The organism is Streptomyces sp. NEAU-YJ-81 (assembly GCF_017592595.1).
Taxonomy (GTDB): domain Bacteria; phylum Actinomycetota; class Actinomycetes; order Streptomycetales; family Streptomycetaceae; genus Streptomyces; species Streptomyces hygroscopicus_B.
Genome location: NZ_JAGFNO010000004.1, coordinates 510,545 through 568,215 on the forward strand (window position 1 = coordinate 510,545; position 57,671 = coordinate 568,215).

Consider the following 57,671-nt stretch of genomic DNA (forward strand, 5'->3'; position numbering starts at 1 on the left):
CGCCTCGCTGCGCGACGTCCTGGGGCTGATCCTTCCGTCCCATATGGTGCCGTCCGCGTTCGCCACCCTGGACGCCCTTCCGCTCACCGCCCACGGCAAGGTCGACCGCCGGGCCCTGCCCGATCCGGATCCGGCGCCCGTCACCTCCGGTGCGGGCCATGTCGCCCCGCGCACCCCGATGGAGCACCGGATCGCGGACATCTGGGCGGATGTGCTCGGTCTGGAACGGGTGGGCGTGGAGGACAACTTCTTCGACCTCGGCGGGGATTCCATCCTCAGCATCCAGGTGGTCTCCCGCGCCCGCCAGGCCGGGCTCCGGCTGACCACCAAGGATCTGTTCGCCCATCAGTCGGTGGCCGCGCTCGCCACCGTGGCCACGGCCGAGCGGGACGAGGTCCGGGCGGAGCCGGTGACCGGGTCGCTTCCGCTCACCCCGATCCAGCGCTGGTTCTTCGCCACCCACACCGTGAATCCGCGCCACTTCAACCAGTCCACCCTGCTGGAGCTGCACCAGGAGCCGGACGAGAAGGCGCTGGAGGGGGCGCTGGCCGCGCTCCTGGTCCACCATGACGCGCTGCGCACCCGGTTCACCGAGGACGGCGGCGAGTGGCGGAGCGACGTCCCCGAACCGGAGGCCGGGATCGCCGTCCTGGACCGCCACGACCTGTCCGGTCGGCCGGCGCGGGAGGCGGACGCGGCGATGGAGAAGGCGGCCGACGCGCTCCACGCGGACTTCGACCTCGGCCGGGGCCCGCTGCTGAAGGCCGCGCTGTTCCGCTTCGGCGAGGGCCGGCGGCCGTTCCTCTTCCTGACCGCGCACCATCTGGTCATCGACGGGGTGTCCTGGCGGATCCTGCTGGACGATCTGGACATCGCCTATCAGCAGGGCGTACGGGGCGAACCGGTGGACCTCGGCTCCAGGACCACGGCCTTCCGCGACTGGGCGCGGGGGCTCGCCGAACATGTCGCGGGCGGCGCCCTGGACCACGAGGCCGACCACTGGTGCGGGGCGCTCGACGCCCGGCCGCTGCCGGTCGACCATCAGGTGGCCGCGCCGGGGGCCGAGATCCGTACGGTGCCGGTCGAGCTCGACGAGCGGGACACCGAGGCGCTGCTGCGCTCGGCGCCCACCGCCTATCGCACCCGGATCAACGATGTGCTGCTCGCCGCCCTCGCGCTGGCGCTGTCCCGCTGGACGGGCCAGGAGCGGGTCTCCGTGGAGCTGGAGGGCCATGGGCGCGAGGACATCCTGGACGGGGTCGATCTCTCCCGTACGGTGGGCTGGTTCACCACCATGTACCCGGTCTCCTTCGACCTGCCGGACATCCCCGAGGGCGGGCCGGCCGACTGGCGCGGTCTGGTCAAGTCGGTCCGTCGGCGGCTGCGGACCGTCCCCGGCAACGGCTTCGGCTTCGGGGCGCTACGGGCCTTCGGCCCACCCGCGCTGTGCGAGCGGCTGTCCCGGCACGGCGCCGGGCCGCAGATCGTGTTCAACTACCTGGGCCAGTGGGACGCCCGGTCGGCGCGGTCCCAGGGCGGTCTGGTGCACGCCGAGCACGGGTCGTTCGGCCAGGACCACGACCCGCGCGAGGGCGGCTCCCATCTGCTGGAGGTGGTGGGCGCGGTGCAGGACGGCCGGCTCGGCTTCACCTGGCGCTACCGCCCCGATGTACACGAGAAGGCGACCGTGGAGGCGGTGGCCGGGGACTTCGCGGAGGCACTGCGCCGGATCGCCGAGGACTGCCGGGGCGCCGTATGACCGCGGCCCCGCCGGCGTCCCCGCCGGTTCCCCTCTCGCGCAACCGGGACTACCGGCTGCTGTGGGGCAGTCAGGCGCTCTCGGAGTTCGGCTTCCACGCGGCGGTGATCGCGTTTCCGCTGCTGGTCCTCGCGCTCACCGGCTCGGCCGCCGCCTCCGGTCTGGTCATGGGCACCATCGCCGCCGCGCAGATGGTGGTGGGACTTCCGGCGGGTGTCCTGGTGGACCGCTACGACCGCAAGGCCATCATGCTGGGCTGCGAGGCCGCCCAGGCGGTCTCCGCCATCAGCCTGGTGGTCGCCGTGTGGGCCGGTGCGGCCACCGTCTGGCACATGGTGGCCGTGGCGGCGGTGTTCGGGGCGAGCGCGGCGCTCTTCGAACCGGCGGAGAACGCGTCGCTGCCCGCCCTGGTCGCGGACGACCATCTGCCCACGGCGGTGGCGATGAACACGGCACGTGCCTCGATGGGCCAGCTGGCGGGCACCGCGACCGGGGGATTCCTCTTCGCCGTGGGGCGGTTCGTCCCCTTCCTGGTGGACGCCGTGACACATACGCTCTCCTTCGTCGCGCTGCTCTTCGTCAGGCTGCCCCGGCGCGAACGGCCCCCCGGCGGGGCGGGCCCGCTGGGCCGTGAGGCGCTGGCCGGGCTGCGGTGGGTGTGGCGGGAGCGCCGGATCCGGGTCACCGTGGCGTGCGCGGTGGTGCTCAACCTGTTCTTCAGCGCCTTCTATCTCGTCGTCATCGTGCTCGCCGAGTCCCGGGGGGTGCCCTCCGGGGAGGTGGGCGTGATGGCGGCCATGCTCGGGGTGGGCGGGGTGGCCGGCGCGCTGGTGGCGCCCGTGCTGTACCGGCGGCTGGGCTCGTACGGCGCCATCGTCGCGGTGTTCTGGGCCCTGGCCGTGTTCGCCCCGGTCACCGTACTGGTGGACAGCGGCTATCTCATCGGGGTGCTGTTCGCCCTGATGGCACTGTTCCCGCCGACGGCCAACACCGCGATCATGACCGATCAGCTACTGCGCACCCCGGACGAGCTGCGCGGCAGGCTCACCAGCACACTCGTGCTGGCCTGCGGTGCCGCGGGTGCGGCGGGTCCCGCGCTGGGCGGATCGCTCGCCCAGATCGTGCCGGGCGACCGGGCGATCCTGCTCTGCGCGGCGGGGATGGCCGCCGCGGCCGTCCTGGCCACCGCCAGCCCGACCCTGCGCACGCTGTCCCGGCGCCATGAGGAGGGGCGGCCGACCCAACCCGACTGACCGCCATCCGTGGCGTCACCGACCATCACCAACCTGACCGATCACCGACAGGAGAGAACGACCATGGACGACAACGCCCGCTACCAGGTGCTGCGCAACGACGAGGACCAGTACTCGCTGTGGCCCGCCGACCTCGAGGTGCCCGAGGGCTGGCGCCCCGTCGGCAAGGAGGGCACCAAGGACGAGTGCTCCGCGTACGTCGACGAGGTGTGGACCGATATGCGGCCGCGCAGCCTGCGTGAACGCATGGACAACGTGGCCTCCTGACCGGGGCCTCCTGGAGCGGTGCGGCCGGCGCGTAACGGCGCCCGCCCCGACCCGGCCCCTCAACTTCCCCGTACCGGCAGGCGGTTTACCATCCTGGGAACAGTCGGCCACGACGCGAGCGATCGCGCCCGGATACGGAGGAGAACCACGTGACCGCGCAAGGGGTAGCATCCCAGACCGGAAGCGGGCCGGAGCCCCCCAACACCCCCCTCAACCAGGGGCGACCGCACAGCGCCCGGATGTACGACTACTTCCTGGGCGGCAAGGACAACTACGTCGCCGACCGTGAGGCCGCGGCCAAGGTGCTCACCCTCTGGCCGGGTGTCATGATCGCCGCCCGGACCAACCGGGCCTGGATGCACCGCGCGATCCGCTTCCTCGCCGCCGAGCGGGGCATCCGCCAGTTCCTCGACATCGGCACCGGCATTCCCACCCGGCCCAATCTGCACGAGGTCGCCCAGGGAATCGCCCCGGACGCCCGGGTCGTCTACGTGGACAACGACCCCATCGTCCTCGCCCACGCCCAGGCCCTGCTCAAGAGCAGCCCCGAGGGCCGCACCGCCTATGTGCACGGGGACATCACCGAGCCCGGGAACATCCTCGCCTCGCCCGATCTCACCGAGGTGCTGGACCTGTCCCGGCCCGTCGCGCTGAGCCTGGTCTCGCTGCTGCACTTCGTGCCCGACGAGTGGGGCCCGTACGAGATCGTCCAGCGGCTGGTCGACGCGCTCGCCCCCGGCTCCTTTCTGGTGCTGAGCCACATCACCCCGGACTTCGACCCCGAGGCCACCGAGAAGACCGTGCAGGTCTACCGCAGCGGGGGCATCGCGGGGCAAATCCGCACCAGGGACGAGGTGGAACGCTTCTTCACCGGGCTGGAGCTGGCCGAACCGGGCCTGGAGGTGCCGCACCGGTGGCGCACCGACCTGGCCGAAAGCGACTCCCAGGTGGAGACCGGCGATGTGACCGACGAAGAGGTGTCCTTCTGGGCGGGTGTCGCCCAGAAGTCCTGACGCGCGGTTTCCGGGCAGGGTTCAGGGACGCGGTCCGACGGTCGTGGTGCCGTCGCGGATGGTGATCGCCAGCGCGGGACAGGAGTCCGCCGCGTCCAGCACCCGTTCCTCCTCCGGGACCTCCTCACTCAGCGGCCGGGCATGCTCCTCGTCGAGGACGAACAGGTCGGGCGCGATTCCGACGCACATGCCGGACGCCATGCACCGGCCAGGGTCGATCTCCGCCTTCCAGGTCATCCCGCTCACCACGCGATCGGCATGACACGGGGCCCGCGGACCAGCATCTGGCCCTTCCACTCCACATCCCCGGCCGTCCGCAGCTCCGGGAAGCGGGTGATCAGCGCGCCGAGCGCCTCCTGGAGCTCCAGACGGGCCAGCGGCGCGCCCAGGCAGTGGTGCACACCGTGGCCGAAGCCGAGGTGCTGGGCGGCGGGGCGGGCGACGTTCAGGGTGCCCGGCTCGTCGAAGCGCAGCGCGTCGCGGTTGGCCGAGCCCACCGCGACCAGCACGGGCTCCCCGGTGCGCACCAGGGTGCCGCCCACCTCGACGTCCTCGGTGGCGTAGCGGGCCTGGGAGGCCGCCATGCCCAGCGGGACGAAGCGCAGCAGCTCCTCGACGGCACCGTTCAGCAGATCGGGGTTCTCGCGCAGCCGCCGCAGCTCCTGCGGGTGCTCCAGCAGCGTCAGTACGAAGTTGGGGATCTGGGTGGCCGTGGTCTCGTGCCCGGCCACCAGGATGGCCACGCACAGATCGACGAGTTCGAGCTCGGACAGCCGGTCACCCGCGTCCCTCGCCCCGATCAGCGAGGTCATGATGTCGTCCCGGGGGCTGCTGCGATGGGCCTCGATCAGCCCGGCCATATAGGCGCGCAGCTCATCGGTGTTGCGGCTGGACTCCTCGGCGCTCAGCGAGCTGGTGGACAGCGCGGCGTCGCTCCAGATCCGGAACCTCGGCCGATCCTCCTCCGGGACGCCGAGCATGGCGCAGATGACCCCGACCGGAATGGGCAGGGCATAGCGGTCCACCAGATCGGCCGGTGGCCCCGCCGCCTCCAGGTCATCGAGCAGATCATGGGTCAACTGCCGGACCCAGGGGCGGAGTTTCTCCACCTGGTGAACGGTGAACGCCTTGGCGACGAGGGTGCGCAGCCGGGTGTGGTCGGGCGGGTCCATGGTCAGGATGCCGCTGTCGCGCCGGCCCTCGGACTGCCGTGGCTCGTCGTGGTGGAGCGCCTCCGCGCGGCTGAACCGCCGGTCGCCGAGCACCAGCCGGGCGTCGGCGTACCGCGTGACCAGCCAGGCGGGCTCGCCGTAGGGCAAGCGCACCCGGAGTAACCCCGTGCGGTTCCTGGCCTGTTCGTATGCCTCGCTGAGCGCCAGCCCGTCGGAGGAGTTGAAGGGATAGGTGAGGGGTGTCGTCTCCGCTGTGGTCACCGTGACCTCCCTTGCGTAAGCACGTGCTTACAAACGTAGGAGCCGTCGGCTGGTACGGTCAACGGCCCCTTTGCGCCGTCGATCTGACGGTCCGACGGGTACATCGCCGCAAACTGACGAGAGGGGTGTGTCGAGATGGGGACGACCGTGTCCGAGGGACAGCGGCGGGACGCGCGGAACACACGTCGGCGGCTGATGGAGGCCGCGGCGGCGCTGTTCGCCGAGCGGGGCTATGAACGGGCGACGGTGCGGGACATCGCCGATCGCGCGGGGGTCAACCAGGCGCTGCTGTTCCGCTATTTCGGCTCGAAGAGAGCGCTGTTCGGCGAGGTGATCGCGCGCAACGGCGAGGAGCAGCTGCGCACCACCCCACCCCATGAGCTGCCGGAGACCGCCCTGCGCGGGCTGCTGGGCCACGGCGCGAAGGAACCGGGCACCCGCGCGCTGGCGACGCTGCTGCGCTCGGTGGACAGCGGTGACGAGATCGGTACGGCCGTGCGCGCCATCAGCGACGACTACGCACGGGTGCTGGCCTCCCTGTCCAGCGCCGACAACCACGAGCTGCGGGCGGATCTGGCGCTGTCCTGGTTGCTCGGCATAGGGATGATGCGGGTGCTGGTGGGCAAGGAGCCGCTGGCCGACGCGGACCCGGACGAGGTGTGCGCGCTGGTGACGGCCGCGCTCGGCACCCTCCTGGACGGCCTTGCGGCGACGGACGGCAGGCCATAGGAGAGCGGGCCATAGAAGGGCAGGGGCCTACTCGCGGAATTCTCCCCGGGGCGTGGTGACGACGCGACGGGCCCGGGCCGGGGTGATCACCTCGCGGAACGCCGGATCGGTGAGCAGGACGACCGGGGCGATGCGGTGCGGGGAGTCGGCGTGCCAGTGGGGCAGGGCGGCCTCGATCACCGCCCAGGACTGATCGATGGCGCCGCGGTCGGCCAGCGCCCTGGCCAGGTCCAGAGCCTGCTGGAAGGTGCGGGATTCGGGCAGGGCCGGCGGGACGAAGGCGGCGGCCCTGGCCACCCAGGCGGCGGTCTCGTCGCCCTCGGTGGCGGCGCCCCCCGCGGACACACCGCCCGCGCCCACGACACCGTCCACGCCGTCCGGGAGCCGCGGCAGGATGTCGCCGAGGGCCGAGACATAGCCACCGGGGGCGCCGGTCCATTCCTCGGCCGCACAGCGCAGATAGAGCGGGGCGGCCTCGGCCCGTATCTGCTCCATGCCGATCACCTCGATCACGTGCGGGTCCCCGAGGACGCGGTTGCGGATCCAGTGGTGGGCGACGCTGATGTCGAGGAACGCCCCCAGGATGACCCCCAGATACGCACCGGCGCCCGAGCCCTTGACCGCGGCCTGCTCGAAGGTGGCCATCGCCCTTCGCACCTCGCCCCGCAGGGCCTGCGCCCGGCCCTCGGCCACCAGCTCCCCGGCGCTCCCGGGGCGCGCCATGCGGATCTCCAGGGCCGCCTGGTCCTCGAAACCGGTGCGCTCCTCGGCGACCAGCTCGGCGAACGAGGCGTGCCGGTCGCCCAGGGCCGGATACCAGCTCGCCCAGATGTACGCGGCCCACTCCCCGTCCTCGGACACATCGGCCGGGTCCAGCAGCCAGTGCTGGGCGTCGCCCTCCTCGGAGACCAGCAGCGCCCGGTCCATGAACGCGGTGTCGTCCCAGTCCTCGCCCTCGCCGCCGCGGATGACGCTCCAGGTCTCGGGGTCGGCTTCGCGGAGCCAGCCGACGGTCTTGGCCGTCCGCATCCGCCACATGAACGGGCTGATGTTCAGCCAGCCGTCGGAGGCGCCCAGGAAGGCCCGGTAGCTCGGCGGGAGCCGGGTGCCGAGCCGCTCCTCCAGGGCGCGGACGCTCTCCTCGTCCGCGCCCTCGAACCCGAGCCAGCCGGCCGCCCGCTGGTCGTCGCCGACCCCGCTCAGGTCCTCATCGTCGGCCACCCGCAGGATGGCCGCGCTGTACTCCGCCAGATAGGACCGCCACTGCTCGACGGTCCGCGGCGGCGCCTTCGCCGCCTCCGGCTCCGGCTCCGGGGTGGCCGACAGCGATGTGCCGCGGTATCCGGTCGGCGCCTCGCCCGCTCGCTGGTAGTGGCCGATGAAGCCCTTCGGCTGGGGGGCGGAGGTGAAGAGCCGGACCTGGGAGAGCTGGACATGGTCCTCCCCGGCGTTCCGGGTGATCTCCAGGCGGTAGTGGCCGTAGGCCGCGTGGGCGGGGAAGGTGAACCCCCGGGGCTGATGACGATGCGCGAAGCTCTCCTCCACGCGGGAGTCGAGGTCCACCCAGTGCTCCCCGTCGTTCGAACCCTTGAGGGTCCAGTCCCTGGGGTCGCGGCCGGGGACGTCGTTCGCCGAGGTCAGGACGTAGTGACCGACGGCGACCGGCCGCCGCAGGGTGAACTCCAGCCAGGCGCGGCCGCCATGGCCCAGCCACTTGTGCCATGAGTCGTGCAGCAGGTTCTCCGCGACCTCGCCCGCCTCGGTGAACTCGCTGTGCGCCCGGACCCTGGTGACCAGGTCGGTCACCTCGGCCTCCGGACCGGGCTCGGCGGCGAGCAGCGACACCGTGCCCGAGTGGCCCGACGGGTCGCCCCACATCACCCGCTCGACGGGCGGCCCCCCGTCCTCGATCAGCAGGCGCAGCTCCTGGCGGAGGTACCGGCCGCCCCCGGCCGCACCGCCCTCCTCCGTACGGAAGCGGTGCATCACCTCTTCCAACGCGCTGTCCTGGAGGGCCGAGCGGCCCTCCAGCGCCCCCCGGTACTCGGTGAGCGTGCCGTCGGCGGCCCGGCGGTGTCCGTAGAACTCCGTCATCGCCGGCTGGAAGCCGATCGACGCCTCCGCGCCGTCCTGCCCGCGCCAGGCGAGCCGGGCGGGGAGCGAGCCCTCGCCCCGGTCGAGATGGACCAGCAGCCGTGGGGCGGGCCGCCATTCGGCGGAGCCCGGGGCGCGCGACTCGGTGCGGTAGACGCACACCGCCGCCTCGGCGGGCTGCTCCTCCGTCATGAGGTGGATACGGGCGCAGATGCTGGAGGGCTCGACGGTGATGCGGTACAGCCAGAGCAGACCGCGCGCCTCGGCGCAGCCGCGGACGCACAGCGTGTTCGCGCCCGCCACCAGCGCCTCACCGGGGACCGCGAAGGCCACCTCCCGGGGGCGGGCGCCGCCGGGCACGGTGAACTGCTCGATCACCGCATGCCCGTTGACGGTGATGTCGATCGGCGCGCATCCTAGTGATTCACCCAGCGGTGAGACCCGCGCGATCAGGGTCAGCGTGAGCTGCTCCGGCAGTTCGCCGTCGTCCAGCGCGAAGTCGAGTTCGACCCGTCCGCACGCGCCGATCGCGAGGCGGTCACGGTCGGGATGGCATCGCTCGTAGCGGGCCGTGCCATTGCCGAATCGAGGCGGATCGATGGTGAAATCCGCAAAAGTCGCTCGCACGCTGTGCTCCTGATGGGGCCGTCTGGACGTCCGTTGACGTGTCGTCGGGGCAGTGGTGCGGGTGGCCTCAACACCCGGATGCTGTCGATGCTAGGACGGTCCACCGGCACCGTCCGGCTGCCACGACGATCACTAGGGGGATGTGGGTCGGCCGCTCCCTCCCCCGCGCAGCACCGCTCCCAGGACGGCGGGCCGCATCAGCGCGGTGGGGGCGGCGACCAGCGACATCACCTCGTGCAGGGCCTTGCAGACCCGCGGGTCGACGGTGGCGCGCCGCATGACCCGGTCCAGGTAGCGATGCTGAGCCCGGACCGACACTCCGGCGGGGCCGCCCGTGGTGGCGGGGAAGCGCACGTCCTCGCTGGAGGACAGCATCCACGCGGTGTCCGCGGCTGCCGCGATGCCCTTACGGGCGGTGTGCGCCGTACGGTGGCCGATGCCGCCGTGGCGCTCGGCGGCGGCCCGCAGGGCGCGGGCGCCGAGGGCGGCCACGGTGATGCCCTGGCCGTAGACCGGGTTGAAGGTGCACACGGCGTCACCGATGACGACCAGCCCCCGCGGCGCCCGGCGCTCGTAGTGACGCCGCACCCCCGGGCCGGGCCAGAAGCCGCGGACCGCACCGGCGGGCTCGGCCCCGGCCAGCAGCTCGCGCAGGCCCGGGTCCCGCAGCAGACCTAACTGCCGGTCGAAACCGGCCGCACCCGGCTCGGCCTGCGCTCCCCGCATACTGCCGACACTGGCGATCCACCGGCCGTCCTCCACGGGCAGCACCACTCCGAGCCTGGGCGCGTCGGGGGCCTTGGTCTGCAGATAGAGCACGTCGAAGCCCGGATCCGCCCCGGCGGGGCGATCGTAGAGCCGGCTGGCGTAGGACACGCCCGCGTCGACGCGCTCCTCGGGGGCGAGCGGGCAGCCCAGCCGGGCCAGCCAGGCCGGGAGCGCGGAGGTGCGCCCGGAGGCGTCGACCACCAGCTCCGCGCGCACCTCGCGCACCTGGGCGCGGGCATCGCCACGCGCGCGGACCTGAGCGCCCGTCACCTCGCCCGGTGCGCCGAGGAGCCCGACGACGTCCGTGTTCTCCAGCCATCGCACCGTGGGCTCGCCGCGCACCCGGCGCAGCACCGTATGGTCGAGCAGCGGTCTGGTGCACGAGAGGAAGGCGACCTCGCTCTCGTACTCCGCGAGCCACCCGGCCGCGCTCAGCCAGCGCACACCCGACATCGGGACGCGCACCGCACCGGCGGCCGTCAACTCCTCGCGCACACCGGGCATCAGCGCCTCCAGCGCCCGATGCCCGGCCTCCAGCAGCAGATGTGCGTGACGCCCCTGCGGAACACCCGAGCGGAACGCGGGCCGCTCGGGATGGCGGTCGCGCTCGACTATGACAATGCGCTCGGCATATCCACGCAGCGCCCATGCGGCCAGCATCCCGGCGAGACCTCCGCCGATCACCACCGCGGTCCCTCGCCCCGCACTTTCCCCCTGTACCCCCATACTACGGAGCGTAGTGCAGAACCATCCGAGCGTCACCACCTTCGCAGGGATGCAACGCTTCGAAGGCTCAGGCGGTTTGGGAGGGCTCGGCGGCTTCGGCGGTTTCGGCCGCCTCGGCGATGAATGTGTCGAGCACTCCGTCGGCGATGCGCACCGGCCCCTCGGGGCGGGTCTCGCCCGGGATGGTGCGGATCTCCCCGGCGCGCTTCGCGTCCGACGCCGCCTCGGCGAACCACCGTGCGGCCTCGGCCTCGTGGCCGTCGAGACGGGCGCCCAGCGCGTCCAGGGTGCGCTCGAAGGCGCTCCCCCACAGCGACAGCGCGTCCAGCCAGGGCGCGGAGTCCGCCACGAAGCCACGGTCGGCGGCACCGGCCCGGATGCGCTCGGGGGCAGTGGCGAGCAGCCGGGCGTACGGGCGCAGATCCCGCAGGGCCGTTCGTTCGTGCCCCGCCTCCCAGGCGGCGCGGAACCGGTCGAGCCGGGCGGCGAGTTCGGGGGCCTGCGGCTGCCAGGGTTCGGCGCAGAAGGTGGGCGCGAGATGCTGGGTGTCGAAGAAGGCCAGCAGTGAGCGAACGGTGGCGGCCGTACGGTCCGGACGCGCGCCGGGGCCGTCCCCGGCGAGGTAGCGGGCGGCGGCCTGCCAGGTGCGGGTGGCGTCGTAACCGGTGTCGTTCCAGGCGAAGTCCGCCCCGCCGAAGAGGGCGACCTTACTGGCGGCGGCCTGGTTCATCGGGTTGAGGACCAGGCCGGAGAGCTGCCGGTGCAGGCCGGGCTCGCGGGCGTCGTACGGAGCGAGCAGCAGTCGGCCCTCGGCCTGGCCGTAGTCGTTGACCGGGTAGTTGTCCCAGACGAAGACCTTGCGCCCCCATACGGCCGCGGCCCGCTCCGCATCGGCGACGGTGATCCGTGGCGGCACCACATCGGTTCCGGTCCACATCACCTCGACCCGTGCGTCCAGCCGCTCGCGCAGCATGCGCTTGTACGGGGTGTCGGTGACATCCCCGTACTCGGTCGGCACCATCTGGAGTGGCCTGGTGTCCGCCCGTTCGTCCAGGAACTCCTTCTGCACCGCGTTGAGCAGGTCGGACTGCGCCTCGGCGGCGGCCTCCGACGAGGGGTCTCCGTAAGTGGCGCGGTCGGCCTCGCAGTTCCAGCGGGTGTAGCTGATGTCGTCCAGCGGCATGGAGAAGCTGCGCACCCCGAGGTCGTAGACCGCGTCCAGCTTGGCCTCCAGCGCGGCGATGTCGGCGGGGTCGCTGTAGCAGATGGAGTTCCCCGGGGAGACGGCGAAGGTGAACCGCACATGGTGGTCGGTGGCCTGCCGGACGAGCTCGCCGAGTTCGGCGAGTTTGGCGGCGGGATACGGCTCGCGCCACTTCTCCCGGTGGTAGGGGTCGTCCTTCGGCGCGTAGATGTAGGTGTTCATCTTGACGTCCCCGTAGAACGCCAGTTGGTCCATGCGCTCGGCATGGGTCCAGGGGCTTCCGTAGAAGCCCTCGATCACCCCGCGCAGCGGCATCAGCGGATGGTCCTCGACGGAGACGGACGCGATGGTCCGGTGGCCGGATACCAGCTGACGCAGCGTCTGCGCGGCGTAGTACGTCCCGTCCGAGTCGGCGCCCGCGAGCGCCACCGAGGCGCGTCCCGCGGCGAGGGCGTAGCCCTCGGCGGGAAGCTCACCGGGCACCCGGCCCCCGGCGGCCCGGAGTGCCCGCACCACCCGTGCGTCGGTGATCCGGCCGACGGTCACGGTCAGCTTCGGCCCGGGGCCGTCCTGGATCCGCGAGGCCCCCGCGCGGCGCAGCACGGAGGTGACGAGATCACGTGTCGGACGGTCCACACCGTCGGCGACGACGAGGCGGACACGGGCGGGGACGTGGACGTCCGCTCCGATGCGGGACATCTCCTGCGGGTGCGGGGTGACGACCGGCAGCGGCCCGGGGGCGGTGGCCGCGGTGGCGGTGGCCGCGGTGACGGGCAACAACAGGGCGAGGAGGGTGAACAACACCGTGACGCCGGTCAGGGTGCTGGAGCGACTGCGCATGGGACATCTTCTCCGTGGCGTTCGGTGGCCTTCGGGGGCGGTGCGGTGCCGTGCGGTGATGCCGGGCGTGTGCGGTGTGCCGTGCGCGGTACGGGCCCCGGCGGGGCTCGGCGTATCCCTACCCAGCGGTGAGCGCGGATGATCGGGTCGGTCGCCGGTCGTCAGTTGCCGTGTGGGTCGGGTGATTTGAGAGCCGGGCGCCAGGCCGGACCGACGCGCCCGTCAGTCCTCGAGCAGCGCGTCGACCACACGGCCGAAGAGCAGACGGCCGGACCAGACCGTGGGCGGGTCGAACAGCCGGGGCAGCCCCCGTAGCCGCGCCTCCTCGCGCCAGACCACCTCGGACCCGCCGTCGCGGGGGCGCACCTCGATCTCGGCCCATCCGAGGACCACCGAGCCGCGCTTCTCCAGCCTGCAGATGCCGGGAGTGTCACCGACGGGCGGGTCACCGACGGGTGGGTCCCAGCGCACGACCTCCATGGGGTCGTCGAATCCGGCGCGGCCGACGCCGGTGCGCACCACGACCACGGTGCCCACCCGGGTCGGCCCCGCCGGACGGACGGTGACACCGCTCAGTGGTACATGGGCGCCGTGGCGCGGCCAGTCGGTGAGCCGTCGCCAGGTCTCGCCGACGGGCAGGGGGGAGCGCCGCTGGATACGGAAGTGGGCCACAGCGGGATCGTAGGTGATCGGCGGCCGGAGGCCATTGACAGCTCGTATCCGCCTGTTACGTTCCACAGAGGAGATAGGTCCTACCTTTGCAGGCCCGCATCGAGAAATGCCGCCCCAACAGGGGAATCACTGCAGGTCAATTAGGTCCAGACCTAACAACACGTCGGATCTCCACGGCTCCACAGGAGAAGGAGAACGAGAGATGAAGAGACTCGCCGCAGGCGCGGCGCTCGCACTCGCCGCCGTCTTCGGGTTATCGCAGGTGCCCCAGGCGACCGCCGCCCCCGCACCCGAGGAGGCCGCCGCCGCGGCCCCGGTGTTCAGCGTGATGGACTACGGCGCGAAGGCCGACGGTTCGAGCAATGACTCCGCCGCCATCGAGAAGGCCATCACGGCGGCCAACAGCGCCGGAGGCGGGATCGTCCGCTTCCCGTCGGGACAGTACAAGTCCAAGAACACCGTCCACCTCAAGAGCGAGGTAACCCTCCAGCTGGACTCCGGGGCCACGATTCTCGGTTCGAGCGCGGACACCTACGACAAGGCAGAGTCCAACCCGAACGACGACTACCAGGACTACGGCCACAGCCACTTCCACAACGCGATGTTCTACGGCGACAAGCTCACCGACATCGGGTTCACCGGCTCGGGAACCATCGACGGCGCGGGCAACCTCATCACCGGCAACCCCGACTCCGGCGAGGCAGACAAGATCATTTCCCTGACCCGCTGCGACGGGCTGACCCTCGACGGGATCACCCTGCGGCGCGGTGGCCACTTCGCGGCCCTCATCAACGGCTGCAAGAACGTGACCTCGGACCACCTCACCATCGACACCGCGAGCGACCGCGACGGCTGGAACATCATCAGCACCACCAATGTCACGGTCACCAACGCCAATATCGCCGCCAACGACGACGCGCTCGCCTTCAAGAGCGATTACGCCCTGGGCGCCAAGCTGCCCAACGGCCATGTGCGGGTGACCGATTCACATCTCTCCGCGAAATGCTGCAACGCCCTGATGTTCGGCTCCGAAACCTGTGGTGACTTCACGGACTACGTCTTCCAGGGCATCACCATCACCGGTGCGGACAAGTCCGGGCTCGGCATGGTCTCGATGGACGGCGCCAATATCTCCGATGTGCACTATCGCGACATCACCATGACCAATGTGCACTCCCCCATCATGCAGAAGATCGGGACGAGAAAACGGTGCGGGGGAAATCCGGGAGTCGGCCACATCAGCGACATCACCTACGACAACATCACCGGCACCGGTAGCACCCCCTCCTTCAGCCCGACGCTGTGGGGCGAGTCCGGTGGCAATCACATCAGCGGTGTGACCTTCAACCACGTCAATCTCACCGTGCCCGGCGGCAACGGCACCATGTCCACCGGTGTTCCCAGCAATGACTCCGACGACTACAACCCGAAGAGCATCGGCACCCGTCCCGCCTTCGGCTGGTATCTGCACAACGCGGACCACATCACGTTCAACGACAGTTCGGTCAAGTTCGCCAAGAACGACGGCCGTCCGGCGGTCATCGCCAACTCCGGGACCGCGCTGCGCTTCAACCGCTTCACCGCACAGCGCGGCAGCGACAGCCCGGCGGACGTGATCCTCCAGAACGTGTCGGCCTACTGCCTCGCCGACAGCGCCAACACCTCTGGCGGCGCACTGCGGGTGAGCACCAGCGGATCCAGCGAGGACTGCTCGTCATAACCGACGCTCGTCATAACCGACAGCGGTTGACCACACCCCCCGTCACCCCCGCCACCAGCGGCGCAGCACCTGCTCGGCGGGTTTGCCATGGGGGGTGTAGGCCAGCCGCGGCGCGGTCTCGCCGCTGTCCGGCCAGTCGTCCCACATCCACCAGCACACCCCGGCCCACCACGGCCGGCCGTCGAAGGCGGTCAGCAGCGCTTCATACGCGGCGGACTGCTCATCCACCGCCGCGCGCTCGCTGACGGTCCAGGAGTACGGCGCGGCGACGGCGCCCCGCTGGCTGACGTAGCCGGCCTCGGTGAACAGGATCTTCTTGTCCCACCGGGCGGAGAACGCGGCGAGTTCGGCGACGATCGGCTTCCAGCCCTTCGCCAGCCGCGCGGGGTCGTCGGTGGCGGAGTCGGCCAGCGGCCAGTAGGCGTCGATGCCGATCAGATCGAGTGAGCCCCAGAAGCGGATCCGGGTGTACTCGTCGTAGTTGGCGGCGTAGGTCAGCGGGCCGTCGTAGGTGTCGCGCACCGCGGCGATCACATCGGTCCAGCGGCGCCGGTCGGTGGAGGTGCCGGCCAGTTCGGTGCCGACGGCGAACTGCTCCACGTCCAGCTCGCCGGCCAGCCGGGCGTAGTGGGTGATGAAGCGCCGGTACGCGGTGAACCAGGCGTCCGGGTCGGTGGGCCGGATCCCGGCCCGGTCGCCGCCGTCCACCAGGTCCACATGCGGTTTGAGCATCACCTTCAGCCCGGCGCCATGGGCCAGGCCGACGATCCGCCGCACACTGCGGTCGCTCGCGGTCTCCTCGGTGGTGTGCATCGTGGCGCGCCGGGTCCCGTTCTGGTACCAGGTGGGGGTGAAGACCACCCACCCGGCGCCGGTACCGGCGATCTGCCGCAGATAGCGGCGGGCCTCGGGGCGGTCGTAGTCGTCGGTGTTCCAGGCGGGCAGCGTGATGCCCCGCACCTGGCCATGGGGGGTGGGCGGGTCGTCGTCCCCACCGGCCGAGCATCCGGTCAGGACGGCGACGGCGGCGGTGACCGCCGCGGTCGCCCGCCTCAGCGCTCTCATCGGGGCAGGGCCTTCCTCGGGCACGGGCCCGGGTGGTACGTGACCGTTCCCGGCCCGCGCGGGGCGGACCGGGAACGGCCTACGGACGGTATGACGGTGGATCAGGTGGCGCTCAGATCAGGCTCTCGGGGCTGACGAAGGTGTAGCCGAGGGCCAGGATGCCCTCGACGGTCTCCTTCAGCGGCTCGACCGGCTGGTAGGGGTGGTAGTAGAAGCTGGCGAAGCCGTCCCGTACGGCCAGGTTGGCCTTGGCGTTGTTGATCAGGTCGGCCGCCAGCCGGGGCGGGTTGTTGTTGTGGGCCTCGGGCTCGTAGCTGCCCAGGTTCTCCGGGATCACCTTGGTGCCGTAGACGTCGGTGACCGGGTACGGGAAGAACTGCCCGAGGTAGCGGCTGGAGTCGGTCGGGGTGCCGGAGAGAGTGCCCGAGAAGTACAGCGGACGCTCCATGCGGGCCGCGAAGTTCTGCGCGAACACCTTGTAGTCGGTGGCCGAGGCCGCGTAGTGCGGAGTGGTCCACAGCTTCGGCGTGGGCAGGCCCACCCGCGTGAACTCGGCCAGGGCGGCGGTGACCCGGCCCTGTGCCCACTCTGCGGAGTCCTCGGTCGCCGGGCCGTCGTAGACCACCGTGTCGGTGGCGTCCACATGGGCCCGGAAGAACTCGAAGTCGTCGGCGGTCAGCCCGTTGTACGGGTTGTCGACGTTGCCGTACTGATGGGTGTAGCCGTGGTCCATCAGCACCGCGCCGTTGTTGAGCATGTACTTGAGGGTGTTCACCAGCGCCGGGCGCTGGGCAAGGCGCACGGTGCGCGCCACGCCGTTGTTCTGCACGCCCTTGGGGTCGCTGTAGACCGGGATGACATTGATGCCGTAGGCGATGTTCTTCGACTTCAGGTAGTCCGCGACCGCCCGCAGGCTGGTGGTGTCGGAGAGCGGGGTGATGTCCTCCAGACGCACCATGGCCCGGTGCTGTTCGGCGGTCTCGGGAGCCAGCGCGTCGAAGAGCAGGTCCTGGAAGGCGATGATCCGGTCGGCCTCGGAAACGTAGGTGAAGGGGATCTCACCGACGTAGGTCAGGTTGCCGGAGCGGATCGCCCACGGGGAGGTCTTCACCGCGCCACCGGCCGTGTCGACCGCCTGGGCCAGCTCGGTCACCGGCGCGTTGTCCCCACCGGGTGTGATGTGGGGGTGCAGGACACCGGCGTCCTGGCCCGCCGGAATCTTCCGGGTCAGGTCCTGGCCCTTGTAGGCCACCTTGGTGATCTCGCCGACGCTGCCGTCCACGTCGTAGAACGACGAGGTCGGGTCCCAGCCGTACCGGTACGCGAACTCCTGCAGGCTGACGGAGTTCGCCATGTTCCAGATGTTCTCGCCCACCCAGATCACCGGCCGCTCGGAGAGCAGGGTGTCCAGGTAGAAGTCCTCCGGTACGGCGTCGGGGATCTCGTCGCCGTAGTAGGTGGAGCCGATGTAGACGGTGGCGTCGTAGCTCTCCATCAGGCCGGAGGTGTACTCCTGGACCGGCTTGGAGGTCACGGTGCCGAAGTGGCCGCCGAGGTTGGCCACGCCCATCGCGTACAGCTCACCGAGGTGTCCGTACGGGCCCGCCGTGTCGTACAGGACCAGCGTCTTGGCCTGACCCGGTTCGGGGGCCCGCGGTGCGCGTTTCGCGTGCGGTCCGGTGGCCCGGAGCGACCGCCGGAGCTGCTTCGATGTCCGCTTTTCGCCGGTGTGGCTTCCGGCCATCTCGGCGCGGCGCTCACGGTCGGCGGACCGCTGGGCGGCCGCCCAGCCCTTGAGGTCCTTGCCGTTCACACCGGTCGCGGGGCTCTGTGCCGCCGACCTGTCGGCGTCCCCCCGGCCCTCGCGGGCCGCCGCCGCGGAAGGCGCCAAAAAGCCGCCGCCCAGCAGGGCGGTGATGGCGAGGGCGATCAACGCCAGCCAGGCCGGCCGTGCTCTTCTTAAGGGTTCCGTCATGCTCTTTACCCCCCTCATTCGGGTCCCGCATTACAGGGAACGAGACAGCGGGAAAACAGCGGATCATGGCCGATTACGGCCTGAGGATCATGGCCGGACACCGCGCATGGATCATGGCCGGTTTCCCACCGAATTTCCACCAGCGGGATCACTGAGCTCAACAATCCGGTGATTGTTCTGACGATTCACGCCGCCTGTCAATGGGGCCGATGGGGCAGAAAATTACGTCTTGAAAGTTCAACTGAAGCTCACCTTCGGCCGTGTTGGGTCTGGTACCTTCCGTAAGCGCGCAGAGGTCGGCCCGTTGGGGAGGCGTCCGGCACTCCTGCGCCAACTAAGGTGGGGGGACCGATGTACGGTAGGTCTGCTGTGGGATCAGTGCTGCCCTTGGTCGGCCTGGCCGCGGCGCCGGAAATGATTCCTGGAATTCCGGTTGCCAGGGCTTTGCAGGCAACCGCCGGGGCGGGATTCCTGTTGTACTGCCTCATTGTTTTCGGCCTGTTGCTGGCTCGAATACGATTACGTGCCCGCCCCTCCGCGACCGGTTCCAGGGCCCCCGGGGCCAAGGACCTGTCCGCGGTGGACCGGACGTGACCGATGAGCCCCTGATATGGGCCAGCATCGCCATCATCGTGATGGCCGGTACCTACAACTTCGGTCTGTTCCTGCTGTCCCGGCGCCGGCTGCCGCACCGTTCCGGCTCCGGTGAACAACGCTTCTATGTCTTTCTGCTCGCCTGCCTGAACGAGGAGAAAGTACTGGCCGAAAGCCTTGCGCGGATTACCGCCCTGCCCGCCGGAAAGTGCGTCGCCCTCGTCATCGACGACGCCTCCGACGACCGGACCGCCGAGATCGCCCGGTCCGCGGACCCCGAGCGGGTGTGGCTCCATCAGCGCAAGCTGCCGGGCGCCCGCCTCGGCAAGGGCGCCGCGCTCAACGACGGTGTGCGACTGCTGCGCGCTTCGGGGCTGCTCGGCGGCCGTGACCCGGACGATGTCATCGTCTGTGTGGTGGACGCGGACGGCCGGCTGGACCCGCATGTCATCGAGGCGGTCGACCCGTTCTTCAACGACCCGCGGACCGGGGCCACCCAGATCGGCGTCCGGATGTACAACCGCCGGGCCGGGCTGCTGGCCCGGATGCAGGACATGGAGTTCGTCGTCTACGGCGACATCTTCCAAAGCGCCCGCCGGTTCATCGGCAGCGTCGGCATGGGCGGCAACGGCCAGTTCATGCGGCTGTCCGCGCTCGACTCGCTGGGCGAGGACCCCTGGAGCGACAGCCTCACCGAGGACCTGGACCTCGGGGTGCGGCTGATCGCCCGGGGCTGGACCAATCAGCACTGCACCACGGCGGCCGTCTCCCAGCAGGCCGTATTGGATCTGCGGCGGCTGGTGCGCCAGCGGTCCCGCTGGTTCCAGGGGCATCTGCAGTCGGCCAACCTGGTCCCGCTGATCCTGCGGGAGGTGCCCGGCCGGGCCGCGATGGACCTCATCTACCACCTGTCCAGCCCGGTGCTGATCCTGCTCACCTCACTGCTGCCGTTGTCCTTCCTGGTGGCGGTCCTCGGCACGATCGCCGGTTCCCTCCAGGCCGGCCGGCCGCTGGTCTCCACCATGTGGTTCCTCGGCCCGTATCTGCTCTCGTTCACCGCGGCCTGGATCTACGGCTTCGTCTACCGCCGGCGCGAATCCTCGCTCGGCACGCTCCACGCGGTACTGCTCGGCCACATCTTCGTGATCTACGGCTACATCTGGTTCGCCGCGGGCTGGTGGGGGTTGTGGCGGGCCGTCACCGGAAAGCGCACCTGGCTCAAGACCGCCCGCAGCTGACCCTCAGACACGGCTTCGGCACCTCATGCACCGCTGACCCACCGCACGCATCGCACGCATCGCACACTGACGCACCGCACGCACCGCTGACGCACCTCATGCACTGCCGGTTTCCCGCACGCCCTGCGCCACCCCGCTTGTGCAGCTCCTTCCCTTTCGCTCCGCTTCATTTCACTCCTCTCGTCAAGGAGACCCATGTCCCTCATTGGCAGACCCGTGTCCCTGTCCATGGACGAGCCCTCCGCACCGCGTCCGCCCCGCACCGCCGTCCGGACCATGCTGGTGCTCGGCACCCGCCCGGAGGCGATCAAACTGGCCCCGGTGGTCCGGGCGATGGCCGCCTCCACGCTGTTCCAGCCGGTGGTGGTGACCACCGGTCAGCACCGCGAGATGCTGCAGCAGATGCTCGGTCTGCTGGGCGTCGGGGTGAAGACCGACCTGGCCGTGATGCGGGACCGGCAGCGGCTGTCGGAGCTGACCGCGCGGCTGGTGGACGGGCTGGGCACGGTGATCCGCGCCGAACGGCCGGATCTGGTGGTGGTCCAGGGCGACACCACCACGGCGCTGTGCGGTGCGCTGGCCGCGTTCTACGAACGCGTACCGGTGGCTCATGTCGAGGCGGGGCTGCGTACCGGCGTCCTGGACAACCCCTTTCCCGAGGAGCTCAACCGGCGGATGATCGGCCGGGTGGCCCGCTGGCATTTCGCCCCCACCGACCGGTCCGCCGCCCAGCTCCGGGCCGAGGGCGTACCGCCGGAGCAGGTGATCACCACCGGCAACACGGTCATCGACAACCTGCTGTGGGTGCTGAAGGAGGGCGCCGGGCACAGCGCCTTCCGCACCGCACACCGCAAGGTGCTGCTGACCCTGCACCGCCGGGAGAACCAGGGGGAGCGGATGCGGGCGATGGGCGCGGCGCTGCGCCGGCTGGCCGACCGCGGTGATGTGGAAATCGTGCTGCCGCTGCACCGCAGCCCCGCGGTGCGGGAGGCCCTGCTGCCGGAGCTGGACGCCCATCCGGGGGTGCGGGTGGTGGATCCGCTGGACTATCTGGACTTCGCCGCCACCCTCGCCGACTGCGATCTGGTGCTGACCGACTCCGGCGGGCTGCAGGAGGAGGCCCCGAGCCTCGGCAAGCCCGCGCTGGTGCTGCGGACCACCACCGAGCGCCCCGAGGCGGTCGAGGCGGGGGCGGCCCGGCTGGTGGGCACGGACCCGGAGGCGATCCTCGCCGCCGCCGGGCGGTTACTGGACGATCCGGAGGAGTACGAGCGGATGGCCGGGGCGGGAAATCCCTTCGGCGACGGCCGGGCCGCCGACCGCATCATGGCCCGGCTCACCGAGGACTTCGGTCAGGAGAAGGCGGTGAACACCGCACGGCGCGACGCGGCCGGCTCGTATGATCCGGTGGCATGACGTCGTTACGCGGGCGCACCTGGTGGCGTGCCGGGGGGCTGGTGCTGGCCGTCGTCCTCGTGGTGGTCGGGGCGCTCGCGCTGTCCGGCGTATGGGACCGGGAGCGGCGGCCGGAGAACGTCAGAACCTGGCGGGACGGTTCGGTGCACGGCCCGTGGCGGTCGGTGTTCCACGGCTACGGCGGGAACGTCGGCGGGGTGGACGAGCTGACGCTCACTCCGCGGGCGGCCCGCCGTGAGGACCGTACCCATGCCTGCCTGGTGGTCTCCACCGCCCGCTACGAGCGCCTGGACTTCCGGGCCCGGATGCGCACGGCGAAGCAACTGCGCACACCCGAGCCCAATCCATGGGAAGTGGCGTGGCTGGTGTGGGCGTACACCGACCCGGAGCACTTCTACTATGTGGCGCTCAAGCCCAACGGCTGGGAGCTGGGCAAACGGGACCCGGCCTATCGGGGCGGGCAGCGGTTCCTGGCCACCGGCACCCGCCCCTTCCGGGTCGGTGACTGGTCGGACGTACGGGTCCGGCAGCAAGGTCCGCGGATGACGGTGTCGGTGGACGACCGTCAGGTGGTGGGCTTCACCGACCGGGAACGCCCGTACGCGGCGGGGAGTGTGGGCGCCTACACCGAGGACGCCCGGGCGGAGTTCCGCGACATCGCCGTCCCCGCGGAGCCGTCGGACCCCTCGTGACCAGCCAGGTCGGAGGGGTCCGTCAGTTCGGACGGGTCGGTCAGGTCGGACAGGTCGGACAGGTCGCGCAGCCCCTCCGGCAGCGGCCCGGTGTGCACCACACCCAGCCGCTGGGTGGCCCGGGTGAGCGCCACATAGAGGTCGCTGGTGCCGAACTCCCCGGGCTCGGCCACGATCACCGTGTCGAACTCCAGCCCCTTGGCCTGCCGGGGGTCGAGCAGCACCACCTCGCTGGTCAGGTCCGGGGACCGGCCGGTGGACGCCTCCGGGAGGACGGCTGACAGCGCGTCATGGCGGTCCTTCGGGGCGATCACCGCGAGACGGCCCTCGGTGCGGGTCTCCCGCGCCACGGCCGCGGCCACCGCGCCGGGCAGATCGCCGGTGTGCTCCGCCCAGGGCCGCACCCCCGTGGCGCGGACCGAACGCGGCGGCTGGAAGGCGGGGTCGACGGTGCGGGCCACCCGCGCCGCGATCTCCATGATCTCCGTAGGAGTGCGGTAGTTGACGCCGAGCCGGGTGTGCTCCCAGCGGTCGCCCACGTACGGCTCCAGGATCGAGGACCAGGAGCCGCAGCCGCCCGGTTCCGCGGTCTGCGCGGGGTCGCCGACCAGCGTCATCGAACGGGTCGGGCTGCGCCGCATCAGCAGCCGCCACGCCATCACGGACAGCTCCTGGGCCTCGTCCACGATGATGTGGCCGAAGGCCCAGGTGCGGTCGGCGGCGGCGCGTTCGGCGGCGCTGCGGTGGTCGCGCTCCTCGGACCGGTCCGCCAGCCGTTCGGCGTCGATCAGGTCGTGGGCGGCCAGCACCTCCGACTCCTCGTCGTCGCGGTCCTCGAACTCCAGGGTGCGGGAGCCGTAGGAGAGGTCGAGCACGCCCTGCGCGTAGTCGATGCGCTCCTGGCGCTCGGCCTCCGCGGCGGCGCGGGCCGCCGAGTTGTCGTGGCCGATGAGTTCGGCGGCCTCGTCCAGCAGCGGGACGTCGGCGGGGGTCCACTCGCCGTCGGTGCGGCGGATCGCGGCGGCGTCGGCGTCGGAGAGGTGGACGGGGTCGCTGAGGAAGTCGGCCACGAGCTGCTGCGGGGTGAGGGCCGGCCATAGCTGCTCGATGGCGGCGTGCACCTCGGGGTTGACCGCGATCGCCTTGCCGAGCTGGGCGACGTCGTCCGCGCCGAGGAGGTTGGGCCCGCCGTAGGGGTCGGCGCCGATCCGGTCGACGAGCTGATCGGTGAGGTCGTCGATGATGCGGAACGCGAAGTGCGGACGGGCGAGGTTGTGCGGCAGCCCGGTCTCCCGGGCCTTGTGGCCGGCCTCGGACGCGATGTCCCGGTCCAGCACCAGTTCACCGTCGTCGTGGTCGATCACGATCGCGGGGTCGGGCAGCGTCTGCCGGTCCCGTACGAAGCGGGCCAGGACATCCGCCATCTCCGCGCGGCCCTTGACCTCGGCGGCCTCGGGGGTGTCGGTGCCGGTGGCCGTCACCCCGGGGAAGAGCTCACCGAGCGTGGCGAGGAGCACGCCCGTCTCGCCGAGCGAGGGCAGCACCTCCCCGATGTAGCCGAGGAACGCCGGGTTGGGCCCGACGATCAGCACCGCGCGACGGGCCAGCAACTCCCGCTGCGCGTAGAGCAGATACGCGGCGCGATGCAGCGCCACGACGGTCTTCCCGGTGCCGGGGCCGCCCTCGACGACGTGGACGCCGTGGTGCGGGGCGCGGATGATCTGGTCCTGTTCGGCCTGGATGGTCTGCACGATGTCGTGCATCCGCCCGGTGCGCGCGGCATCGAGCGCGGCGAGCAGGACGGCGTCCGCGTCGGACCCCTCATGCCCGGTCCGTATGGTGTCCGCGAGATCCAGGATCTCGTCGTGCAACCCGGTGACCTTGGGGCCCTCGGTGGTGATGTGGCGCCTGCGGCGCAGCCCCATGGGGGTGTGCCCGGTGGCGAGATAGAACGGACGCGCCACATCGGCCCGCCAGTCGATGACCAGCGGGGTGCGATCCGCGTCATCGCGCCGGATGCCGATGCGACCGATGTGGTGGTCACGGCCGTCGCGGAAGAGCAGCCGGCCGAAGCACAGCCCCCGCTCCCCCGACTCGAACGCGGCGAGCAGACCGGACCGCTCGGCCACCAGCACATCGCGCTCCAGCCGAGCCTGGAAGGTGGTGCCCGCCAAGGACAGCGCTTCGGTCACCGACTCCTCGGCTCGTGCCCTGAGCTCGGCGAGGCGCCCATTGAGCAGATCAAGGAATTCTTGCTCACGGTCCCATTCCTCGTTTGACAATTCGACTCCCGCCGGGATACGATGACTTCATCAGGTTTCCATATGCCATAAATTCATTAGCACATGGAAATCCCCAATATACGCTGAGAAACGCCCCGGCCGTCAAGGCGGCCGGGGCGTTTCTCTGTTTTATGGCCTCACACCACCTGGATGACGTGTTTGCCGCGGACACCCCCGGCTTCCATGGCGCGGTGGGCCTCTCCCACGCCGGAGAGCGGATGGACGGTGTCGATGACCGGCCGGATGGCCCCCTTCTCCACATACGCGGCAAGGTCCGCGAAGAGCTCATGCGTGGGATTGCCGGAGAAGGCCCGCACCCGCCGTGAGCCGTGCAGGGTGGAGACGAGGATGGAGCCCAGCGAAGACAGCGGACGGTCTGCGAAGGCGATGGACACCATGCGACCGCCGGGCGACAGCAGCCCGCGGTAGGCGCCGAGCCCGGTGCCCACTGTGTCCAGTACGGCGTCGAAGGGGCCGAGGGCGGTCGGCCCGGTGGTCCGGTAGTCATGGGCCTCATCGGCGCCGAGCTCCCGGACGAAGTCGAGGGCTCCCGCTCCGGCGAGCGCGGTGACATGGGCACCGAGCGCGTGTCCGAGCTGCACGGCGACGCTGCCGACACCGCCGGCCGCCCCACGCACCAGCAGCCGCTCACCGCTCCGCAAGCCGATCTTGTCGCGCAGCGCCGTGATGGCCGTGGTGCCGACGCCGGGCAGGGCAGCGGCCCGGACCAGATCGATACCGTCGGGCGCGAAGGAGAGCTGACGTGGCCGGACGGCCACGTACTCGGCGGCCGCCCCGAACGTCCCGCGCGGCGTCGCCCCCCACACCCGGTCGCCCATCGCGAGATGGCTCACGGAGGAACCTACCTCGGCGACCTCCCCGGCGATGTCGATGCCGGTGCCCTGGGGGAACTTCCGCCCGGTCACCAGCTTCAGCTTGCCCGCCCGGCCCAAGAGCTCGCCACCGTTCACGCTCGTGGCGTGCACCCGCACCAGCACCTCCCGCGGACCGGCCACCGGCTTGGGCAGCGTGCCCTCGTACAGCACCTCGGGAGGTCCGTACCGGTCGTATCGCGCCGCGCGCATCTCACTCATCGCCCTCATCGTCCCTTTCGCATATCGGGGTGGCCGCCACGCTAATGCGCACAAAGGGTCGAACCGCCGGGTCGGCGTAATGTAAGAAACATGCCTTCCCGCGTCTCTCACATAGCGCCCGCCACCGGGGATCCCGCCGTCCAGGGCTCAGGGTTGCGGTCCGACGCGGAGTCCAACCGCCGACGCGTCCTCGATGCGGCCCGGGCGCTGTTCGTCTCGCGCGGGCTCGATGTGCCGATGGCCACCATCGCCCGTCATGCCCGGGTCGGGGTGGCCACGCTCTACCGGCGCTTCCCCACCCGCGAGGCGCTGGTCACGGCGGTGTTCTCGGACGAGTTCGCCGCCTGCGCGACGGCCGTCGACGACGCCCTGGCCGACGAGGACGCGTGGCGGGCCTTCCGCCGGACCATCGAGACGGTGTGTGCCTCACAGGCACATGACCGGGGGTTCAACGACGCTCTCCTGTCGTCGCATCCCGACACGGCAGGCTTCGAGCGGGAGCGGCTGCGCATCGAAGAGGGCTTCGCCGAGGTGGTCCGGCGCGCCAAGGCCGCGGGACGGCTGCGCCAGGACTTCGACGTGTCCGATCTGACCCTCGTCTTCATGGCCAACCGAGGTGTCATCGGCGACGCGGCGACGGCACCGGCCGCGTCCCGGCGGCTGGTGGCCCACCTCCTGCGGTCCTTCGAGGCGGGGCGGGCCGAGCCGGCCCGCCCCCTGCCGCCACCGGCGGCGCTGGGACTGGGCCGGCCGTACCCGGCTCGGGAGGGATGAACTACCGGGCGGCGCCGAAGTCCTGCGTCCAGTAGTGGCCGGGCTGCGCCACGCCGACGCCGATCTCCTTGAAGTCGCAGTTCAGGATGTTGGCCTTATGGCCCGGGCTGGACATCCAGCCCTCCATGACGCTCTTGGGCGACTCGTAGCCGTAGGCCACGTTCTCGCCGTAGGTGCTCCAGGAGTAGCCCGCGCGCTCGATCCGGTCACCCGGGGAGGACCCGTCGGAGCCGGTGTGCGACATATTGCTGTGGGCCGCCATGTCCTCGCTGTGGTCCTGGGCGGCCTTGGTCAGCTTCTCGTTCACGGTCAGCGGCTTACAACCGGCCTTGCTGCGCTCGCTGTTGACGAGATCCACCACCTCCTGCTGGTCGGTGGCGGCCGCGGAAGTGGCGGCGGAGGAGCCCGCGGTGGCGGACTGTGCCATCGCGGCCGAGGGAACACCCACGGCGGCCACGGCGAGGGTGGCGATGGCTATCTTGCGGCGGTGCGTCGTGCTGTTGCGGTGCTTGCTCATACGTGACCTCACACTCGGTTGAGGCCCGTCATTCTTGGAGCCGTCGCCACGCGGGGCAACACACGTGTTCGTACTACAAGGGTTCGTAGCGAGGACGGCGCTTGCGATCAGCGGCGAGACATGCTGAGCCGGTTCCGGGGAGCGCTCAGGTGGTCCGACGCCCCATCAGAAATCGCGGCAACCAGGCGAGTGGACAACCGGCCCGGAGCACCGGGGGTCGAGAGGGCGCGGAACCGGCTATTTCCGACAGAGAAGATAAAACCACTATGTCGGCTAGTCGATATGAGCCGCTACGCCCCCTTTACGACGGCGCCCGGTGTGAGAGATGTCATGACATGGCAGAGGTGGTCAGCGGCGGTAGATGGTGATCGAGTGGCCGACCTCGTCGATCGGCTCGCTGCCGTCGATCAGCGCCGCCAGCCGGCCGGTGGCCTGCGCGATCGACGAGTCCGAGACCACCAGCAGCCCGCGCACCTCCTCCGGGCGGGCCCGGCGCGGGTCGGACGCGTGGATGCCGTAGGCGGACGGCACACCGCTGCCCTTGTAGACGAGCCAGATCCGCTCGCCCCGGTATCGCTCCCGGAGGCGGTCGGCCAGCCGCCCCAGGTCCTGCCCCCAGTCGACGTTCGAGTCATGCAGCCGCAGATGGGTCCGGGACGGGCCGCCGAATGCCTCGTTGGAGTACGGCAGATAGTACGGATACGTCCGCAGCGAGCTGACCGCGACGAACAGGACCAGCCCCAGGGTGGCCCCGTACGCCCAGCGCCGCCGCACGGCCATCAGCCCGGCCGTGGCCACCGCCAGGAACATCGGCAGGAAGATGGCGTAGCGCACCCCGAGGTTGCGGGCTCCGTCGAGGGCGGCGAGCAGCAGCACGGCCGCGGGGATCAGCACATACGGCGCGGCGGGCCGCAGCCGGGGCACCACCAGCATCGTGACGCTCCCGGCCGCCCAGAGCGCCAGCATGCCAAGGGGCGTCTTCACCAGCAGCGCGACGGGCAGGTAGTACCAGAGCGACCCGAGGTAGCGGCGGCCGAGCAGAAAGCCATGCCAGGTGTCGTACTCGAAGCCGAACTGGACACGCATCCCATCGCGGTACGCCTCCGGCAGCGGCAGCAGGTCGACGGCGAGCCCGCGCAGCCCGTGGACGACTGGCACCGGCCCGGTGGGCGTCCAGCGCAGCCGGGGGTCGACCAGGAAGTAGACGGCCCACACCACGGCCACCGCGATCAGCGCCACGGCCACCGCCGCCGCCACCCCGATCCCGAGGGACCGCGCATGGCCGCGCGGTGTGCGGTCGTGGGTACGGCGGGCGTACCAGACCGAGAGCACGGCCAGGAGCAGCAGCACCGGAACCGCCGCCAGCATGCTCATCTTCGTGGCCAGGGCCGCGCCGAGCGCCACTCCCGCGAGCGGAAGATACAGCCGTGGCCGCCGCCGCGCCCGCCACAGCAGCCAGACCGACGTCAGCAGAAAACCGGCCGCCGGTACGTCGAGCGTGGCGAGGGAACCGTGCGCGATGATGTCCGGCGAGAAGGTGTACAGGGCGAGCGCCACCGCCCCACCCACGGGTCCGGCCAGCTCACGGGCGAACGCGAACACCACCAGTCCGAACAGCAGCGTCAGCGCGATCATCGGCAGCCGTGCGCACAGCATCAGCCGCCAGGGGGCGTTGCCCGTTTCGTAGAGCACATGCCGTCCGAGCGCCGTCTGGCCACCGGCGAAGGCGGCGTCGAGGTGCGGGCGTGCGAGGGCCACCCCCGCCTCGATGATGAGCTTGCCCAGCGGTGGATGCTCGGGGTTGTAGCGCACCCGGTGATGGTGCAGGGAGTCCACCGCCGTGCCGACGTACACGGGCTCGTCGATGGTCGGCGTCTGCTCCACCGCCGTGGTGACCATCGCGACCGCCATCTGAACGGGGAGCGCCACGACGGCGGCCACCACCAGCCACCGCCGATGCCGCCCCGGCCCCGCCGCCCACCGGCCCTTCGGCCCGCCGACGGTCCTGGTCACGCTGCCGATCACGCCCGCCCACCGCATAGCGACAGACGCTAACGCCCTCGTGCCACCGCACAGGGCATCCGCCGGGAAACTCGAGCGAACTCCGCAATCCGAACCGTGCCATCCGGGGGTCGTGCTGGCCGTCGGAGTGCATCCGCAGCGTGTGCTCGCGGAGGGCTTCGGGGATTTTTGTCCGGTGTGCTCTTCTGATCGGGGCCCGCCTGAGCACCCCCGCGCCGAGCGCGTTGAGAAGGAAGTGATCAGCCATGTCCGTATCCGACGCACCGCCGTCCGGCAGTCCCGCCCCGCCGGAGACCGCCCCGAAGAACGTCCGTCCGGCCCTGCTCGGTGTGCTGCTCGCGATGCTGCTGTCGATGCTCGACTCCACGATCGTCGGCACCGCGATGCCGACGATCGTGGGCGATCTCGGCGGCCTGGAGCACATCTCCTGGGTGGTGACCGCCTACACCCTGGCCACCGCCGCCTCCACCCCCGTCTGGGGCAAGTTCGGCGATCTGTACGGCCGCAAGCACATGTACCTGATCGCCGTCGTCGTCTTTGTGCTCGGCTCGGCGCTGTCCGGCGCGGCCCACTCGATGACCCAGCTGATCGTCTTCCGGGCGCTGCAGGGCCTGGGCGCGGGCGGGATCGGCGCCGGCGCCTTCGCGCTGATCGCCTCGCTGGCACCGCCCCGGGAGCGGGGCCGCTACCAGGGCATGACCGCCTCCATCATGGCCATCGGCACCATCGGCGGCCCGTTGCTGGGCGGCTTCGTCACCGGCCATCTCGGCTGGCGCTGGGCCTTCTTCATCAATCTGCCGCTCGGTGTCCTCACCCTGGTCTGGTGTCAGCTGATGCTGCGGCTGCCCGCCACCCGCGTCAAGGCCCGTATCGACTGGCCGGGCATCACCGTGATGACGGCGACCGTCTGCGCCCTGACCCTGGCCGCCACCTGGGCCGGCTCCACCTACCCGTGGACCTCATGGCAGATCCTGGGCCTGTTCGCCCTGGCCGCGGTGGGCGTGGCCGCCTTCGTGGCCCGGCAGCGGCGCGCGGCCGAACCGCTCATGCCGCTGCGCATCTTCACCGGGCACCGCAACTTCGCCCTGGCGTCCTCGCTGATCCTGGTGGGCGGGGTGGTCATGTTCGGCTGCTCGCTGTATCTGCCGCTGTACCAGCAGACCGTCCAGGGTGTCTCCGCCTCCCGCTCCGGGCTGCTGCTGCTCCCCCTGATGATCCCCGTGGTGATCATGTCCCAGGTCGGCGGCAAGGTCATGTCCGCCACCGGCCGGTACAAGATCTTCCCCATCGTCGGCACCGTCTGCATGGCCGTCGGCCTGTTCCTGCTGGCCACCATGGACACCACGACCTCCCGCGCGGCCACCGGGTGCTTCATGGCCCTGGTGGGCACGGGCATGGGTTGCCAGATGCAGATGGTCACCACGATCGCGCAGAACAGTGTGGAGATGCGCGACATGGGCGCCGCCTCCGCGTCGGTCACCCTGTTCCGCACCATCGGCGGCTCCCTGGGCGTCGCGGTCTTCGGTTCGCTCTTCACCAGCGCCGTCCAGGGCCACGCGCCCGCCGGGGCGGAGACGGGCGAGGTCCAGCCCGACCCGGCGGCGCTGGCCCGGCTGCCGCAGGCCGCCAGGGACGGCTATCTCCATGCGGTCGCCACCGGCACCCAGCAGATCTTCCTGACCGCTGCCGTCGTCTGCACCGTGGCCTTCATCGCCGCCCTGTGCGTCCAGGAGGTCCCGCTGCGGGGGCGGTCCGGCCCGGTGGCCCAGCCGCACAAGGCCGAGGAGGAGGCCGCCAGCCCGGCCGCCCCGTAGCCCCGCGGAGCCTGACTAGGTCATCTGGCGCCGCACCAACTCGTGCAGCTTTCCGCCCGGGACGGCCATCAGCTCGGCCGGGGCGCCCTGCTCCACGATCCGGCCGTCCTCCATGACCAGCACGCGGTCGGCGTCCATGACGGTCGACAGCCGGTGCGCGATCACCAGCCGACTGGCGTGGAGACGGCGGGTGCTGTCGATGACGATGCGCTGGGTCTCGTTGTCCAGGGCGCTGGTGGCCTCGTCGAAGAAGAGGACGCGCGGACGGCGGATCAGGGCCTGGGCGATCATCAGCCGCTGGCGCTGGCCGCCGGAGATGGCGCCGCTGCCGGAGATCATGGTCTGGAGCCCCATGGGCATCTGGCGGATGTCCTCGGCCAGACCCGACAGTTCGGCGGCCTCCATGGCCTCCTCGGGGGTGAACGGCTCGGCGCCGCGGATGCAGTCGAGCACCGTGCCGCCCAGGGGCTGGGCGTTCTGGAGGACCACCCCGCACTGGCGGCGCACGGCCGCCTGGTCGAGGGCGGCGAGGTCCTGGCCGTCGTAGAGCACACTGCCGGATACCGGCCGTTCGAAGCCGATGAGCAACCGCAGCAGGGTCGACTTGCCGCAGCCGCTCGGGCCGACGACAGCCACGAATTCGCCCGGCCGGATCTCCAGTGAGACATCGTCGAGCACGAGCGGGCCGTCATCGCCGTAGCGGAAGGTGAGGTTTCTGGCCCGGAGGTCACCGGAGAGCATCCCCGGCTGGGCACTGCCGCCGCGGACCTCGGGCGGCTCGTCCAGGATCGGCTTGACCTGCTCGAACATGGGCAGCACCGCGACCACCGAGACCAGGGCATTGGTGAGCTGCGTGAGGGAGGTGAGCAGCATGGTCACGGAGGTGTTGAAGGTCAGAAAGGCCCCCGCCGACATGCTGCCCCGTGCCGGACCGGCCAGCAGCATGAACACCGTGAGGGAGACCAGCGGAAGGTAGACGGCGTCCAGCACCTGGGTGAGGTTTTTGATGCGCCCGGTGCGCTGGTGCAGATCGCGGGAGTGGGCGAAGCCACGGGCCCAGGCCGCGTAGGCGAAGTTCTCGGCCGCGGCGACTCGTAGCTTGGGCAGACCGCGCAGGGTCTGGAACGCCTGGTTGTTGAGCTTGTTCTCGCTCTCCACCAGCCGTCGCTGCCAGCGCACCTGCCACAGCCCCATCCCGAGGAAGACCCCGGAGACCACGAGCAGTACGGCGATCACCGCGAGCGCCAGGGAGGCGCTGTAGTACAGCAGCAGGGCGAGGTTCATCGCGCCCACGGTGCCGGCCTGGAGGACCGTCGGGGCGATCCCGGACAGCACTCTGCGCATGGTGCTGATGCCCATCGCCGCGCTGGCCAGCTCTCCGGTGGAGCGCTGGGCGAAGAAGGTGGTGGGCAGCCGCAGCAGCCGGTCCCACACCGCGGGCTGGAGGGTGGACTCCAGCCGCCCCTCGAGACGCAGCAGGGTCAGGTTCTGCAGCAGCATGAAGGCGGCCGCGACGACGCTGGAGACGATCAGTGCCAGGGAGATCTGGACGATGGGGCTCTTCTCGGCGCGGGGCACGAAGCCGCCCAGCACCTGGCCGGTGGCGAGCGGCACCAGCGCCCCGAGCGCCACCGTCACCAGCCCGCCGATCAGGAGGTTGCGAACGTCCCCGGTGGCGCCGCGCACACTGAAGCGCATCAGCCGCCACATCGTCATCGGGCGGTCGGGGAGCGGACGGTAGAACATCACGGCCCGCGGCTCGAACTCCTCCGCGTTGCCCCCGCCGACGCGGATCCGCAGGCCCGAGGCGGGGTTGACCGCCTCGTACCGGCCGCGCCGCCACAGCAGCGCCACCGGGGCCCCGGACTTGGCGCGGTAGCCCACCAGCGGTCCGGCGTCCTCCCGCCACCAGCCGCCCTCCAGCCGGACGGCGCGGGTGCGGATCCGGGCGTGGGCGGCGATGCGCTCCACCGGATCCGTACGGTCCTCGGTGGCGCGGCCCCTCGGCGGTTCGGGCAGGGTGATCCCGGCGGCCTCCGCCACCCGGCGGCACACCGCGTGCACCGCGTCGTCGGTGCTCTCCTCCGACGGCCGCCGCTCCCGCCGCTGCCCTCCGATGGAGGCGATCAGCGCCTGGTCGGCGCGGGTGCGCACGGCCTCACCGGCCCGGATACCGGCCGCGGTGCGGTCCGCGTGGGCCCGCTCCATGGTCTCGATCCAGCGGTCCACCGCGGTGCCGAGGCGGTACTGCTGGTTGACCATCCGCTGCCACAGCGCGCCGTCGATCAGCAGGTCACCGGCGGCCTGGGCGCTGTATTCGGCGCCGTAGCGCACACTGCCGGGCGGCACCGGCAGCCAGAGCAAGTCCTCGTCGGCCGCCTCCGCCTCGGGCGCGGCCCCGCCGTCCAGCGGAGCCTGGAAGAGGACGCCGAGGCTGCGGCTCACCCCGAGCGCCACGGCGTGCTCCAGCGGGGTGGGCGGAGTGTCCTGGAATCCGCCGCCCCCGTAGGTGCCGTACGGGTCGTGGGTCTGGCCCGTGCCGTACGCGTCGTACGCCTCCGGGCGGTACAGCTCGCGCAGCGGGATACGGCGCACCAGGCAGTCCTGCGAGGGCCGGCCCAGCAGGGTGTGGCGGGGCCCCTCGACCGGGCCCGGGAGCGCGGCGCCCGTCTCCAGCCGGCCGAGGAAGTGCCACTGCCCCTCCTCCGCGGCGTCGACCGCGAACAGGTCCAGGGCTCCGCCGACGACGAGCCAGAGCACCTGCGGGCCCTCCAGCGGGAGGCTGCGCAGCCCGGCGCAGTCGACGGGCGTGCCGAGGGCGCCCAGCGCCTGGACCACCGCGTCGCCGCCGTCCGCGGTCACCGCCGCGGCCGGGTGAACGGACGCCATGTCAGTGCTCCTTCATCAGCTCGGCGTACGGCCCTCCGGCGGCGGCGAGGTCCTCGTGCCGTCCGCGTTCGACGACCGTGCCGCGGTTCAGGACGAGGATCTCGTCGCTGTCCCGCACGGTGCTGAGCCGGTGGGCGATCACCACACACGCACAGCCGCGGCGGCGCAGGTTGTCCATGACGATCTGCTCGGTCCGCGCGTCCAGGGCGCTGGTGACCTCGTCCAGGACCAGCACGCTGGGGCGGCGCACCAGGGCGCGGGCGATCTCCAGCCGCTGCCGCTGGCCGCCGGAGAAGTTGCGGCCGTCCTGCTCCACCCGGCAGTGGATCCCCTCCGGGCGCCGTGTGATCACATCGTCGTAGAGCGCGGCGTCCCGCAGGGCCTCCACCACCGCCTCGTCCGGGATCGACGGGTCCCAGAGCGCCACGTTGTCCCGCACCGTGCCTTCGAAGAGGAAGACGTCCTGGTCGACGAAGGAGACCGAGGCGGCCAGCGCACCGCGGGGGATGTCCTCCAGGCGCTGTCCGTCGATGCGGATGACCCCCTCCCAGGGGGCGTAGAGGCCGGAGACCAGCCGGGAGACAGTGGACTTGCCGCTGCCGGAGGCGCCGACCAGCGCCGCCTGGCGGCCGGGGCCGACGGAGAGCGAGAAGTCGCGCAGCAGCGGTTCGTCCAGCGGGCTGTAGCCGAAGGTGATGTTCTCCAGTGTCACCTGCCCGGTCAGCCGGCGGGTGTCCTCGCGCGGCTCGTCGCGGGTGTAGAGGGAGTCCACCGGGAAGTTCTCCACGTCCTTGAGCCGGGTCACATCGGCGGAGAAGTCCTGGATGCGTCCGGCCACTCCGTTGAGCCGGGTGATGGGCGCGGTGAAGCGGGTCACCAGCGCCTGGAAGGCCACCAGCAGACCGATGGAGATATGTCCCTCGACGGCCCGCAGCCCGCCGATCCAGAGAATGAGGGCGCTGTTGAGCGTGGCGAGGGTGGGGGCGACCACGGCCAGTACGGCGCTGGGCACGCCGAGGCGCTGCTGCTCCTCCAGGGTGATGGCGTGCTGTCCGGCCCAGCGGCGGAAGTAGCCGGTCTCCCCGCCGGTGGCCTTCACCGTCTCGATGAGCTGGAGACCGGTGTACGAGGTGGTGGTCAGCCGCGCGGTGTCGGCCCGCAGCTTCTGGGTCCTGGTGGCCCGCAGCCGCACCACCACCCGTATCGCCACCACGTTGAGCAGCGCCAACCCGACGCCGACGAGGGTGAGTTGGGGGTCGTAGGTCCACAGCAGAAAGGCGTAGAGCACCACGACGATCCCGTCGACGGCCGCGGCGGCCAGATCGCGGGCGAGCGTTTCGGCGACGGTGTCGTTGGAGCGCAGCCGCTGGACCAGGTCGGCCGGGCTGCGCTGGGCGAAGAAGGTGACGGGCAGCCGCAGCAGATGCCGCAGGAACCGCGCGCTGCTGAGGGTGGAGGAGATGATGCGTCCGCGCAGCAGGTTCGCCTGCTGGACGCCGGTCAGTACGGCGGTGAGCACCACCGCCACGGCCATGGACGCGAACAGCGGCTCCAGCGTCGAGTCCTGGCCGCCGATCAGGAAGGTGTCGATGAAGGTGCGGCTGAGCGCCGGGACCGCGGCCCCCACCGCCACCAGCAGCAGGCTGGCCAGCAGCGAGGCCAGCAGGGTGCCCGTGGTGCCGCGCATGCGCGGCGGCAGGGCGCCCATTACCCCGGGACGGCGCCCGCCCCGGCGGAAGGAGTCCTCGGGTTCGAGGACCAGGACCACACCGGTGAAGCTGGTGTCGAACTCCTCGACGGGGACGAAACGGCGCCCCTTGTCGGGGTCGTTGATGTGGACGCCGCGCTTGCCGAACCGCCGCCCCATGCCGTCGTAGACGACGTAGTGGTTGAACTCCCAGAACAGGATCGCCGGGGCCTTGACCTCCGCGAGGGCCTCGGGCTCCATCTGCATGCCCTTGGCGCGCAGACCGTAGCTCCGGGCGGCCTTGAGCAGATTGCTGGCGCGCGATCCGTCCCGGGAGACACCGCAGGCGATCCGCAGCTCCTCCAACGGCACATGGCGCCCGTAGTGGCCGAGCACCATGGCGAGCGACGCCGCACCGCATTCCAGGGCCTCCATCTGGAGCACGGTGGGGGTGCGCACGGTCCGGCGCCGGGTCTTCCTCGGCCCGGCTCCGCCACGTGGGGCGCGGCGCCGTCCGCGGGCCGGCTGGGGGCGGCGCGCTCCGCTGCTTCCGGCGGGTGCGGGCCGGGGCGGTCCGCCCTGGTTGGTCGCGGTCACGGGAGCAGCCAATCGCTGGGATGTTGGTCGGCCAGATGGACGGTGCCGCTGGTCAGGGTCATGGAGCCGAGGGCGAACGGCGGGCCTTCGGGGGACGACCAGCGGTAGCCGGAGCGGGTGCCGGAGCTGCGCTTGAGGCGCACCTGGACGGCGACCGGCGGGCCGTGCTTCGAGAACTCCTCGCCGAGTTGCTCACTGCCGAGGTAGGAGCCGATCTGCTGGCTCGACTGGGCGGTCCGGCCGACGGCCCGCACTTCACCGCGGAGCACACCGTAGGTCTGCGTGGGCGCCGACTGCACACTGAGGTCGACCGACGCGCCCGGCCGCACCGAGGCCGCCCGGTCCGCGGGTATGTACAGGGTCGCGACCAGGGGATCGCCGGAGTGGCCGACCCGCTCCACGGAGGCGACGTTGGCGCCGGTGTTCAGCACGGAGCCGATCGAGGCGGTGAGGGTGGTGAGCCGGCCGCCCGCGATGGTGCGCACGACCGTGGTGCCACGGGTGGTGCGGACCTTCAGCAGTGGTGCGCCCGCCGGGAGGGTGCTGCCCTCCTGGGCGAGGACGGAGGTCACCTGGCCGGCGATCGGGCTCTGCAGCACATAGCTGCCCTGGCCGTGGGTGAGGATCCCGGTGGCATCAAGGGTGTTGGACACGGTGCCGGTGACGGCCCATACGGCGGCACCGGCCATGACCGCCATCGTGACCGCCAGCGCCAGCCATCCCTGGGGGCGGGCATAGCGCACCGGCAGGTCGATGTCCTCTGCCGACTGCAGCTTGGAGAGGGCCTGCTGGCGGAACTGCACGAGAGTCTTTCCTCAGCCGCGAAGGGAGTGATCAAAGGGGGCCGCGGACCGCCGAGTGCCCCGGACCAGGCAGGCCCGGGGCACAGGGGAGCGGTAAATCAGCCTCAGAGGGTGCCGACGACCCCACCGACGATGCCGGTGGTGTTCAGGCCGGTGAGGCCGTCAACCGTGCCGGTGACGGTGCCGAGGGCGCCGGTCACCGGGCCGGTGACGGAGTCGACGGTGCCGAGGACGTCGCCCACGGGGCTGCCGATCCCGCCCGCCACGTTGTCCAGCTCGGCGTCGGAGATCTCCTGGGTCGCGACCTTGGGCGCGTTGTTCATTGTTGCGTCTCCCTTGGGTGAACGTCTCGTTGAGCTTGCAACAGCGCACGGGAACCGAGGGGAATCAGCTCCCGCGGCATGATCACGGGATGCCCGGAGGAGACCGGGCTCCGTGAAATGCCTGAACGCGGAAGGGATGTAACCACGGGGTCCGCCACGCGGCGAATCACCCACGGTCCGGAACCGGGCATTCCGCCACTTTCAGATCACACGACGGACACATTCGCGCACCTCACCGACGCCGTTCCCTCACAGAAAGGCCATCGACCTCACGTGGTATCGCATCCCTCGGGCGATGTGACGCGCGTCATTTCGGGTCGGACCGTCAGGGCCGGGGCCGAGGTGGCGCATGAGCCGGGTGGCACACATGCCGTCTGTGTAACAGCTGTGCCGATCGCTTGAAGACCGGGCGAACAAGGCCGCATACGAGGACGTGGCGGCACGGGAATACGACATGTGCGATTTCAGACCGCCCGGCCCGCCTGCGGTACCACCTCGCCGTCCGGCACCGGTCCGGGTGCGGTGCCGTCGCCGAACGGGCGCCCGCCCAGTTCCGCACGGTGATGCGGGGTCAGCCAGCCGGAAAGGTCGGGGCCGAGCGGAACGATGCCGCGGGGGTTGATGTTGGTGTGCACCTGGTAGTAGTGGCGCTTGATGTGGTCGAAGTCGACGGTGTCCCCGAAACCCGGTGTCTGGAAGAGGTCACGGACGTAAGCCCACAGCACCGGATCCTCGCTGAGCTTGTTGCGGTTGCACTTGAAGTGGCCGTGGTAGACGGCGTCGAAGCGGACCAGCGTGGTGAACAGCCGGATGTCGGCCTCGGTGATGGTGTCGCCGACCAGATAGCGGCGCGTGGACAGCCGCTCGGACAGCTCGTCGAGGCGGGCGAAGAGACGTCGGTACGCGTCGTCGTAGGTGTCCTGGTGCTCGGCGAACCCCGCCCGGTACACACCGTTGTTCACATCGCGGTAGACCCCCTCCGCCACGTCGTCGATCTCGTCGCGGTGCTCCTCGGGGTACAGGTCCGGGGCGCCCTCGCGCTGGAGGGCGGTCCATTCGGTGGCGAGGTCCAGGGTGATCCGGTGGAAGTCGTTGGTGACCAGCGCTCCACTGGGGACGTCCACGACCGCGGGCACGCTCACCCCGCCCGGATATCCGGTCTCGCGGGCGTCGTACGCCTCACCGAGGAAGGCGATGCCCAGCACCGGGTCCCGGTCCCCCGGGTCCAGGGTGAAGCGCCAGCTGCGCTCGTCCTGGATGGGATCGGTGATGGCCAGCGAGAGGGCCGGCTCCAGGCCGAGCAGCCGCCGTGAGATCAGCGCCCGGCTCGCCCACGGGCAGGCCCGGCTGGCCACCAGCCGATAGCGCCCGGCCTCCACCGGCCAGCCGTCCCGGCCGTCGGCGGTGATCCGGTCGGCGAAGTGCGGCCCAGATCGGCGGAACTCCTTGCGCTCGCTGGGTGTCTCCTGGTCAGCGGTGTTCAACGGGACCACCTACCACCTTCCGAAGCGGGAACCGTCGTGAACGGTCCATGTCACGGGTTGCCCTCCGCGGCCTGGATGCCACAGATGACACCTACTCGGTTCCACGCCCCGGGAAGGCGTATTCCTCACGGATCGGACAGAGTGGCCCTACGGGGGCGCACCAGCGTTCAAGACCGGAGGCCGGGCCGGGGGCAGGGTCGGGGCATGCCTGAGAACAAGGGCTGGAAGAGCCCGTATCTCCTGCTCACGGTCACCATGCTGCTGTGGGGCAGCGCCTTCTCCAGTTCCAAGTCGGTGGTCGCCCAGATGCCGCACACCGTGGCGGCGCTGCTGCGCTTCGGCGGCGGGGCCGTAGCCCTGCTGGCGGCCGTGGCGCTCTTCGGCAGACCGGCCGCCCCGGCTTCCGCGCGCGGTGGCGGGCGGGCCGCGCTCGCGGGTCTCCTGGGGGTCTTCGCCTACAACGGCTTCTTCTTCTGGGGGCTGTCGCTGGCACCCTCGCTCGACGCGGGAATCCTCATCCCCGTCCTGAGCCCGGTGCTCACCAGCGCCTTTCTTCTGGTCACCGGCCGTGACCGGCCCTCCGGCGCACGGCTGGCGGGGCTCGCGCTCGGGCTCGCCGGGGCAGTGGTGTTCTTCTTCGGCGCGGGCGGCAGCGCGCACGGCGGCGCCACCCGGCTGACGGGCGATCTGCTCTATCTGCTCAGCGCGGTGTGCTGGGCCGCGTACACGCTCATCGGGCCCCGGGTGCTGGCCGGTGTCGATCCGCTGCGCGCCACCACCTACGCGACGTGTGCGGGGGCGGTGCTGCTGGGGGCGCTCGCCGTACCCGATCTCGGCGATACGCACTGGAGTGAGCTGCCGGCCGGCCTCTGGCTGAACGTGGTGTTCCTCGCCATCGGCCCGGCCGCCGTCGCCAATCTCCTCTACTACCGAGGAGTGGGCGCGGTGGGTCCCGCGTCGGCGTCCTTGATGATGTTCATGGTCCCGGTGATCAACACCGTGTGCGCCGTGCTCGTCCTTGGCGAGTCCTTCGGCGGTCTGCAGGCGCTGGGCGCCCTGGTGCTGCTGTCGGGTGCGGTGCTCGCCGTCACCCGGGGACGCGGACCGGCACGTCCCCGAGCGGGTACCGCGCCCACCGCGGGAAAGAAGCCCTCGGAGCTGTGAGGCACCGTACGGCGCCGGCCTGCATCACTCCCCTCGTGGTGATACAGACCGGCGTCACGCTGGGAGGCGAGGCTTCGTTCCCGCGCTGCGCGGCAGGAGTGACGCTAAAGCGGATCACCGGGGGCGGGCAACGGTGCACGGTGCGCATCGCGCGCCCGCGATATGTGCACGGTGCGCAGTCAGTCCACCGGCTGGAGTCCGGTGATGTGCAGGGCGTGCACCAGGTCGTGAATCCCGGAGCCGGTGGTGAGCAGGTCACGGCTGAGCAGGTGTTCGGCGGCCCGCAGATGGGCCCTGACGGTGTTCCGGCTGAGACCGAGACGGCGGGCGGTCCGCTGGGCGTCGGTGTTCGCGTCGATCCAGGCGCGCAGAGTGGTGTACAGATCGCGGCCACGGGTGTCCTGGAGCGGGCGGAGGAATTCCCGCGCCCAGGCGTGTGCGGGCTCGGTGCGGAACAGCTCGTCCAGGGCGGGCTCCGGCCGCCCGCGCTCGGCGCCGAAGCCGCCGTCCGGCTGCCCTCCGGCCAGGCAGAAAGCCAGGTCGAGGGCGGCCCGGGTGCGTACGTCGCCCAGGTCGAGGCCGAGGGTCGCCTCCACCCGGCCGAGGTGGTGGGAGACGGTGTTGCGGCTGATGTCCAGCAGCCGGGCCACGGCGGACCGGGGGAAGGTGACGGCGAGCCGGGTGATGTCCAGGGTGGCTCTCGGGGTGGATCCGAGTGGCCGCAGCAGGGCACGGGCCCAGGCGCCCGCCTCCGTGCGGGGCAGCAGCGGCACCAGCGGTGTCCGGCCGAGGTAGGCGGCCACCCGCTCGGGCGTATGCCGCGCCGCGGCCAGGGCATGCAGGGCCTGCCCGTACGCCTCGGCCGTCGCGCCGAGCGGATACGGGCTGCTGATGCCCAGCGCGTAGTGCGGGTTGTCCCGCACCAGGCGGCGTAGCACCGTGCCCTGGTCTTGGGTCACCTGGGGTCCGTCGGCGGAGGCGTTGCCCGAATCGTCAGTGGCCTCGTTGCCGAGCTCGCCGTCCGCCTCATCGGTGGCCTTGTCGGCGAACTCGTCGGCGACGAGACAGATGAGGTGTTCCTTGAAGGCTGGGCAGTGCACCATCAGGCCCGTGCCGTGATAGCCCGATCCGTCCTGGTAGGTCTGCGCCAGCCGGTCCCGGTCCTGCGAGGGGCAGTGCAGCAGATAGACACGCAGCCGTTCGGCGTCCAGCAGCGCGGGGACGGCGCCGGTGGTCATCCGGCGGGCCAGGGTGAGGTCTCCCGCCAGCAGAGCGCTGAACACGGCGAACCGCAACTGCCGCGCCTTGTACTGATACCCGCGCAAGGTGGTGTCCGCGTCCTGCGCCCGGTCCAGGAGCGCGATGAGGCTTCCGGCGTGCGAGACCAGCGACGCCGCTTCGCGGGTGGGCGCCGAGGTACCGGCCACCACCAGGACGGGGCGTGGCACGCGCGGGCCGAGCGCTTCCAGACACACCTGAAAGGCGCCGCTCTCGGTGACCGCCGCCGCCATCTGACCACCGGCCAGCCGGGACAGCGTCGGTTCGAGCGAGGGCAGGATCTGGCGCGGGAAGCGGGCAGTGGAGGATTCGACGGTGCCCGCGCTGCCGACCAGCGCGACATCGGCGTCGATCTGCCGGCCCAGCCAGTCGAGAACCGCCCGCGGATCCGCCCCGGTCCCCCGGCTCATCTGCCGCCGCACCTCGTGCAGCAAGTCATCCAGCCGCCCGGTGTGCGCCCGTGCCTCCACAGCAGTGCTCCTCCCACCCCCGTGGTGCGCCATGTCGCGCGGACCGATCGGCGGTCCGCGCACCCGCCGTACTTTATGCCCGGTTCACGGGACCTCGAGAAGTGCCGTGGACATCAGGCCGGTTCCGCGGGGCGGGCCTGCCGGACGGGGAGGTGTCCGCGCAGGCCAGGGGCCTGTGTGGGGGTCATGGCGGGGCTGTTAGGTTGACATGCCCAATTGAACGGGGAAAGGAAGATCACGTGCGCAAGGCAGTACACATGGCGGTCACTTCGGTCATCGTCGCTCTTGTCGTCAGCGGCTGCGGAGACAGTGACGACGGGAAGAAGGAATCGAAGCCGAGCGGCGAAGCCACCCAGGCCGCCCAGCAGTCGCCGAGTTCGAGCCCGGCGGCCCAGCGCACGATCATCGAGCGTTCGGCGGGGTCCTGGAAGTCCATCGTGGCGGCGAAGTCCGACGACGCCCTGGAGACCCTCACTATCGCGGACGGCAAGGTCACGGCGAAGGGGCCGAAGCTCGACTGCACCGGCACGCTGAAGTCCGGCCAGAAGGGCGGCGAGGGCGAGCCTTCCCTGACCCTGTCGTGCAAGGGCGGCAGTGACGGAGGACGGGGCGAGGGCACCGTGGGGATGAAGGGCGACGACGCCCTGGCGATCAACTGGAAGGGCCCCGAGGGCGGCTTCGGCGGTCCCGTCGACAGCTTCCGCCGGGCGGGCTGACCTCAGGGCGCTCAGGCCACCGCGGGCGGGCAACGGCCGCGGTGGCCGAGCCGACGACGACGCGCATGACGTGGTCGCGGGCTCAGTCCACCGAGCGGAACAAGCCCTCCAGCGCGCTCGCCACCTGGTCGGCCGAGAGCGGGTCGTCGACACCGCCCATCGCGTAGATGCCCCGGTCCAGTTTGATGCCCCGTGTCATCGCGCCGAGCAGCGTGGCCAGTTCGGTGCCTCGCAGGGCGGGCCGGTGCCCGGCCCGGTCGAACAGCCCGTCCAGCATGGTGCCGATACGGCGGCTGAACCGCCTCTCGTGTTCCACCAGCGCCGAGGCGGCATCGCCGTCCCGGAGCGCCATCAGCCGGAATTCCAGGTGGATGAAGACCCACCGGGTATCCAGATGCTCCCCGTTGAAGATCTCGGCGAAGGTCCGGGCGAGCTGGGGGGCCAGATCCCGTCCGGTGTCCATCTCGGCGATCCGCTCCCCGATGTAGTCGGCGGTGCGGTCGCTGTGCCGCCGGAAGACATCGAGGAAGAGCTTCAGCTTGCTGTCGTAGTTGGAGTAAAAGGCCCCGGTGGTCCTGCCCGCGCACTGGCAGATGTATCCGATCGAGGCCCCGTGGAAGCCGCGTTCGGAGAACGCCCGCTCCGCCCCGACGATCAGCGCTTCCACGGTCTTTGACCGCTGCGGCGGCATCGGTGTGCCCCTCTCCCCCAGTTGTTCGGAAACCTGGCCAGATCCGTACGGTAGCCGATCCGTCCCTCTGTTCAGTAGGGAACCCTATCGGTAGCGTTCCCTATTGAAGCCGCGGCCGACGGCTCCGGGAAGTTCGCCCCGGAAAGTTCGAGGAATCACGAAGGAGAGCCATCGTGAACGCTCCGATGCCCACGACCCATGACGACCTCCGAGACCTCCACGACCTCCCTTCGTATCCGAACGACCGGGACGACTACGTCAACCCGGCACGTGCACTGCTCACCGGGCCACCGATCAGTCCGCTGAGGTTCGCCGGCGGCAGCGCCGGCTGGCTGGTGACCGGATATCACGAGGCGCGGGAGGTGCTGCGGGATTCCCGGTTCAGCGCCGAGCGCTGGCGTGGCGACGACACGATGCGGAAGGTCCCCGAGTCGATCCGCCGGGACCGCAGCAGCGGGGCGGGGTCATTCCTGGCCATGGACGCGCCGGAGCACGGCCGTTACCGGGGACAGCTCACGCGGTACTTCACGGTGCGGCGGATGCGCGAGCTGGAAGCGCGCGTCGAAGACATCGTTGCCAACCAGCTGGACGCGTTGGAGGCGGCCGGCAAACCGGCCGATCTGGTGCGGCACTTCGCCCTGCCCATCCCCTCGCTGGTGATCTGCGAGATGCTCGGTGTGCCGTACGAGGAGCGGGAGTTCTTCCAGACCGTCGCCGCGCGGCTGCTCCGCCAGGACCGCACCGATGAGGAGTTCGTCGCCGGGAAGACCGCGCTCGACGACTTCCTGCGCACACTGGTCGAGGCCAAGCGCAAGGAGCCGCAGGACGATCTGATCTCCCTGCTGACCGCGGTTGACGAGCTCAATGACGTGGAGATCGGCGGTATCGCGGGGCTGCTGCTGATCGCCGGCCACGAGACCACCACCAACATGCTCAGCCTCGGCACCTTCGCCCTGCTGCGCCGGCCCGAGCAGTTCGAGCGGCTGCGGGCCGACGAGTCGCTCCTTCCGCAGGCCGTCGAGGAGCTGCTGCGCTATCTCAGCATCGTCAACGCCTTCCCCGTCCGTATCGCGCTGGAGGACGTGGTCGTCGGCGGTGTCACCATCGCGGCGGGCCAGTCCGTGGCCGTCTCGGTCCCGGCGGTGAACCGGGACCCGGCGCTGGTGGACGACCCGGACACGCTCGACGTCGGGCGTCCCCGCAGCAGCCATCTGGCCTTCGGATACGGCATCCATCAGTGTCTCGGTCAGCATCTGGCCAGGATCGAGCTGGTGTCGGGCTACCGCGGACTGATCCGCCGGTTCCCGGGGCTGCGGCTCGCCGTGCCCCCGGAGGAGGTCCGGATGCGCAGCGACATGATCATCTACGGAGCGCATGAGCTGCCCGTCACCTGGTGAAAACGCCGGGCACGACCCGGCCTCCACACAGCCGAAATCATCACATGACCTCCACGCACACGGAGTTCATGTGATGATTCGGTGACTCCGGCCCGTCCGGGCCGGGGGGTGTGGAGGGGAAATACACGTGAAGTCAACGACCTTCAGATCCGCCGTGGGGGCCGTGCTGACGGCGGCCCTGTCCGCCGTGGTCCTGCCCGCCTCCGCCGCGAGCGCGGCGGAGAGCCCGGCGGCGGCCGGCACCGTGGACACCGCGACCGCGCAGTCCTTCGGGCGCCTGGCCGACGCGGTGCTGACCCAGCGCACGGCGGCGCTGCTGGACACCAAGCAGTCGGTGCGGCGCGCAGCCCCGCTCGCCGAGAAGAACGTCCGCCTGTCGACCGGCCAGACCCGGACCGAGGACACCGCGCTGTCCACACTGCGCTCCCGCAAGGCGCGACTCGCGACCCTGGGCGAGGCGTACACATCCGCCGACACCCGGGTGGCGGTGGACCGGGTGCGGGTCGAGGCCGGGCACGCCACCGTCCAGGCCACCGAGACCACGACGCTGGCCTACAAGAAGATACGCGGCGACGAGCCCGCGACGACCGCCTTCCAGGCGCACCACCGGCTGAGCTTCGCCGCCACCACGGACGGAAAGTGGCAGCTGACGGGCCTCACCTCGACCGACGACGGCCCGCTGGCGGTCAACGAGCCCGCCACGGCGCCGGTGGCGGCCAGGACGACGGCCCTGCCCGATGCGACGCCCGCCGCCATCTCGGTGCCGTCCCGGCCGCAGACGAAGCCCGCGGGAAGCTACGACTACGCGGCGATGGCCTCGTACGCCGAGAAGTACTGGCAGAACTACAACCCCGCCTACCGGAAGTTCAACGAGGCCGGTGGCGACTGCACCAACTTCGTCAGCCAGGCCCTGAAGGCGGGCGGCTGGGCCAACAAGTCCGGCGACGCCGAGGACTACCGCAGCTGGTGGTACGACACCTCGTACCAGTCGACGTCCTGGGTGGGCGCCAACGAGTGGTCGTGGTTCACACTGGACGCCAAGCGCGCCACCAACCTGGCGAACGTCTACTACATGGGCGTCGGCGACGTCATGCAGATGGACTTCGACAAGGACGGGTCCAAGGACCACACCATGGTCGTCACCTACCGGAGCTCCAGCGGGGTCCCGTATCTGACCTACCACTCGGTCAACACCTACCGGAAGTCCGTGGCCAGCATCATCGCCTCGTACCCGACCTCGGCCTACTACGCCTACCGCACCTGAGCGCGCCTCCCGGCGACCGTGGACCCCGCCCCTCCCGGGCGGGGGTCCACGGCATTTGCCCCCGGCCCGGGGCGGTATGTCACAGTGGACCGCCCTTCCCCTACTCCTCACCCTTCCGAAAGTGATGCAGTCCACGACGTTCCCTCCCCGCACCGCGGATCTGTTCACCCAGGGCCTGGAGGACCGCCCGGGCTCCGCCCTGCTGCGTTTCGGTGCGGCGCGCCGACGCCCGGCCGGCCGGCTCAGCTGGTCCGGCCCCGGAGCCGTGGCCTGGCTCGATGGCTCCCGAGGCCATGTGTGGAGCGTCGGGAAGCCGGTGGCCGCCGCCGGTCTGGTGCTGGGCGCGGCACAGCGCCTTCCCGACGATGTGAAGGAGTTCACGGGTCCCCCCGGCACCGACGCCCTGGTCGCCCGCCATCTGCCGCTGGCCGATGTGGTCGAGTGGGTCTTCCGCTGGACACCGGACGAGCCACCCGTCCATCCGGGTGAGGAGCGCGTGGTCGAGCTCGGCGAGGGCCACCACGAGGAGCTGCTGGCCTTCCTCCGGGAGCACAGCCCGGCCCATTCGGCCGGTCCCGGCTCCTCCGGTATCAGCCTGTGGGCCGGGATCCGGGGCGAGGACGGGCGGCTGGTGGCCTGCGGCGCCCTGAGCAGCCTGCGGGACAGCGGCGCCCCGCTGATGGCGTCCGTGGCGACCGACGCCCGGCAGCGCGGCCAGGGGCTCGGCGCGGCGCTGACCTCCTGGCTCACCCGGTACGCCGTACGCCGGCACGGCTTCTGCACACTGTGGCAGCTCGCCGGCAACGCCCCCGCCGAACGGCTCTACACCCGCCTCGGCTACCGCAACGAGGACCTCTGCGTGGCCGCGCGGATCGCCGCGCGCTGAGCCCGACACCTCGATCCCGAAACCCGGCGCACACCGGCGAGCGGCCGACCGCGTGATGTGATGTCCGCACGGTGTTCACCCGACGGACACCGAAGCAACGTCAGCACGCCTGCGTACACACACGTCTTCGAGCCGCGAGAGATGGAGTGACGCCATGCCGGGCGCCCTGTCACGACGTTCCGCCCTGTCCTTCCTGGGAGGGGCGATGGCCGTCGCCGCCACCGGTGGGGGCGGCCGGCCGGCGGCCGCGGCCGATCCCGCTTCCGGCCCCGGATCCGCGCCCGGTCCCGGATCCGCGCCCGGTCCCGCAAGTGGTCCCGCCTCCCGGGTGGACACCCTCATCGGCCGGATGACGGTCGAGGAGAAGGTCTCGCTACTGCACGGCGCGAAGGATCCCCAGAGTCTCGGGCAGGCGGGCTACACCCCCGGTGTCCCCCGGCTCGGCATTCCACCGCTGCGCCTCGCCGACGGGCCCGCCGGCGTGCGGGTCGCCCGGCGGGCCACCGCGCTGCCCGCGCCGGTGCTGCTCGCCTCCGCCTTCGACCCGGCCCTGGCGCGGGAGTACGGGCGCACCATCGGGCGCGAGGGCCGCGCTCTGGGCCAGGATGTGCTGCTCTCCCCCATGGTCAATCTCATCCGCACCCCGTATGCCGGGCGCAACTTCGAGACGTTCGGCGAGGACCCCCTGCTCGCCTCCGAGCTGGTGGCCGAGGAGGTCCGCGGCATCCAGGGCGAGGGCCTGATCGCCACCGTCAAGCACTTCGCCCTGAACAACCAGGAGTACGAGCGGGAGTCGATCGATGTCATCGCCGACGAGCGGACGATGCGGGAGACGGAGTTGCCGGGCTTCGAGGCGGCCGTACGGGCGGGCGCCGGGGCGGTCATGGGCGCCTACAACAAGGTCAACGGGGCCTTCGCCTGCGAGAGCGGGCCGCTGCTGACCAGGGTGCTGCGTGCGGACTGGGGCTTCGACGGCTGGGTGATGACCGACTGGCACGCCGCCCACAGCACCGCGGCGGCCCTCGGCGCCGGGCTCGACATGGAGATGCCCGACGGCAAGTACTTCGGCGCCGCCCTGCTCAGGGCGGTGGGCGACGGGACCGTACCCGAGGCCGAGGTGGATCGCGCGGCCGGTCGCGTCCTGACCGTCATGGACCGCTTCGGACTGCTGGACGGCGGCGCCCCGCCGAGGCCCGGCCGGGACCCCGAGGCCGGGGCGCGCACCGCGCTGAAGGTCGCGACGGCGGGCGGCATTCTGCTGCGCAATGAGCACGGCACACTGCCGCTGACCGGGCCCGCCGTCCGGTCGATCGCCGTCGTCGGGCCCGCCGGCTCCATCCCCTTCGTCAGTGGCGGCGGCAGCGCCCATGTGGTCCCCGACCACGCCGCGAGCCCGCTGGAGGCGATGCGCGAGCGTGCCGGGAAGGGGGCCCGGGTGGAGTACGCCCTGGGCGAGGACGTGTTCGGCAAGCGGCTCCCCGCCGCCGCGCTCTCCCCGGCCACCGGGCTGGAGGAGCGGAAAGTGGCGGCGGGGAAGAGCTGGAGCTACGACGGCACCCTCACCGTCGCCGAGGCCGATGAGTGGACGTTCGTCCTGCACTTCAGTGGCCCGCCCACCGGCCGCCCGAAGGTCCTGCTGGATGGCAAGGAGCTGTTCCCGTTCCGGCCCGGCTTGGGCGAGTACTTCACCGGTGGCTTCCTCAGCGCCGCCCCGGACGGGCTCGCCGTGCGCCGGGCGGCCGTCGCGCTGACGGTGGGGAAGCACCGGCTGAAGGTCACCGCCAAGGGCGGCGGGGAGGGGCTGACCTTCCGGCTGCGCCGCACCACCTCCGCCACTCGCGCCGCAGATGTCGCCGAGGCCGTGCGCTCCGCCCGCGCCGCGCACAGTGTGGTGCTCTTCGCCCACGAGGACGCCACCGAGGGCAGGGACCGCACCACCATCGCCCTTCCCGGCCATCAGAACGCGCTGATCACCGCCGTCACCGAGGCCAACCCACGCACGACTGTGGTCCTCAACACCTCCTCGTGCACCTCGATGCCATGGCTGGACCGCACCGGCGCCGTCCTCCAGATGTACTACCCGGGCCAGGAGGGCGCCGCCGCCACCACCGCCCTGCTCTTCGGCGACGCGAACCCCAGCGGCCGGCTCACCCAGTCCTTCCCCGTCTCCGACGACCGCCATCCGATGGCCGAGGACCCCCTGCGCTACCCCGGGGTGAACGGGCGTGAGGAGTACTCCGAGGGCATCCAGGTCGGCTATCGCTGGTACGACGCCGAGGGCGTGCGGCCGCTCTTCCCCTTCGGCCACGGCCTGTCGTACACCACCTTCGCCTATGCGGGGCTGCGGCTGCGAAGACGCGGAAGCGGGCTGGAGGCGGTCTTCACCGTGCGCAACACCGGGCGGCGGGCCGGGGCGGAAGTGGCCCAGGTGTATGTGGGGCCCTCCCCCGAGCTGCTGCTCGACCAGGCCGAGCGCGCCCTGGCCGGATTCCGGCGGGTCCATCTGCGGCCCGGTGAGGCGCGGCAGGTGACCGTACGGGTGGCCGCCCGGACGCTGTCCTCCTGGGACACCGAACGCCATGGCTGGGTGCTGGGCACCGGGCGCCGGACCGTGGAAGTGGGCTCCTCCTCCCGCGATCCGAGGCTGCGCGGGCAGATCGAGGTCCGCCACGGGGCCTAGGCCGGTCGTGGCCGGAAGTCCCGCCGGCCGTGGCCGAAGTCCCGTCGGCCGTGGCCGCCTTCGCATACGAGGACTACGCTAGTATGGCGCGTGTGCAACTAATGGCGCACGCAAGCATTAAGGCATCGACGAAGGAGCGCCGTGCAGATCGACCTTTCCGGTAGGACCGCCCTGGTAACCGGCTCCACGCAGGGCATCGGATTCGCCATCGCCGCCGGCCTGGCGCGGGCGGGCGCCCGTGTCGCCATCAACGGGCGCCGGCAGGAGTCCGTCGAGGCCGCCATCCAGAAGCTGGAGGAGGACACGGAGGGCGGCTCGTTCATCCCCGCCCCCGGCGACATCACATCCGACGACGGCGCCCGTGAGGTCACCGGCGCCGTGCCGGACGCCGATGTCCTGATCAACAACCTCGGCATCTTCGGGGCCACTCCGGCGCTGGAGATCAGCGACGACGAGTGGCGGCGCTATTTCGAGGTGAACGTCCTGGCCTCCGTCCGGATGATCCGGAGCCTGCTGCCCGGGATGAAGGACCGGGCATGGGGCCGGATCGTGAACGTCGCCAGCGACTCCGCCGTCGTCATCCCGGCCGAGATGATCCACTACGGGATGTCGAAGACCGCGCTGCTCGCGGTCACCCGCGGCTTCGCCAAGGAGGCCGCCGGTACGGGCGTCACCGTCAACTCGCTGATCGCCGGGCCGACCCACACCGGCGGTGTCGAGGACTTCGTGTACGAACTGGTGGACCCGGAGCTGCCCTGGGACGAGGCCCAGCGTGAGTTCATGGCCAAGTACCGGCCGCAGTCGCTGCTCCAGCGGCTGATCGAGCCCGAGGAGATCGCCAACATGGCGGTCTACCTCAGCTCGCCGCTCGCCTCGGCCACCACCGGCGGAGCCGTGCGTGCCGACGGCGGCTACGTCGACTCGATCCTCCCCTGACGCGGGCACCATCCGCTCCCCCGGGCCCCGAGACGGGACCCGGGGGACACCTCACCGGGGGACACCTCGGCGGGGCACCTCAGCGGGGGCCGGGACGGGCCGGGGCATCACATCGGGGCATCGCACCGGGCCACCACCCGGTAGGCGTTGGACACCTTCCCCCACCCCGCCAGCGGCTTGAGCAACAGCCGGTCCAATGTGGTCGCGAGGACCAGCGCGGGGACGGCCGCGAGCAGCAGCGCACAGCGCAGCAGCCAGCGCGCCCGGCCGGGCGGTCGCGGCAGCGAAGGGGCGTCATCGGGCGGGATGACCGCGTTCAGTGACAGCCATACGGCGCCCAGCAGATCGACGGTGTCGGACGGTTCGCGGTGCTCCTCGGCGACGACGGTGAAGCCGAGCGCGTCCAGTTCCTTCCGGAGGTTCGCCACCGGCAGGAAGTGCAGATGCTGGGGCTGCAGCCAGGGCAGCCAGAAGCGGCCGAGGAGCCGGGCGAACCAGCACTCCGGATCGGGCACCTCGATCAGCAGATGGCCACCGGGGCGCAACGCCCGCCGGGCCGCGCGGAGTTCGTCGCGCGGATCGGTGCTGTGCTCCAGGTAGTGGAACATGCTCACCACGTCATAGCTCCCGGCCAGGCTCTCCTCGGCCAGCTCGGGGAAGCTGCCACGGATACCCCGGTCTATGCGCCCCGTCCGCTCGGCCAGTTCGACGCCGTCGGTGAAGTCCAGTCCGTCGAAGCGGGTGGCGGGAAAGACGGTACGGGCCACCGCCGGGAAGTGGCCGTGTCCCGTGCCGACATCGAGCCAGGTCTTCGGGGGCTCGGCGGAGGGCTCCTGGAACATCGCGCGCCGCCGGTACACCTTGTCCCGCCCGGCGAAGAGGTTGCCGAGTTCGATCTCCCCCATCCCGTCGTAGAAGTCGCGGTAGTAGAACTCCAGGCCGTCGCCGTTCAGCCTGGGGTTCTGGAAGACGTGGCGGCAGTCGGCGCACGCGTCGAGCGCGAAGCGGCCCGGCTTGCTCTGGTAGCGGTCCCTGGTGCGCAGCCGCCGCTTCAGCCGCGTCGAGCCGCACCAGGGGCAGTCGGTACGGCGCGGTTCGAAGAACCGCCCGGTGCCCCGCGCCAGATCGGCCTGGTAACGGGGGCGCAGCGCGGCGACGGTCTCGGCGCGCGACGGCTTCGCGGGCGTGCGTGGTGCGTCGGACGTGCGGCTCATCGGTCCCCCTCGGGAGTCGGCGTGGCATGGCCACCGGTCTTCGCGGCCAGCGCTTCCAGATGTCCGGCTGCCGCGACGGCGCCGCCCGCCGCGCGGAACGAGGCCCCGACGCGCTCGGCGGCGATGCGGTACCCCGGTTCGTACAGGACGGTGTCCAGCGCCTCGCCGAGCCCGGCCGCCCTCGCCCGGCCGAACCTGACCCGGACGCCCGCGCCCGCGTCCACCACCTGCGCGGCCACCACCGGCTGGTCGTCCCGGATGGGGGCCACGACGAGCGGAACGCCGTGCCACAGGGTTTCGCAGACCGTGTTGTGGCCCGCGTGGCACACCACCGCGCTCACTCGTTCCAAAAGGGGGAGTTGAGGGACGTAGCGGCGCACCAGGACGTCCTCGTCATCCGGGCCGTCCGGCGTGAGTACGCCCTCCGGGTCGACGATGACCGTCTGGAAACGACCGGCCCGGGCCCGTACGGCCTCCCGGCACTCGGTGAGGAAGCGCGCCCCGGCATCGGTGTTCGCGGTGCCGAGCGTGACCAGGACGGCCAGGCGCGCGGGGTCCAGCCACTCCCAGGGGAAGTCCGTCGTGGCCGGCCGCTCGGCGATCGACGGGCCCACGTAACGGATGCGGTCGCCCGCCCGGGCCGGCCGTCCCGCCAGCTCCTCGGTGGTGAAGGCCAGGACCAGATCCGGTGAGAACCGGGGATCGGCCGTGCTCTCCGGATCGCCGATCCGGCCCCGCACCTCGTCCATTTGCCCATCCAGCCAGGCGCCGATCTTGGGCAGACCGTCCAGCGCGCCCGTGAACTCCGCCGAGGTGGTGGCGGATGTGGCCCAGCGCACCCCCAGCCGTTCGGCCACCAGTCCGCCCGCCACGGTCTGCTGATCGGCGATCACCACATCCGGGCGGAACTCCTCGATGGCCTTGGCGACGCCCGGGGCCATGGCCTCGGCGAGTGGCACCAGGAACCGCTCCCACAGGAACCTCAGCGCCGCCGGTCCGCGTACGTCCGGTGGCCGGCCCGCTCCGCCCTCGCCCAGCACCGGCCCGGCGCAGCGGTAGACCGTCGCCCCCTGCCCGGTCAGCCGCCCGACGACCTCGGGCATCCCGGCCCAGGCCACCTGGTGTCCCCGGGCGGTCAGTTCGGCCGCCACGCCGAGGGTGGGGTTGACGTGGCCGACCAGCGGCGGCACGACGAAGAGAAAGCGGCGGGGTATGCGGGGTGGGGCTGCCTGCGATCTGCTGGGTTCGCTCATGAGGCATCGGCCTCCAGGGCCGCCCCCGCCGCCGGGGCGCCGGGGCCCGGTTCGCACCTGTGGATCCAGGACAGCAGCAGTTCGCGGATGCGCGTGGGCGCCTCGGCGAGGACCGAATGCCCCTGTCCCGGCAGGACGACGGTCCGAGTGCCGGGCAGTACCGACTCCAGCCAGCGCTCCTGCCCGGCGAGTTCGGAATCGGCGCCGTAGACGGCCAGCACCGGGCAGCGCACCGCGCCGACCTGCTCCTCGCTCACCACCCGGCTCTCCGGTACGTCCTCGGCGATGGTGGTCGTACGGACCAGGCGGGCGGCCGACTTGGCCAGCCGTGCGGTGTGGGCGCCCCGGTGGGCGCTGACCCAGGCCAGCGACTCGGCCTCATGGACGACCAGTTCGGCGACGACGCGCCGGAGGATTCCACTGATCTCGGTCAGCCAGCTCTCGGTGGCGGGTTTCGCCTCGATCACCGCGATCCCGGCCACCCGCTCCGGATGGCGCATGGCGTAGGCGAACGCCACCGTTCCGCCGAAGCAGTTGCCCACCAGATGGACCGGGCCGGTGATGTCCAGCCGGTCGAGCAGCCGTTCCAGATCGGTGACGAACGTGTCCAGCCGGTAGCCGGAGCCGGGGCGCTCGCTGCGGCCGTGTCCCCGCTGGTCGTACATCACCACCTCCAGCCCGGCGGCGGCGAGGTCCGGGGCCACCGTGAAGTACCAGCTGGCGAGGGAGTCGGTGAGCAGACCGTGGATGAGCACGGCGGTGGCGGTGGGCGGACGGCCGTCGGGCGGGGACAGCCGCTGGACATGCAGTCGGACGCCGTCCGGGCCGGTATCCGGACCGTCGTGATCCGTGGCGTGGTCCGCGTCGTCGCCCGTACCGCTGCCTGTGCCGCTGCCCGTGCCGTCGCAGGTGTCGCGGCCGGTGTCGATCATCGCCATGGGTCAGCCCTCCCCGGCTGCCCTGAGGCTCCGGACGACGTACTCGACGAGTTGCCCCACAGCGAGGTCGATGATCTCGTCGAGCTCCAGGCCCGCCACGAACTCGGCGAAGTTGACCTGTCTGCCGTACCGGGCCTCCAGGCTGCCGGCCAGCGTCACCAGGTCGATGCTCTCCAGCTCCAGATCCTGGGTGAAGCGGGTCCGCATGGTGACCTCGATCTCGTCGAGGCCGTATTCGTCGAGCATGGTCCGGAGCATCCCGGATATCTCCGCGAGCACGGCCGGTGCGTCGGTGGCGGGTGCCGAGACGGTCTGATTGACGGTGGTCACTGGTCGCTCTCCTCGTCCTGTTCCTGGTGGTCCGGGCCGGTCGTCCAGGCCACGGCGTAGTCCCTGTCCGGCAGTCCGGGCGGGTTGGCGATGGTGATGCAGTGGACCTGGTAGCGGCACGGGCGCTGCCCGGGGGCGGTGGCCGCCACCTCGACGATGAGCCGGACCGCCGGTGCCGCGTCGCGGTCATCGGCTCCCGGCCGTACCTCGGCGATGGTGAGGTCACGTGGCCGGGCGCGCGGGCCGGTGCCCTCCGCCGTGGCGACCGCCTCTTTCGCGGCCCGGAAGGTGGTGGCCAAGCGGGCGCGCGATCCACCGCCCCCGGCCGTCACGGCCGCGAGGAGTTCCCGCTCGGCCCGGCCGAAGGCGGCCGTGAGGGCGTGGTCGTCGCGGTCGGCGACCTCTTCGATGGCGATACCGGGGCCCGGGGCCCCGTTCGCACGGCGCGGCACCACCAGGGCGATCCCGGCCTCGGCCCGGTGTGCCAGCGAGAGGGCCAGTTCGGGAAGGGTCCGGCCGTGGACGCCGATGGCGTACGGGCGCCCCTGGGCGTCGTCGCGTATGCCGATCTCGGCGGGGAAGACCGGGCCTTCGCCGTGGTCCCAGAGCCATCGCCGTACGGCGTCCTTGGCCGCGATCCTGCCCAGCAACCACTGTCTGCGGCCGCGTGGCGGCTGGTGTTCATAGGCGGTGCGCTCGTCGCTGCTCAGGTGGTTACGCATGATCAGATCGCGGGAGGCCAGATCGGGCCAGCGCTCATGGAGCAGTACCCAGCCGCCCGGCTGGGGCCGGGACAGCGTGTTGCGCTGCGGGAAGCGCTCCACTGGGCGGGTGTCGGGGTGGTTGTCGAACCGGCGGTCCTGCCAGCCGGACAGCTCCGCCCACACCTCACCGCCGATCAGCAGTTGGGCGTCGGCCTCCAGCGCGGTATCGGTCAGCGAGGTGATCCTGATCAGGCACTCCACCGGCGTGCCGGGGCTCGGATGCGGGCCGAAGAAGCGCATCAGACGCATGCCGACCGGGAAGACCACGGTCCGTTCGGTGCGGGTCGCCATGATCCAGTAGCCGAGGAGCTGTCCGACGTTGTCCAGGAGCGCTCCGGGCGCGGGGGGCGTGGTGATCGTGCCGCGGATGTGCGACTCGCCGATCGCGGTGAGGGCGGTGAGCCCTTGGAAGGCCGGTCCATGAAACATCCAGCGCTCGGCGTAGACGAGAGGTGCGGTGTGGTCGGGCGTGCGCTCGGTGGCGGGGTCGGTGGGCCAGGGGGTGGGGCGGGCCGAGGGGTGGTGGGGAGCGACTTCCACGGTGGCGCGGGCGCTGCGGCCGAAGGTGACGGTGTAGTGGGCCGCCGAGGCGGGGGTCGCGGTGACGGGGACGGTGCTGGGGGGTGCCGCCGTCACCCACTGGTCGAAGCGGGCGCCGTGGACGGCGACGGCCACAGCGCCTCCGGTCGTCTGCTCCGCCGCTGTGTGCTCCGCCGCGTCCATGAGGTGCTGGACGATCGTGGTGGCCGGGACCACGGGCCAGCGGTCCGACTCATCGGGCCAGCCGGGGCGTTGGGGGAAGAAGCAGTGGTCATGGAGGTAGGGCATGGTCTCGGTGGAGACCTGCAGATCGTGGGTGCGCGGGGTCGGTGGGCGGCTCGCCGCGATGACCGCTGTCGCGGTGGTGGTGGTCTCGTCGAGCAGGGCGAGTAGTTCGGCGGTCCAAGGAGCGTGCGGGTGCGGGGACGTGCCCTGGGGTGGGCTCACCGTTGCCGGGTGCGGGTGGGGTGGTGCCCACCCGTTCCGCTCAGGGGGCACCTCCCGGCGATAGCCGGGGGAGGAACGATTGCCCACCACTTTGCGGAGCTCGCTCAGGCGTGGCTCGCCGAGCGAGACCAGTGAACCATTCAAGTCCAGCCGCACCGGAGGAAGCGTGGGTGTGGGGCGCGAGGCTTCACGCGACAGCGTGGGATCCACCTCCGCCCCCTCCGTCCACAGGGCCGTGGCCACGCGGCGGAGCTGGGAGACGCCGTCGCGGTGGGGGGAGTTGGCGGCCACCACCAGGTGGTCGCGGCCGTGCAGCGTATCGCCGATGAGCGACCCCAGCTGGCCCGTTCCGACCTGGACGAACGCGCGGAAGCCCGCCTCGTACAGGGCCTCGGTCAGCAGCCGGAAGCGCACCGGCTCCAGCAAGTGGCGGATGAACAGCTCGCGCACCTCCGCCTCGGTCGCCGGATACGGTGCGGCGGTCGTTCCGGACCAGACGGGGATCCTGGGCGGCAGGAGCAGCTCGAAGCGTTCCGTCACGGCTCGGATGGGGTCGAGGTAGGGCGCCAGCATCGGGGTGTGGAAACCGGACTGGAAGGGCAGGAGCTGCGCGATCACGCCCTCGGCGCGCAGGGCCCGGACGAACTCCTCGACATCGTCGCGCGGTCCGCACACCATCGACTGGCCGGGTGCGTTGTCGTGCGAGAGCACGATCCGGCCGTCCGCCCGCGCCTCCAGCTCCGCGAGCACCCGTGGCGCACCGGCGCCGAGGACGGCGAAGGCCAGGCCGGGCACCCGCAGCGCGTCGGGGTCGAAGGAATCGAGGAAGGCGTCGACCTCCTCACCCGCGTACAGGCCGCCCACGGCCAGCGCGGTCCACTCCCCCACGCTGTGCCCGGCGACCGCGTCCGGTACGACCCCCATCCGCCGCAGCGCCGCGTCCAGCAGCCGGCCGACGCCGAAGACACCGACACCATGGCGGCCGATGTCGCCCACGCGGGCCGCCTCGCCGACGTGGTCCCCGGCGGGGCGGGAGAGCCCGAAGTACTCGGCGACGCCGTCCACCCGAGGGACGAACTCGGCTTCGAGGCCGGGGAAGACGAAGGCGAGCTTTCCCGTGGCCGCCTTTCTCGTGGCCGCGTATTCCGTGGCCGCCGGGCCCGCGCCGAGCAGCGGCGCGGGGGTGAACCAGATGTCGTTGCGGCCGCGCCAGGGGCGCCCCTTGGCCACCATGCGCCGGGCGAGAGCGAGCCGCTTGGCGGTGGGGTCGACGATGCCGAGCCGGGTACGGGCGTCCCGCCCCGTCACCGTCGTCCGTACGGTCACGTCGTCCGCCGCCAGCACCTCGGCCAGCCGCTCCGGGGTGTCCGCGGCCAGGGCCAGCACCCGCTCCGGTTCGATGACGACGGTCGTGGCGCGCTGCGCCACCGACACCGGCGGCTGCTCCAGCACCACATGGGCGTTGATCCCACCGAATCCGAAGGCGTTGACGGCGGCGCGCCGTACGGGCGCCTCCCAGGGCTCGGCCGCGCCGAGCACCGAGAAGCGGGTGGCCGCCAGCGCCGGATGGGGGTCGTCGCAGTGCAGCGTGGGCAACAGTCGGCCGTGGTGGACCGCGAGGGCGGCCTTCACCAGACCGGCGACACCGGCGGCGGGCATGGTGTGGCCGATCATCGACTTCACCGAGCCGATGACGGCCGTCTCACCCTGCGCGCCACCGGGGCCGAACACCTCGGCCAGCGTGACCAGTTCAGCCGTGTCCCCGGCGGGCGTCGCGGTGCCGTGCGCCTCCAGCAGCCCGATGGCGCCCGGCTCGCGCGGATCGAGGCCCGCGGCCCGCCACGCCTGTCGTACGGCCCGGGTCTGACCGCCCGGGTCCGGGTTGACCAGACCGGTGGCGCGGCCGTCGGAGGCCACACCGGTGCCGCGGATCACCGCGTAGACGCGGTCGCCCTCGCGGAGTGCGTCGTCGAGCCGCTTGAGGACGACCACACCTGTGCCCTCGCCGATCAGCAGGCCGTCGGCCGCGCGGTGGAAGGGCCGGATCCGCTGGCTCGGTGACAGTGCGCGAAGTTGCGAGAACACGCTCCACAGGGTGATGTCGTGGCAGTGGTGCACTCCGCCCGCGAGCATCACATCGCACCGGCCCGAGGCCAGCTCCCCCACCGCCTGGTCGACGGCGACGAGCGAGGAGGCGCAGGCGGCGTCCACGGTGTAGGCGGGGCCGCGCAGATCGAGCCGGTTGGCGATGCGCGAGGCGGCGAGGTTGGGCACCAGGCCGATGGCCGCCTCGGGCCGGTCCGGGCCGAGCCGCTCGGTGAACGCGGCCCGT

At 71.4% G+C, this 57,671-nt stretch carries 43 protein-coding genes (2 of these 43 running past the window's edge); 19 read left to right on the plus strand and 24 right to left on the minus strand.

What is annotated here, in order from left to right:
* The 4 genes from J5X86_RS13345 to J5X86_RS13360 all read left to right on the plus strand — a co-directional run.
* On the plus strand, nt 1-1,759 hold the 3' portion of the coding sequence (locus J5X86_RS13345; RefSeq protein ID WP_208516954.1) for a non-ribosomal peptide synthase/polyketide synthase. It extends 18,287 nt beyond the left edge of the window; 1,759 of the gene's 20,046 nt are visible here — the last part of the coding sequence; its start codon lies off the left edge, out of view; its stop codon occupies nt 1,757-1,759.
* On the plus strand, nt 1,756-3,012 hold the full coding sequence (locus J5X86_RS13350; RefSeq protein ID WP_208516955.1) for an MFS transporter: 1,257 nt from the start codon (nt 1,756-1,758) through the stop codon (nt 3,010-3,012). Before J5X86_RS13345 ends, J5X86_RS13350 begins: the two co-directional genes overlap by 4 nt.
* A gap of 63 nt (nt 3,013-3,075) precedes the next feature.
* Entirely contained in the window at nt 3,076-3,279 is a 204-nt protein-coding gene (locus J5X86_RS13355; RefSeq protein ID WP_046086618.1) for an MbtH family NRPS accessory protein, read from the plus strand.
* 149 nt (nt 3,280-3,428) lie between these two features.
* Nucleotides 3,429-4,292 (plus strand): SAM-dependent methyltransferase, encoded by an 864-nt coding sequence (locus J5X86_RS13360; RefSeq protein WP_208516956.1) that lies wholly within the window; start codon nt 3,429-3,431, stop codon nt 4,290-4,292.
* A gap of 21 nt (nt 4,293-4,313) precedes the next feature.
* Here J5X86_RS13360 and J5X86_RS13365 read toward each other — a convergent pair whose 3' ends face one another.
* Together J5X86_RS13365 and J5X86_RS13370 are read right to left on the minus strand one after the other, a co-directional pair.
* Nucleotides 4,314-4,529 carry a ferredoxin gene (locus J5X86_RS13365; protein ID WP_208516957.1) on the minus strand — a complete coding sequence of 72 codons (216 nt, stop codon included), beginning with the start codon at nt 4,527-4,529 and terminating at the stop codon, nt 4,314-4,316.
* A gap of 5 nt (nt 4,530-4,534) precedes the next feature.
* Nucleotides 4,535-5,725 (minus strand): cytochrome P450, encoded by a 1,191-nt coding sequence (locus J5X86_RS13370; protein WP_208516958.1) that lies wholly within the window; start codon nt 5,723-5,725, stop codon nt 4,535-4,537.
* 135 nt (nt 5,726-5,860) lie between these two features.
* Here J5X86_RS13370 and J5X86_RS13375 point away from each other — a divergent pair, with 135 nt between their 5' ends.
* On the plus strand, nt 5,861-6,454 hold the full coding sequence (locus tag J5X86_RS13375; protein ID WP_119984643.1) for a TetR/AcrR family transcriptional regulator: 594 nt from the start codon (nt 5,861-5,863) through the stop codon (nt 6,452-6,454).
* Nucleotides 6,455-6,481: 27 nt separating this feature from the next.
* Here J5X86_RS13375 and J5X86_RS13380 read toward each other — a convergent pair whose 3' ends face one another.
* The 3 genes from J5X86_RS13380 to J5X86_RS13390 all read right to left on the minus strand — a co-directional run bounded on the left by J5X86_RS13380 (nt 6,482) and on the right by J5X86_RS13390 (nt 12,713).
* A complete protein-coding gene (locus J5X86_RS13380; RefSeq protein WP_208516959.1) occupies nt 6,482-9,175 on the minus strand; it encodes an SMI1/KNR4 family protein in 2,694 nt (897 codons plus the stop codon).
* Between the two features lie 132 nt (nt 9,176-9,307).
* A complete protein-coding gene (locus tag J5X86_RS13385) occupies nt 9,308-10,627 on the minus strand; it encodes an FAD-binding monooxygenase (RefSeq protein ID WP_308124536.1) in 1,320 nt (439 codons plus the stop codon).
* Nucleotides 10,628-10,736: 109 nt separating this feature from the next.
* Nucleotides 10,737-12,713, minus strand: coding sequence for a beta-N-acetylglucosaminidase domain-containing protein (locus tag J5X86_RS13390; RefSeq protein WP_208516961.1), 1,977 nt, complete (start codon nt 12,711-12,713; stop codon nt 10,737-10,739).
* Between J5X86_RS13390 and J5X86_RS52840 the strand changes: the two genes are divergently transcribed.
* Nucleotides 12,616-12,855, plus strand: coding sequence for a hypothetical protein (locus tag J5X86_RS52840; protein ID WP_374229246.1), 240 nt, complete (start codon nt 12,616-12,618; stop codon nt 12,853-12,855). The genes J5X86_RS13390 and J5X86_RS52840 overlap by 98 nt on opposite strands.
* Nucleotides 12,856-12,935: 80 nt before the next feature.
* Here the strand turns inward: J5X86_RS52840 and J5X86_RS13395 are convergent, their stop codons facing one another.
* The gene (locus J5X86_RS13395) at nt 12,936-13,385 is read right to left on the minus strand and encodes an SRPBCC family protein (RefSeq protein WP_208516962.1); all 450 of its coding nucleotides are present in this window, start codon (nt 13,383-13,385) and stop codon (nt 12,936-12,938) included.
* A 202-nt stretch (nt 13,386-13,587) separates the two neighbouring features.
* Between J5X86_RS13395 and J5X86_RS13400 the strand changes: the two genes are divergently transcribed.
* Nucleotides 13,588-15,105 carry a glycoside hydrolase family 28 protein gene (locus J5X86_RS13400; protein WP_208516963.1) on the plus strand — a complete coding sequence of 506 codons (1,518 nt, stop codon included), beginning with the start codon at nt 13,588-13,590 and terminating at the stop codon, nt 15,103-15,105.
* 42 nt (nt 15,106-15,147) lie between these two features.
* On the opposite strand, the gene J5X86_RS13405 is transcribed toward J5X86_RS13400, so the two are convergent.
* On the minus strand, nt 15,148-16,170 hold the full coding sequence (locus tag J5X86_RS13405; RefSeq protein ID WP_208516964.1) for a hypothetical protein: 1,023 nt from the start codon (nt 16,168-16,170) through the stop codon (nt 15,148-15,150).
* Between the two features lie 112 nt (nt 16,171-16,282).
* On the minus strand, nt 16,283-18,145 hold the full coding sequence (locus tag J5X86_RS13410; RefSeq protein WP_208516965.1) for a DUF2334 domain-containing protein: 1,863 nt from the start codon (nt 18,143-18,145) through the stop codon (nt 16,283-16,285).
* A gap of 590 nt (nt 18,146-18,735) precedes the next feature.
* Between J5X86_RS13410 and J5X86_RS13415 the strand changes: the two genes are divergently transcribed.
* The 3 genes from J5X86_RS13415 to J5X86_RS13425 all read left to right on the plus strand — a co-directional run bounded on the left by J5X86_RS13415 (nt 18,736) and on the right by J5X86_RS13425 (nt 22,085).
* Nucleotides 18,736-19,977, plus strand: a complete 1,242-nt coding sequence (locus J5X86_RS13415; RefSeq protein ID WP_208516966.1) for a glycosyltransferase family 2 protein — start codon at nt 18,736-18,738, stop codon at nt 19,975-19,977.
* Between the two features lie 195 nt (nt 19,978-20,172).
* On the plus strand, nt 20,173-21,393 hold the full coding sequence (gene wecB / locus J5X86_RS13420) for a non-hydrolyzing UDP-N-acetylglucosamine 2-epimerase (RefSeq protein WP_243980186.1): 1,221 nt from the start codon (nt 20,173-20,175) through the stop codon (nt 21,391-21,393).
* Nucleotides 21,390-22,085, plus strand: a complete 696-nt coding sequence (locus J5X86_RS13425) for a family 16 glycoside hydrolase (protein WP_208516967.1) — start codon at nt 21,390-21,392, stop codon at nt 22,083-22,085. Before wecB ends, J5X86_RS13425 begins: the two co-directional genes overlap by 4 nt.
* On the opposite strand, the gene J5X86_RS13430 is transcribed toward J5X86_RS13425, so the two are convergent.
* Both J5X86_RS13430 and J5X86_RS13435 read right to left on the minus strand, forming a co-directional pair.
* Complete coding sequence (locus J5X86_RS13430) at nt 22,016-24,367, minus strand: ATP-binding domain-containing protein (RefSeq protein WP_208516968.1); 2,352 nt, start codon at nt 24,365-24,367, stop codon at nt 22,016-22,018. The two genes, J5X86_RS13425 and J5X86_RS13430, sit on opposite strands and share 70 nt — an antisense overlap.
* A gap of 137 nt (nt 24,368-24,504) precedes the next feature.
* On the minus strand, nt 24,505-25,461 hold the full coding sequence (locus J5X86_RS13435) for an NAD(P)-dependent alcohol dehydrogenase (RefSeq protein WP_208516969.1): 957 nt from the start codon (nt 25,459-25,461) through the stop codon (nt 24,505-24,507).
* A gap of 90 nt (nt 25,462-25,551) precedes the next feature.
* Between J5X86_RS13435 and J5X86_RS13440 the strand changes: the two genes are divergently transcribed.
* The gene (locus tag J5X86_RS13440; RefSeq protein WP_208516970.1) at nt 25,552-26,235 is read left to right on the plus strand and encodes a TetR/AcrR family transcriptional regulator; all 684 of its coding nucleotides are present in this window, start codon (nt 25,552-25,554) and stop codon (nt 26,233-26,235) included.
* Between the two features lies 1 nt (nt 26,236).
* On the opposite strand, the gene J5X86_RS13445 is transcribed toward J5X86_RS13440, so the two are convergent.
* Both J5X86_RS13445 and J5X86_RS13450 read right to left on the minus strand, forming a co-directional pair.
* Nucleotides 26,237-26,752 carry a CAP domain-containing protein gene (locus J5X86_RS13445; protein WP_208516971.1) on the minus strand — a complete coding sequence of 172 codons (516 nt, stop codon included), beginning with the start codon at nt 26,750-26,752 and terminating at the stop codon, nt 26,237-26,239.
* Between the two features lie 348 nt (nt 26,753-27,100).
* Nucleotides 27,101-28,792: a phospholipid carrier-dependent glycosyltransferase gene (locus J5X86_RS13450; RefSeq protein ID WP_208516972.1), complete on the minus strand. Its 1,692-nt coding sequence runs from the start codon at nt 28,790-28,792 to the stop codon at nt 27,101-27,103.
* A 227-nt stretch (nt 28,793-29,019) separates the two neighbouring features.
* On the opposite strand from J5X86_RS13450, the gene J5X86_RS13455 reads away from it, so the two are divergent.
* On the plus strand, nt 29,020-30,588 hold the full coding sequence (locus J5X86_RS13455; RefSeq protein ID WP_208516973.1) for an MDR family MFS transporter: 1,569 nt from the start codon (nt 29,020-29,022) through the stop codon (nt 30,586-30,588).
* A gap of 15 nt (nt 30,589-30,603) precedes the next feature.
* Here J5X86_RS13455 and J5X86_RS13460 read toward each other — a convergent pair whose 3' ends face one another.
* From J5X86_RS13460 to J5X86_RS13480, 5 genes are all read right to left on the minus strand, one after another.
* Nucleotides 30,604-33,477, minus strand: a complete 2,874-nt coding sequence (locus J5X86_RS13460) for an NHLP bacteriocin export ABC transporter permease/ATPase subunit (RefSeq protein ID WP_208516974.1) — start codon at nt 33,475-33,477, stop codon at nt 30,604-30,606.
* Between the two features lies 1 nt (nt 33,478).
* A complete protein-coding gene (locus J5X86_RS13465) occupies nt 33,479-35,761 on the minus strand; it encodes an NHLP family bacteriocin export ABC transporter peptidase/permease/ATPase subunit (protein WP_374229247.1) in 2,283 nt (760 codons plus the stop codon).
* Nucleotides 35,758-36,564: an HlyD family efflux transporter periplasmic adaptor subunit gene (locus J5X86_RS13470; protein ID WP_208516975.1), complete on the minus strand. Its 807-nt coding sequence runs from the start codon at nt 36,562-36,564 to the stop codon at nt 35,758-35,760. The genes J5X86_RS13465 and J5X86_RS13470 overlap by 4 nt, the downstream gene beginning before the upstream one ends.
* Before the next feature lie 104 nt (nt 36,565-36,668).
* The gene (locus J5X86_RS13475) at nt 36,669-36,887 is read right to left on the minus strand and encodes a hypothetical protein (protein WP_078638564.1); all 219 of its coding nucleotides are present in this window, start codon (nt 36,885-36,887) and stop codon (nt 36,669-36,671) included.
* 464 nt (nt 36,888-37,351) lie between these two features.
* Nucleotides 37,352-38,371 carry a glutathione S-transferase family protein gene (locus tag J5X86_RS13480; protein ID WP_208516976.1) on the minus strand — a complete coding sequence of 340 codons (1,020 nt, stop codon included), beginning with the start codon at nt 38,369-38,371 and terminating at the stop codon, nt 37,352-37,354.
* 204 nt (nt 38,372-38,575) lie between these two features.
* Here J5X86_RS13480 and J5X86_RS13485 point away from each other — a divergent pair, with 204 nt between their 5' ends.
* Nucleotides 38,576-39,535 carry a DMT family transporter gene (locus J5X86_RS13485; RefSeq protein ID WP_208516977.1) on the plus strand — a complete coding sequence of 320 codons (960 nt, stop codon included), beginning with the start codon at nt 38,576-38,578 and terminating at the stop codon, nt 39,533-39,535.
* A 179-nt stretch (nt 39,536-39,714) separates the two neighbouring features.
* Here J5X86_RS13485 and J5X86_RS13490 read toward each other — a convergent pair whose 3' ends face one another.
* Nucleotides 39,715-41,283: a helix-turn-helix domain-containing protein gene (locus J5X86_RS13490; protein ID WP_308124537.1), complete on the minus strand. Its 1,569-nt coding sequence runs from the start codon at nt 41,281-41,283 to the stop codon at nt 39,715-39,717.
* A gap of 239 nt (nt 41,284-41,522) precedes the next feature.
* On the opposite strand from J5X86_RS13490, the gene J5X86_RS13495 reads away from it, so the two are divergent.
* Nucleotides 41,523-41,999, plus strand: coding sequence for a hypothetical protein (locus J5X86_RS13495; RefSeq protein WP_208516978.1), 477 nt, complete (start codon nt 41,523-41,525; stop codon nt 41,997-41,999).
* An 82-nt stretch (nt 42,000-42,081) separates the two neighbouring features.
* Here the strand turns inward: J5X86_RS13495 and J5X86_RS13500 are convergent, their stop codons facing one another.
* Complete coding sequence (locus tag J5X86_RS13500; protein ID WP_208516979.1) at nt 42,082-42,690, minus strand: TetR/AcrR family transcriptional regulator; 609 nt, start codon at nt 42,688-42,690, stop codon at nt 42,082-42,084.
* A 173-nt stretch (nt 42,691-42,863) separates the two neighbouring features.
* Here J5X86_RS13500 and J5X86_RS13505 point away from each other — a divergent pair, with 173 nt between their 5' ends.
* From J5X86_RS13505 to J5X86_RS13525, 5 genes are all read left to right on the plus strand, one after another.
* Nucleotides 42,864-44,087, plus strand: coding sequence for a cytochrome P450 (locus J5X86_RS13505; protein WP_208516980.1), 1,224 nt, complete (start codon nt 42,864-42,866; stop codon nt 44,085-44,087).
* 127 nt (nt 44,088-44,214) lie between these two features.
* Complete coding sequence (locus tag J5X86_RS13510; RefSeq protein ID WP_208516981.1) at nt 44,215-45,351, plus strand: amidase domain-containing protein; 1,137 nt, start codon at nt 44,215-44,217, stop codon at nt 45,349-45,351.
* 124 nt (nt 45,352-45,475) lie between these two features.
* Entirely contained in the window at nt 45,476-46,237 is a 762-nt protein-coding gene (locus J5X86_RS13515; protein ID WP_208516982.1) for a GNAT family N-acetyltransferase, read from the plus strand.
* Between the two features lie 154 nt (nt 46,238-46,391).
* On the plus strand, nt 46,392-48,917 hold the full coding sequence (locus tag J5X86_RS13520) for a beta-glucosidase (protein WP_208516983.1): 2,526 nt from the start codon (nt 46,392-46,394) through the stop codon (nt 48,915-48,917).
* 141 nt (nt 48,918-49,058) lie between these two features.
* A complete protein-coding gene (locus tag J5X86_RS13525) occupies nt 49,059-49,853 on the plus strand; it encodes an SDR family NAD(P)-dependent oxidoreductase (RefSeq protein ID WP_078638573.1) in 795 nt (264 codons plus the stop codon).
* Between the two features lie 107 nt (nt 49,854-49,960).
* Here the strand turns inward: J5X86_RS13525 and J5X86_RS13530 are convergent, their stop codons facing one another.
* The 5 genes in view from J5X86_RS13530 to J5X86_RS13550 are tightly spaced (at most 3 nt apart) and all read right to left on the minus strand, a layout consistent with a single transcriptional unit that may run on beyond the window.
* The gene (locus tag J5X86_RS13530) at nt 49,961-51,067 is read right to left on the minus strand and encodes a class I SAM-dependent methyltransferase (RefSeq protein WP_208516984.1); all 1,107 of its coding nucleotides are present in this window, start codon (nt 51,065-51,067) and stop codon (nt 49,961-49,963) included.
* On the minus strand, nt 51,064-52,320 hold the full coding sequence (locus tag J5X86_RS13535) for a glycosyltransferase (protein ID WP_208516985.1): 1,257 nt from the start codon (nt 52,318-52,320) through the stop codon (nt 51,064-51,066). Before J5X86_RS13535 ends, J5X86_RS13530 begins: the two co-directional genes overlap by 4 nt.
* Nucleotides 52,317-53,258 (minus strand): alpha/beta fold hydrolase, encoded by a 942-nt coding sequence (locus J5X86_RS13540; protein WP_208516986.1) that lies wholly within the window; start codon nt 53,256-53,258, stop codon nt 52,317-52,319. The genes J5X86_RS13535 and J5X86_RS13540 overlap by 4 nt, the downstream gene beginning before the upstream one ends.
* 3 nt (nt 53,259-53,261) lie before the next feature.
* The gene (locus J5X86_RS13545; protein WP_208516987.1) at nt 53,262-53,588 is read right to left on the minus strand and encodes an acyl carrier protein; all 327 of its coding nucleotides are present in this window, start codon (nt 53,586-53,588) and stop codon (nt 53,262-53,264) included.
* Nucleotides 53,585-57,671, minus strand: the 3' portion of a protein-coding gene (locus J5X86_RS13550) for a type I polyketide synthase (RefSeq protein WP_208516988.1). It continues 527 nt past the right edge of the window; the window shows 4,087 of its 4,614 coding nt (coding positions 528-4,614); its start codon lies beyond the right edge, outside the window — the gene reads right to left on this strand; the stop codon is at nt 53,585-53,587. Before J5X86_RS13550 ends, J5X86_RS13545 begins: the two co-directional genes overlap by 4 nt.

Excerpts from the sequence above, each read along its gene's own strand:
- J5X86_RS13350 (WP_208516955.1), top strand. The coding sequence starts at position 1,756 with ATGACCGCGGCCCCGCCGGCGTCCCCGCCGGTTCCCCTCTCGCGCAAC.
- J5X86_RS13355 (WP_046086618.1), top strand. The coding sequence starts at position 3,076 with ATGGACGACAACGCCCGCTACCAGGTGCTGCGCAACGACGAGGACCAG.
- J5X86_RS13365 (WP_208516957.1), bottom strand. The coding sequence starts at position 4,529 with ATGACCTGGAAGGCGGAGATCGACCCTGGCCGGTGCATGGCGTCCGGC.
- J5X86_RS13375 (WP_119984643.1), top strand. The coding sequence starts at position 5,861 with ATGGGGACGACCGTGTCCGAGGGACAGCGGCGGGACGCGCGGAACACA.
- J5X86_RS13390 (WP_208516961.1), bottom strand. The coding sequence starts at position 12,713 with ATGCGCAGTCGCTCCAGCACCCTGACCGGCGTCACGGTGTTGTTCACC.
- J5X86_RS13400 (WP_208516963.1), top strand. The coding sequence starts at position 13,588 with ATGAAGAGACTCGCCGCAGGCGCGGCGCTCGCACTCGCCGCCGTCTTC.
- J5X86_RS13405 (WP_208516964.1), bottom strand. The coding sequence starts at position 16,170 with ATGAGAGCGCTGAGGCGGGCGACCGCGGCGGTCACCGCCGCCGTCGCC.
- J5X86_RS13410 (WP_208516965.1), bottom strand. The coding sequence starts at position 18,145 with ATGACGGAACCCTTAAGAAGAGCACGGCCGGCCTGGCTGGCGTTGATC.
- wecB (WP_243980186.1), top strand. The coding sequence starts at position 20,173 with ATGTCCCTCATTGGCAGACCCGTGTCCCTGTCCATGGACGAGCCCTCC.
- J5X86_RS13425 (WP_208516967.1), top strand. The coding sequence starts at position 21,390 with ATGACGTCGTTACGCGGGCGCACCTGGTGGCGTGCCGGGGGGCTGGTG.
- J5X86_RS13435 (WP_208516969.1), bottom strand. The coding sequence starts at position 25,461 with ATGAGTGAGATGCGCGCGGCGCGATACGACCGGTACGGACCTCCCGAG.
- J5X86_RS13440 (WP_208516970.1), top strand. The coding sequence starts at position 25,552 with ATGCCTTCCCGCGTCTCTCACATAGCGCCCGCCACCGGGGATCCCGCC.
- J5X86_RS13445 (WP_208516971.1), bottom strand. The coding sequence starts at position 26,752 with ATGAGCAAGCACCGCAACAGCACGACGCACCGCCGCAAGATAGCCATC.
- J5X86_RS13450 (WP_208516972.1), bottom strand. The coding sequence starts at position 28,792 with ATGCGGTGGGCGGGCGTGATCGGCAGCGTGACCAGGACCGTCGGCGGG.
- J5X86_RS13455 (WP_208516973.1), top strand. The coding sequence starts at position 29,020 with ATGTCCGTATCCGACGCACCGCCGTCCGGCAGTCCCGCCCCGCCGGAG.
- J5X86_RS13460 (WP_208516974.1), bottom strand. The coding sequence starts at position 33,477 with ATGGCGTCCGTTCACCCGGCCGCGGCGGTGACCGCGGACGGCGGCGAC.
- J5X86_RS13475 (WP_078638564.1), bottom strand. The coding sequence starts at position 36,887 with ATGAACAACGCGCCCAAGGTCGCGACCCAGGAGATCTCCGACGCCGAG.
- J5X86_RS13485 (WP_208516977.1), top strand. The coding sequence starts at position 38,576 with ATGCCTGAGAACAAGGGCTGGAAGAGCCCGTATCTCCTGCTCACGGTC.
- J5X86_RS13500 (WP_208516979.1), bottom strand. The coding sequence starts at position 42,690 with ATGCCGCCGCAGCGGTCAAAGACCGTGGAAGCGCTGATCGTCGGGGCG.
- J5X86_RS13515 (WP_208516982.1), top strand. The coding sequence starts at position 45,476 with ATGCAGTCCACGACGTTCCCTCCCCGCACCGCGGATCTGTTCACCCAG.
- J5X86_RS13520 (WP_208516983.1), top strand. The coding sequence starts at position 46,392 with ATGCCGGGCGCCCTGTCACGACGTTCCGCCCTGTCCTTCCTGGGAGGG.
- J5X86_RS13530 (WP_208516984.1), bottom strand. The coding sequence starts at position 51,067 with ATGAGCCGCACGTCCGACGCACCACGCACGCCCGCGAAGCCGTCGCGC.
- J5X86_RS13535 (WP_208516985.1), bottom strand. The coding sequence starts at position 52,320 with ATGAGCGAACCCAGCAGATCGCAGGCAGCCCCACCCCGCATACCCCGC.
- J5X86_RS13540 (WP_208516986.1), bottom strand. The coding sequence starts at position 53,258 with ATGGCGATGATCGACACCGGCCGCGACACCTGCGACGGCACGGGCAGC.